Origin of the sequence: Cytobacillus oceanisediminis, assembly GCF_003182355.1 — a bacterium.
Taxonomy (GTDB): domain Bacteria; phylum Bacillota; class Bacilli; order Bacillales; family Cytobacillaceae; genus Cytobacillus; species Cytobacillus oceanisediminis_A.
Window position 1 is genome coordinate 1 of record NZ_QGTW01000001.1, and the last position, 57,392, is coordinate 57,392.

The 57,392-nt window shown below is 41.1% G+C and carries 59 protein-coding genes and 1 riboswitch (1 of these 60 running past the window's edge); of the genes, 20 read left to right on the forward strand and 39 right to left on the reverse strand.

Annotated elements, in window-relative coordinates; translation table 11 throughout:
• The coding region (locus tag DFO73_RS00005; protein WP_309042947.1) for a group II intron maturase-specific domain-containing protein at window positions 1-536 on the forward strand (536 nt) is incomplete at its 5' end.
• A gap of 447 nt (window positions 537-983) precedes the next feature.
• Window positions 984-1,583 carry an SCO family protein gene (locus DFO73_RS00010; RefSeq protein WP_110062755.1) on the forward strand — a complete coding sequence of 200 codons (600 nt, stop codon included), beginning with the start codon at window positions 984-986 and terminating at the stop codon, window positions 1,581-1,583.
• A 77-nt stretch (window positions 1,584-1,660) separates the two neighbouring features.
• Here DFO73_RS00010 and DFO73_RS29030 read toward each other — a convergent pair whose 3' ends face one another.
• The 6 genes from DFO73_RS29030 to DFO73_RS00025 all read right to left on the reverse strand — a co-directional run bounded on the left by DFO73_RS29030 (window position 1,661) and on the right by DFO73_RS00025 (window position 3,914).
• Complete coding sequence (locus DFO73_RS29030; protein ID WP_258309113.1) at window positions 1,661-1,795, reverse strand: hypothetical protein; 135 nt, start codon at window positions 1,793-1,795, stop codon at window positions 1,661-1,663.
• 124 nt (window positions 1,796-1,919) lie between these two features.
• Window positions 1,920-2,063, reverse strand: a complete 144-nt coding sequence (locus tag DFO73_RS29035; RefSeq protein WP_258309218.1) for a penicillin acylase family protein — start codon at window positions 2,061-2,063, stop codon at window positions 1,920-1,922.
• A 232-nt stretch (window positions 2,064-2,295) separates the two neighbouring features.
• Window positions 2,296-2,481 carry a hypothetical protein gene (locus tag DFO73_RS29040; protein WP_258309114.1) on the reverse strand — a complete coding sequence of 62 codons (186 nt, stop codon included), beginning with the start codon at window positions 2,479-2,481 and terminating at the stop codon, window positions 2,296-2,298.
• 59 nt (window positions 2,482-2,540) lie between these two features.
• On the reverse strand, window positions 2,541-2,867 hold the full coding sequence (locus DFO73_RS29045; protein WP_375137297.1) for a penicillin acylase family protein: 327 nt from the start codon (window positions 2,865-2,867) through the stop codon (window positions 2,541-2,543).
• Between the two features lie 217 nt (window positions 2,868-3,084).
• Window positions 3,085-3,468, reverse strand: coding sequence for a MaoC/PaaZ C-terminal domain-containing protein (locus DFO73_RS00020; RefSeq protein ID WP_110062756.1), 384 nt, complete (start codon window positions 3,466-3,468; stop codon window positions 3,085-3,087).
• On the reverse strand, window positions 3,465-3,914 hold the full coding sequence (locus tag DFO73_RS00025; protein WP_110062757.1) for an FAS1-like dehydratase domain-containing protein: 450 nt from the start codon (window positions 3,912-3,914) through the stop codon (window positions 3,465-3,467). Before DFO73_RS00025 ends, DFO73_RS00020 begins: the two co-directional genes overlap by 4 nt.
• A gap of 201 nt (window positions 3,915-4,115) precedes the next feature.
• On the opposite strand from DFO73_RS00025, the gene DFO73_RS00030 reads away from it, so the two are divergent.
• Window positions 4,116-5,735, forward strand: a complete 1,620-nt coding sequence (locus DFO73_RS00030; protein ID WP_110062758.1) for an ABC-F family ATP-binding cassette domain-containing protein — start codon at window positions 4,116-4,118, stop codon at window positions 5,733-5,735.
• 45 nt (window positions 5,736-5,780) lie between these two features.
• On the opposite strand, the gene DFO73_RS00035 is transcribed toward DFO73_RS00030, so the two are convergent.
• The gene (locus tag DFO73_RS00035; protein WP_110062759.1) at window positions 5,781-5,918 is read right to left on the reverse strand and encodes a YuzL family protein; all 138 of its coding nucleotides are present in this window, start codon (window positions 5,916-5,918) and stop codon (window positions 5,781-5,783) included.
• A gap of 102 nt (window positions 5,919-6,020) precedes the next feature.
• Here DFO73_RS00035 and DFO73_RS00040 point away from each other — a divergent pair, with 102 nt between their 5' ends.
• Window positions 6,021-6,266 (forward strand): YkuS family protein, encoded by a 246-nt coding sequence (locus tag DFO73_RS00040; protein ID WP_110062760.1) that lies wholly within the window; start codon window positions 6,021-6,023, stop codon window positions 6,264-6,266.
• A gap of 493 nt (window positions 6,267-6,759) precedes the next feature.
• Here the strand turns inward: DFO73_RS00040 and DFO73_RS00050 are convergent, their stop codons facing one another.
• From DFO73_RS00050 to DFO73_RS00085, 8 genes are all read right to left on the reverse strand, one after another.
• Window positions 6,760-7,929 (reverse strand): D-alanyl-D-alanine carboxypeptidase family protein, encoded by a 1,170-nt coding sequence (locus DFO73_RS00050; RefSeq protein ID WP_110062762.1) that lies wholly within the window; start codon window positions 7,927-7,929, stop codon window positions 6,760-6,762.
• A gap of 213 nt (window positions 7,930-8,142) precedes the next feature.
• A complete protein-coding gene (locus DFO73_RS00055) occupies window positions 8,143-8,937 on the reverse strand; it encodes a hypothetical protein (RefSeq protein WP_258309115.1) in 795 nt (264 codons plus the stop codon).
• A 111-nt stretch (window positions 8,938-9,048) separates the two neighbouring features.
• Entirely contained in the window at window positions 9,049-10,239 is a 1,191-nt protein-coding gene (locus DFO73_RS00060) for a DHH family phosphoesterase (protein WP_110062763.1), read from the reverse strand.
• A 119-nt stretch (window positions 10,240-10,358) separates the two neighbouring features.
• Entirely contained in the window at window positions 10,359-11,705 is a 1,347-nt protein-coding gene (locus DFO73_RS00065; protein ID WP_110062764.1) for a YjiH family protein, read from the reverse strand.
• A gap of 48 nt (window positions 11,706-11,753) precedes the next feature.
• Window positions 11,754-12,731, reverse strand: coding sequence for an agmatinase family protein (locus DFO73_RS00070; RefSeq protein ID WP_110062765.1), 978 nt, complete (start codon window positions 12,729-12,731; stop codon window positions 11,754-11,756).
• Entirely contained in the window at window positions 12,716-14,002 is a 1,287-nt protein-coding gene (gene hutI, locus DFO73_RS00075; protein ID WP_110063504.1) for an imidazolonepropionase, read from the reverse strand. The genes DFO73_RS00070 and hutI overlap by 16 nt, the downstream gene beginning before the upstream one ends.
• A gap of 252 nt (window positions 14,003-14,254) precedes the next feature.
• A complete protein-coding gene (gene hutU, locus DFO73_RS00080) occupies window positions 14,255-15,916 on the reverse strand; it encodes a urocanate hydratase (RefSeq protein ID WP_110062766.1) in 1,662 nt (553 codons plus the stop codon).
• 172 nt (window positions 15,917-16,088) lie between these two features.
• Complete coding sequence (locus DFO73_RS00085; RefSeq protein ID WP_110062767.1) at window positions 16,089-17,573, reverse strand: helix-turn-helix domain-containing protein; 1,485 nt, start codon at window positions 17,571-17,573, stop codon at window positions 16,089-16,091.
• 146 nt (window positions 17,574-17,719) lie between these two features.
• Between DFO73_RS00085 and DFO73_RS00090 the strand changes: the two genes are divergently transcribed.
• Window positions 17,720-18,172 (forward strand): hypothetical protein, encoded by a 453-nt coding sequence (locus DFO73_RS00090; protein ID WP_110062768.1) that lies wholly within the window; start codon window positions 17,720-17,722, stop codon window positions 18,170-18,172.
• A 44-nt stretch (window positions 18,173-18,216) separates the two neighbouring features.
• Here DFO73_RS00090 and safA read toward each other — a convergent pair whose 3' ends face one another.
• Complete coding sequence (safA, locus tag DFO73_RS00095) at window positions 18,217-18,843, reverse strand: SafA/ExsA family spore coat assembly protein (protein ID WP_181395862.1); 627 nt, start codon at window positions 18,841-18,843, stop codon at window positions 18,217-18,219.
• A 409-nt stretch (window positions 18,844-19,252) separates the two neighbouring features.
• Between safA and pflB the strand changes: the two genes are divergently transcribed.
• Together pflB and pflA are read left to right on the forward strand one after the other, a co-directional pair.
• Window positions 19,253-21,478, forward strand: coding sequence for a formate C-acetyltransferase (gene pflB, locus DFO73_RS00100; RefSeq protein ID WP_110062769.1), 2,226 nt, complete (start codon window positions 19,253-19,255; stop codon window positions 21,476-21,478).
• Window positions 21,479-21,576: 98 nt separating this feature from the next.
• Window positions 21,577-22,305 carry a pyruvate formate-lyase-activating protein gene (gene pflA / locus DFO73_RS00105; RefSeq protein WP_110063506.1) on the forward strand — a complete coding sequence of 243 codons (729 nt, stop codon included), beginning with the start codon at window positions 21,577-21,579 and terminating at the stop codon, window positions 22,303-22,305.
• A 483-nt stretch (window positions 22,306-22,788) separates the two neighbouring features.
• Here pflA and nadE read toward each other — a convergent pair whose 3' ends face one another.
• From nadE to DFO73_RS00125, 3 genes are read right to left on the reverse strand one after another with little or no spacing between them, the layout of a single operon-like run.
• Window positions 22,789-23,610 carry an ammonia-dependent NAD(+) synthetase gene (gene nadE / locus DFO73_RS00115; protein ID WP_110062771.1) on the reverse strand — a complete coding sequence of 274 codons (822 nt, stop codon included), beginning with the start codon at window positions 23,608-23,610 and terminating at the stop codon, window positions 22,789-22,791.
• Between the two features lie 18 nt (window positions 23,611-23,628).
• Window positions 23,629-25,095, reverse strand: coding sequence for a nicotinate phosphoribosyltransferase (locus tag DFO73_RS00120; protein WP_110062772.1), 1,467 nt, complete (start codon window positions 25,093-25,095; stop codon window positions 23,629-23,631).
• 29 nt (window positions 25,096-25,124) lie between these two features.
• A complete protein-coding gene (locus DFO73_RS00125) occupies window positions 25,125-25,667 on the reverse strand; it encodes a cysteine hydrolase family protein (RefSeq protein ID WP_110062773.1) in 543 nt (180 codons plus the stop codon).
• 676 nt (window positions 25,668-26,343) lie between these two features.
• Here DFO73_RS00125 and DFO73_RS00130 point away from each other — a divergent pair.
• Together DFO73_RS00130 and DFO73_RS00135 are read left to right on the forward strand one after the other, a co-directional pair.
• Window positions 26,344-26,922, forward strand: a complete 579-nt coding sequence (locus DFO73_RS00130; protein ID WP_110062774.1) for a biotin transporter BioY — start codon at window positions 26,344-26,346, stop codon at window positions 26,920-26,922.
• Between the two features lie 472 nt (window positions 26,923-27,394).
• Window positions 27,395-28,480 carry a glycoside hydrolase domain-containing protein gene (locus tag DFO73_RS00135; RefSeq protein ID WP_110062775.1) on the forward strand — a complete coding sequence of 362 codons (1,086 nt, stop codon included), beginning with the start codon at window positions 27,395-27,397 and terminating at the stop codon, window positions 28,478-28,480.
• A gap of 37 nt (window positions 28,481-28,517) precedes the next feature.
• Here the strand turns inward: DFO73_RS00135 and DFO73_RS00140 are convergent, their stop codons facing one another.
• The 3 genes from DFO73_RS00140 to crcB (DFO73_RS00150) all read right to left on the reverse strand — a co-directional run bounded on the left by DFO73_RS00140 (window position 28,518) and on the right by crcB (DFO73_RS00150) (window position 30,398).
• Entirely contained in the window at window positions 28,518-29,453 is a 936-nt protein-coding gene (locus DFO73_RS00140) for a lysylphosphatidylglycerol synthase domain-containing protein (protein WP_110062776.1), read from the reverse strand.
• Window positions 29,454-29,635: 182 nt separating this feature from the next.
• Window positions 29,636-29,992 carry a fluoride efflux transporter CrcB gene (gene crcB / locus DFO73_RS00145; RefSeq protein WP_110062777.1) on the reverse strand — a complete coding sequence of 119 codons (357 nt, stop codon included), beginning with the start codon at window positions 29,990-29,992 and terminating at the stop codon, window positions 29,636-29,638.
• Complete coding sequence (gene crcB, locus DFO73_RS00150; protein WP_258309116.1) at window positions 29,985-30,398, reverse strand: fluoride efflux transporter CrcB; 414 nt, start codon at window positions 30,396-30,398, stop codon at window positions 29,985-29,987. Before crcB (DFO73_RS00150) ends, crcB (DFO73_RS00145) begins: the two co-directional genes overlap by 8 nt.
• A gap of 111 nt (window positions 30,399-30,509) precedes the next feature.
• On the opposite strand from crcB (DFO73_RS00150), the gene DFO73_RS00155 reads away from it, so the two are divergent.
• On the forward strand, window positions 30,510-31,064 hold the full coding sequence (locus tag DFO73_RS00155; RefSeq protein WP_110062778.1) for a YhcN/YlaJ family sporulation lipoprotein: 555 nt from the start codon (window positions 30,510-30,512) through the stop codon (window positions 31,062-31,064).
• A gap of 71 nt (window positions 31,065-31,135) precedes the next feature.
• Here the strand turns inward: DFO73_RS00155 and DFO73_RS00160 are convergent, their stop codons facing one another.
• The 7 genes from DFO73_RS00160 to DFO73_RS00195 all read right to left on the reverse strand — a co-directional run bounded on the left by DFO73_RS00160 (window position 31,136) and on the right by DFO73_RS00195 (window position 37,573).
• Window positions 31,136-31,339: a DUF6501 family protein gene (locus DFO73_RS00160; RefSeq protein ID WP_110062779.1), complete on the reverse strand. Its 204-nt coding sequence runs from the start codon at window positions 31,337-31,339 to the stop codon at window positions 31,136-31,138.
• A 68-nt stretch (window positions 31,340-31,407) separates the two neighbouring features.
• On the reverse strand, window positions 31,408-31,650 hold the full coding sequence (locus DFO73_RS00165) for a hypothetical protein (protein WP_110062780.1): 243 nt from the start codon (window positions 31,648-31,650) through the stop codon (window positions 31,408-31,410).
• Between the two features lie 94 nt (window positions 31,651-31,744).
• Window positions 31,745-32,188: a VOC family protein gene (locus DFO73_RS00170; RefSeq protein WP_110062781.1), complete on the reverse strand. Its 444-nt coding sequence runs from the start codon at window positions 32,186-32,188 to the stop codon at window positions 31,745-31,747.
• A gap of 350 nt (window positions 32,189-32,538) precedes the next feature.
• Window positions 32,539-33,408, reverse strand: a complete 870-nt coding sequence (locus DFO73_RS00175) for a gamma-glutamylcyclotransferase (protein ID WP_110062782.1) — start codon at window positions 33,406-33,408, stop codon at window positions 32,539-32,541.
• Between the two features lie 906 nt (window positions 33,409-34,314).
• The gene (locus DFO73_RS00185; RefSeq protein ID WP_181395912.1) at window positions 34,315-35,958 is read right to left on the reverse strand and encodes an AMP-binding protein; all 1,644 of its coding nucleotides are present in this window, start codon (window positions 35,956-35,958) and stop codon (window positions 34,315-34,317) included.
• A gap of 408 nt (window positions 35,959-36,366) precedes the next feature.
• Window positions 36,367-36,765 carry a secondary thiamine-phosphate synthase enzyme YjbQ gene (locus DFO73_RS00190; RefSeq protein ID WP_110062785.1) on the reverse strand — a complete coding sequence of 133 codons (399 nt, stop codon included), beginning with the start codon at window positions 36,763-36,765 and terminating at the stop codon, window positions 36,367-36,369.
• Between the two features lie 13 nt (window positions 36,766-36,778).
• Window positions 36,779-37,573 (reverse strand): VOC family protein, encoded by a 795-nt coding sequence (locus DFO73_RS00195; RefSeq protein ID WP_110062786.1) that lies wholly within the window; start codon window positions 37,571-37,573, stop codon window positions 36,779-36,781.
• A 214-nt stretch (window positions 37,574-37,787) separates the two neighbouring features.
• On the opposite strand from DFO73_RS00195, the gene sda reads away from it, so the two are divergent.
• Window positions 37,788-37,919: a sporulation histidine kinase inhibitor Sda gene (sda, locus tag DFO73_RS00200; protein ID WP_110062787.1), complete on the forward strand. Its 132-nt coding sequence runs from the start codon at window positions 37,788-37,790 to the stop codon at window positions 37,917-37,919.
• Window positions 37,920-38,235: 316 nt separating this feature from the next.
• Here sda and odhB read toward each other — a convergent pair whose 3' ends face one another.
• From odhB to DFO73_RS00215, 3 genes are all read right to left on the reverse strand, one after another.
• Window positions 38,236-39,492 carry a 2-oxoglutarate dehydrogenase complex dihydrolipoyllysine-residue succinyltransferase gene (gene odhB, locus DFO73_RS00205; protein ID WP_110062788.1) on the reverse strand — a complete coding sequence of 419 codons (1,257 nt, stop codon included), beginning with the start codon at window positions 39,490-39,492 and terminating at the stop codon, window positions 38,236-38,238.
• A gap of 1 nt (window position 39,493) precedes the next feature.
• Window positions 39,494-42,337, reverse strand: a complete 2,844-nt coding sequence (gene sucA / locus DFO73_RS00210) for a 2-oxoglutarate dehydrogenase E1 component (RefSeq protein WP_110062789.1) — start codon at window positions 42,335-42,337, stop codon at window positions 39,494-39,496.
• A gap of 340 nt (window positions 42,338-42,677) precedes the next feature.
• Complete coding sequence (locus DFO73_RS00215) at window positions 42,678-42,917, reverse strand: hypothetical protein (RefSeq protein ID WP_110062790.1); 240 nt, start codon at window positions 42,915-42,917, stop codon at window positions 42,678-42,680.
• Between the two features lie 164 nt (window positions 42,918-43,081).
• Here DFO73_RS00215 and DFO73_RS00220 point away from each other — a divergent pair, with 164 nt between their 5' ends.
• The 6 genes from DFO73_RS00220 (at window position 43,082) to DFO73_RS00245 (ending at window position 52,063) form a co-directional block, all read left to right on the forward strand.
• A complete protein-coding gene (locus DFO73_RS00220; protein ID WP_110062791.1) occupies window positions 43,082-43,261 on the forward strand; it encodes an H-type small acid-soluble spore protein in 180 nt (59 codons plus the stop codon).
• A gap of 164 nt (window positions 43,262-43,425) precedes the next feature.
• A riboswitch (SAM riboswitch) is annotated at window positions 43,426-43,540 on the forward strand.
• A 75-nt stretch (window positions 43,541-43,615) separates the two neighbouring features.
• Window positions 43,616-44,728: a methionine biosynthesis PLP-dependent protein gene (locus DFO73_RS00225; RefSeq protein WP_110062792.1), complete on the forward strand. Its 1,113-nt coding sequence runs from the start codon at window positions 43,616-43,618 to the stop codon at window positions 44,726-44,728.
• Window positions 44,725-45,903, forward strand: coding sequence for a cystathionine beta-lyase (gene metC, locus DFO73_RS00230; RefSeq protein ID WP_110062793.1), 1,179 nt, complete (start codon window positions 44,725-44,727; stop codon window positions 45,901-45,903). Before DFO73_RS00225 ends, metC begins: the two co-directional genes overlap by 4 nt.
• A gap of 16 nt (window positions 45,904-45,919) precedes the next feature.
• Entirely contained in the window at window positions 45,920-47,770 is a 1,851-nt protein-coding gene (locus tag DFO73_RS00235) for a bifunctional homocysteine S-methyltransferase/methylenetetrahydrofolate reductase (protein ID WP_110062794.1), read from the forward strand.
• A complete protein-coding gene (metH, locus tag DFO73_RS00240; protein WP_110062795.1) occupies window positions 47,763-51,209 on the forward strand; it encodes a methionine synthase in 3,447 nt (1,148 codons plus the stop codon). The genes DFO73_RS00235 and metH overlap by 8 nt, the downstream gene beginning before the upstream one ends.
• Before the next feature lie 284 nt (window positions 51,210-51,493).
• On the forward strand, window positions 51,494-52,063 hold the full coding sequence (locus DFO73_RS00245) for an HAD hydrolase-like protein (protein ID WP_110062796.1): 570 nt from the start codon (window positions 51,494-51,496) through the stop codon (window positions 52,061-52,063).
• Window positions 52,064-52,088: 25 nt separating this feature from the next.
• On the opposite strand, the gene DFO73_RS00250 is transcribed toward DFO73_RS00245, so the two are convergent.
• The 4 genes from DFO73_RS00250 to DFO73_RS00260 form a co-directional block, all read right to left on the reverse strand.
• Entirely contained in the window at window positions 52,089-52,529 is a 441-nt protein-coding gene (locus tag DFO73_RS00250; RefSeq protein ID WP_110062797.1) for a GNAT family N-acetyltransferase, read from the reverse strand.
• Between the two features lie 105 nt (window positions 52,530-52,634).
• On the reverse strand, window positions 52,635-52,970 hold the full coding sequence (locus DFO73_RS00255; RefSeq protein WP_110062798.1) for a DUF3889 domain-containing protein: 336 nt from the start codon (window positions 52,968-52,970) through the stop codon (window positions 52,635-52,637).
• 30 nt (window positions 52,971-53,000) lie between these two features.
• Window positions 53,001-53,135 (reverse strand): hypothetical protein, encoded by a 135-nt coding sequence (locus DFO73_RS29050; RefSeq protein WP_258309117.1) that lies wholly within the window; start codon window positions 53,133-53,135, stop codon window positions 53,001-53,003.
• Window positions 53,136-53,282: 147 nt separating this feature from the next.
• Window positions 53,283-53,762, reverse strand: a complete 480-nt coding sequence (locus DFO73_RS00260) for a hypothetical protein (protein WP_110062799.1) — start codon at window positions 53,760-53,762, stop codon at window positions 53,283-53,285.
• Between the two features lie 155 nt (window positions 53,763-53,917).
• On the opposite strand from DFO73_RS00260, the gene DFO73_RS00265 reads away from it, so the two are divergent.
• Window positions 53,918-54,229 carry a hypothetical protein gene (locus DFO73_RS00265; RefSeq protein WP_110062800.1) on the forward strand — a complete coding sequence of 104 codons (312 nt, stop codon included), beginning with the start codon at window positions 53,918-53,920 and terminating at the stop codon, window positions 54,227-54,229.
• Window positions 54,230-54,261: 32 nt separating this feature from the next.
• On the opposite strand, the gene DFO73_RS00270 is transcribed toward DFO73_RS00265, so the two are convergent.
• On the reverse strand, window positions 54,262-54,834 hold the full coding sequence (locus tag DFO73_RS00270; protein WP_110062801.1) for a hypothetical protein: 573 nt from the start codon (window positions 54,832-54,834) through the stop codon (window positions 54,262-54,264).
• 259 nt (window positions 54,835-55,093) lie between these two features.
• Here DFO73_RS00270 and DFO73_RS00275 point away from each other — a divergent pair, with 259 nt between their 5' ends.
• Complete coding sequence (locus DFO73_RS00275) at window positions 55,094-55,294, forward strand: hypothetical protein (protein WP_110062802.1); 201 nt, start codon at window positions 55,094-55,096, stop codon at window positions 55,292-55,294.
• Window positions 55,295-55,389: 95 nt separating this feature from the next.
• Here the strand turns inward: DFO73_RS00275 and DFO73_RS00280 are convergent, their stop codons facing one another.
• The gene (locus tag DFO73_RS00280; RefSeq protein WP_110062803.1) at window positions 55,390-56,217 is read right to left on the reverse strand and encodes an aldo/keto reductase; all 828 of its coding nucleotides are present in this window, start codon (window positions 56,215-56,217) and stop codon (window positions 55,390-55,392) included.
• Between the two features lie 450 nt (window positions 56,218-56,667).
• Window positions 56,668-56,874, reverse strand: coding sequence for a zinc ribbon domain-containing protein (locus DFO73_RS00285; protein ID WP_110062804.1), 207 nt, complete (start codon window positions 56,872-56,874; stop codon window positions 56,668-56,670).
• Between the two features lie 158 nt (window positions 56,875-57,032).
• Between DFO73_RS00285 and DFO73_RS00290 the strand changes: the two genes are divergently transcribed.
• Window positions 57,033-57,392: the 5' portion of a globin domain-containing protein gene (locus tag DFO73_RS00290; protein ID WP_110062805.1), read on the forward strand. It continues 27 nt past the right edge of the window; 360 of the gene's 387 nt are visible here — the first part of the coding sequence; its start codon is at window positions 57,033-57,035; its stop codon lies off the right edge, out of view.

Here is a 57,392-nt window from a genome sequence, read left to right on the forward strand (position 1 = left end):
AAGAGAAATTAGGTCTGATAGTCAACGTAGAGAAGAGTAGAATCTCACGTCCAAAAGAATTAAAATTCTTAGGATTTGGGTATTATTACGACATTAATAACAAGAGATATAAAGTGAAACCTCATCCAAGTTCGGTACAGAAGTTTCAAAGGAAGCTTCGTCAACTGACAAAGCGAAATTGGAGTGTTCCACTAGACTACCGAATGCTGAAATTGAAACAAGTAATATTTGGATGGGTAAACTACTTCAGAGTGGCAAACATGAAAAAAGTGACTGAACGAATAGACACAAAGCTTCGCTCCAGAATTAGGGTCATCATCTGGAAACAATGGAAAGTAGCGAAGAAACAAATTAAATCGCTTATTCAACTAGGGATTCCGGAGGAAGAAGCGAAAGGATTAACCTACTGTCGAAAAGGTTACCGATTCATAGGATTATCCAAAGTCGTCCAAAGAGCAATCTCAAACAAAAGACTAAAGCAGAGGGGAGTCCCCTCTGCTTTAGAACATTATCTAAAAGTACACACTGTGATATAAATTGAAACGCCGTATACGCGAACCGTACGTACGGTGTTGTGAGAGGGGCGAAAATAATACATTTATTTTCCCTCTACTCGATTTGGGTATTTAAAGCACAATATTATTATTCAGGCACTTTGTTGATTGGAGCGGAAGGCGCGAGTCCTCGAAAATGCATTCGCATTTCCTTCGTGTGGTGTTAATTCAAGGAAGCTGGTTATATTTCCTGCGGGAAGTGCGAGTCAAATGGAAACCCCGCAGGCGCGAGTGCGCCGAGGAAGCTCCCGGACCTCCTGCTGTTCGCTGAGTGCATGGAACGGAAATTAACAAAGCGTTTTGTTTTATAAAAGATCCCCCCTTTTTCTTTCTCATTATGTAATATTTATTCCATGTTTAAATATGTTCACATATTATCCATAGGATTTTCGTGGGATATTATTTATCTTTATATTGGGAGGGAAAATAATGAAAAAGATTTATATTATAAGCACGCTCATTGTAATTATAGGCATTGCTGCCGGCATTTCTTTCTTTATCATACGTGACATGACAGCAAAGATTCCTGATAATATTACACTAGTAACTGCTAATGACGAGGTATATGATTTAGCTGAATCTGAAAAAAAGCTGAAGCTCGTCGAATTTATTTATACGCATTGCCCGGATATTTGCCCTACAACAACACAAAGAATGAATATGCTCAAAAGCGACCTTGAAAAAAAAGGCGCTTATGGAGATAAAGTACAATTTGTGACGGTGACCATTGACCCCTACAGGGATACAACAGAGGTACTCAGAAAATATATGAATACTTTTGACATTGAAAATGACGGTAATTGGATTTTGCTCACAGCAGATCCTGATAACTTAAAGCAGGATCAATATGAAATCCAGGAGCTGGCTAACACGTTCCAATTCCAGTACCGCGATCCTGGCGATGGATTTTTTGTTCATAGCACCTTTGTTTATTTATTGGATGAGAATAATAAATTTATAAAGAAATTTCCTATGGGCGAAGATTTTGATAAAAAAGATGTTTTTAATAAAATTATGAAGGAAATTTAAATTCGTATATTGGAATCATAACCTATTAATATCTATGAATTAAAAAATGGCGGATGCATGATCCGCCATTTTTTTACCTAATTCGTAGAAGAAGATAAATTTTTGTTTTGGTTGATGAGTATTAAAGTTTTTGATCTTGGCTTGGAAAAGCTTACTTTAATACCGGATTGCTTTAATCGGTTAACTAAATCAACGAGCTGCTTTTTAGCCATTAAAAAAACTCCTTTTTCCTGCCTGTATGGTTATATTGTACATGAAAATTATGAAAAAACTATGAACAAATAGAAACATTTTATAACTATTTTTCGACTTTGTATAAGCCTTAGTGGGTGCGTCTTATGGATTTAAAGCGAGCTGATTTTTGCTGCTCTGTTCATTTAGTCTAGTCTGATGATAGTTTCCCTCGGCCCAGTCATTCATTTGATCATGGTACCAGCGGCTCAGCGGGTGGCCCGATCGGCCTGCCCCACTAAGTGGAATGCTGTATGCATGTTAAAAGTAACAATTACAAATCTCTAGGATCCCCCTTGGTTTACAGTGCGATCATCATTATTGGCTGCAGCCTATACGGTTACAAAACTGCCTCCAACGGGAATCCTGCCTTCCTGTTGAACAAATAATTCAGTGGCTCTGTACTTGATAGAGGGTGGGGAAATGCGAGCTAATGATAGTTCCCCACTTCCACTTTGACATGTTTTTCCCTTGAAGAGCTTCAGCTTCTTTGACTGCTAAAATTAAGAACTTCCTCAAGTCCTCCCTTCTCTGCTATCCATTCGCTTTCTGTACCTTCTGCAGCTCTTCTCATTATTTCGTCCACAGCCTGCTTCTGCCCTTTAAAAAGCTTCCTCATCCCAGATGGAATTTGGCCTTCAAAAAGTACATCATATAAATTTTTCATTCATAGATTAAAAATCAAAGGCGCAGCTTCATCTTTATGGTCGATGAAGTTCCAATTTTTTAAAAGATCAATGGCTTCTTTTTCCTGATAGGTATTTTGCCGTTGGCTTTGTAAGCGATCGTTCCATCAGGCGAAGCGAATACAAAATTTTGGGCAGGAGTATGAAATAGTTCCAAAGCCTGTTCAAATTGATTCCAGTCAGCTGCCTTATTCATCTTTAGGCTAGCTTCCAGTTCTTTCGATGGTTCGAGGGCTGTCCATTGCAGAGAAAGTACGGTTCCCTTGCCGCTGTCTGCAGCAATCTTTGATATAACGGGTCCAAGACGTGTAACTGTCACTTCATAATCAATGATTCCATTGCTTTTTACTTTTATTGGTTCATCAATTACTTCTGCCTTTTCCCATTTTTCATTAAATAGAAACTCTTATTTATTGTCAGGACTTTTCTTTTCTATATCCAAGTTACTTTTAGCTACTATGTAGGGAGCTTCTTTCGGATATGAGGGGAATTGATTGCACCGGCCCATAGGGCAAATTTTTTCCACCCCATTCTTCGCCTTAATTGGACCCGGCATTTCCCTCCATAGAAAACCGCCCTTAAATTCAAATTTTCACTTGAAACTTGCCTGATAGCTTCAGCTCTCCTTTTTCATTTTTAACAAACACTTCTCCTGCTAGTCTCTTCTCTCCTTCTTCCACTATTTCTTCAGATACTTTGCCTTCGATTGCCAGCTTTTCGCCGGGACGGGTCATTTTGCTAAACCGAACCTTGAACATTCTTAAGTTTTTTCTTGGAAACCAAGTGCCTAATGCTTCTCCTGCCATTCCCATAATAAGCATCCCATGGGCAATCACTCCGCCTAAACCGGCTTTTTCGCCGACTGGGACAACTGTATGAATCGGATTAAAATCTCCAGATGCTCCAGCATACCTGACTAACTGCGTATGGGTAATCTCCGGTTTTATGAGCGGCTTTAATTCAGTCATTTAATGGACCCTCCTCTTTCAATAATGGTTGATTCTGAATAGAGAACCAGTTCTCCGTTGCTGTTTTTATAGGTTATGCCTATAGTAAAGAAACGTAAATTTCTTTTCTCAAATGCTGAAATTAATTTAGGAAAGGCAGTTACTGAATCTCCGGCATATAACTCGCCTATATACTGGTATTCCTGGCCGCCGTGAAGCACTTTAAGAGGGTCCAGGCCAAGAAGGGCGATAAGGGTTTCAAAATCCAATCCACCCCACATTTCAATCGCTGTTGGAAATGTGGGCGGAACGGGGATATCCCGGTATCCCATCTTTCTTGCGGATTCTACATCATAATAAATAGGGTTCAGGTCTCCTATCGCCATAACAAATTCCTTGATTTTACCCCGTTCAATTTGAAAACTGAAGGGTTCTATCTTTATTTCCTCTATTAAAATAGATTCCATGAGTGAATACACTTCCTTCCTGACGGTTTGGCAAAATTTCTCTCTCTTATTTATTCAATTTTTTCAAACTTCTTCCTCTTATTTATCGAAAATTTTTGCTTTTTACGGTTAGATGTAAAAATAGCATAAAGAAGAGTTCGCGATTAAGCGCTGGAAGTGTTATAATTTTAAGGATTATGTATTTGGAGGAATAAAAATAATATGATAACAGTCAGTAATGTAGGTCTTCGATATGGTGATCGCAAACTATTTGAAGATGTTAATATTAAATTCACACCCGGAAATTGCTACGGCTTGATCGGTGCAAACGGTGCCGGTAAATCAACTTTTCTAAAAATCCTATCCGGAGAAATCGAAGCACAATCCGGGAGTGTTCATTTAGGTCCTGATGAACGTCTTGCCGTCTTAAAGCAGAACCATTTTGAGTATGAAGAATATGAGGTCCTAAAAGTTGTTATTATGGGTCATGCACGCCTATATGAAGTAATGCAGGAAAAAGATGCTATTTATATGAAAGCTGATTTTACTGATGAAGACGGTATGAAGGCTGCTGAACTTGAAGGTGAATTTGCTGAATTGAACGGCTGGGAAGCAGAGTCTGAAGCAGCTATTTTGCTGAAAGGTTTAGGGATTGAAGAAGAGCTTCATACGAAAAAGATGGCTGACCTTTCTGGTTCAGAAAAAGTTAAAGTATTGCTTGCACAAGCTCTTTTCGGCAAGCCGGATGTTCTTTTGCTGGATGAGCCGACAAACCACTTGGATATTAAAGCAATCCAGTGGCTTGAGGAATTCCTGATTAACTTTGAAAATACAGTAATTGTCGTATCCCATGACCGCCATTTCTTAAATAAGGTTTGTACTCATATTGCTGACCTTGACTTTGGGAAAATTCAAATCTATGTTGGAAACTATGACTTCTGGTATGAATCCAGCCAGCTTGCCTCAAAGATGGCGCAGGATGCAAATAAGAAGAAGGAAGAAAAAATCAAGGAACTGCAAAGCTTTATTGCGCGGTTTAGTGCGAATGCATCCAAATCCAAACAAGCAACTTCACGTAAAAAGCTGCTTGATAAGATTTCATTGGATGACATCAAGCCTTCTTCTAGAAAATATCCATATGTCGGCTTTACCCCTGACCGTGAAATCGGCAATGATTTGCTTCGTGTTGATGGAATCAGCAAAACCATTGATGGTGTGAAGGTTCTTAATAATGTCAGCTTTATCATGAATAAGGATGATAAAATTGCGCTAGTTGGCGCAAGCGAGCTTGCTAAAACGACTTTATTTAAAATTTTGACTGGTGAAATGGAGCCGGATGAAGGCACCTATAAATGGGGTGTCACAACATCTCAGTCTTACTTCCCGAAAGATAACTCCGAGTTCTTCGAAAACTCTGACCTGAATCTTGTTGACTGGCTGCGCCAGTTCTCGCCTGCTGATGACAGTGAGAGCTTCCTAAGGGGATTCCTTGGAAGAATGCTGTTCTCCGGAGAAGAAGTATTGAAGAAAGCAAGCGTGCTTTCAGGTGGAGAAAAAGTCCGCTGCATGCTATCGAAAATGATGCTTAGCGGCGCGAATGTTCTGTTGCTTGATGAACCTACAAACCATCTTGACTTGGAGTCCATCACAGCACTGAACAATGGATTAATTAACTTTAAAGGCTCTCTGATGTTTGCTTCTCATGACCATCAGTTTATTCAAACAATCGCCAACCGCATTATAGAAATTACACCGGCAGGCATTGTGGATAAGCAAATGACATATGATGAATATCTGGAAGATGCTGCGATCCAAAAACAAGTCGCAGAAATGTATACCTAAATGGGAAAAAGCAGGAGGTGCAGCCTTCCTGCTTTTTATTATGTTTTAAACATCCTGTTTCTTATTTTTATGGCGTGCAGAAGAAGCGGTTCTGCTTCCTGTTTCCATGTTGGTCGTTCCTTGTCCTTCTACATTCGGTGAGCTTAAACCCGCCTTGGAAGGATCCTTTTTGCGTTTACCCATTTTCAACACCTCCTTCCTTACTTTTTCGTGATTGGCGTGTTTTTATCCATGGAATAAAAATAGAGCAAAAAAGCCAATCTATCAACGGAGGAGGTGTTAAGAATGACGAAAAGAGTAGCGGTTGAACAATCCTTAACAAATGTATCCGAAGCACTTCGCCAAAAAGGATATGAAGTGGTTGATATGAAAACGGCCAATGACGCAGAGAACTGCTCATGCTGTGTTGTAACCGGTTTTGACTCCAATGTGATGGGCATGCAGGATACTTCTACAAAAGCACCTGTGATCGAAGCAAACGGCCTATCGGCAGAAGAAGTTTGCCAGCAGGTGGAGCAAAGAATGCAATAATCACGGAAAATCCGAAGCGCCTTGAACAAGGAACGTCAACTAAAGGCCGCCACGTCCTGTGGCGGAGGTTGACGCCAGCCCACCCTGTGCAGGTCCGATAAGCATAATCCAAATTACGTAAGAAATCCTCCCAAAAGCCAGCGCTTTCGGCCGAGCGATGTATCGCCGAGGAAACGTTCCTTGTCCTGTTTTCTGAAGTGATTTGCGTTATGATCTCGAGGAGCTAGGTGCAGGGCCAGACAGTTAACCAGATTAAGAATATTTTCCTTAATATTCATGCAATCAAGACTAAAGTTTTTTACTTTAGTCTTTTTTTATAGCAAGCGACCCTGTGATGTCCTCATTTTTCTGCTCATAGCCAGGTTTCTCAGCGCATAAAACTTCTTCTCCGCACATAACTTAATTTCTCGCCGTATAAATTTCTTTCTGTGCTTTCTTTTACTGCGACTACTATCATTATACTCAATTAAATTTTTATATAAAAAAACGGGCACTACACCCGTCTTCTCCTTCTTGCTCTAGCTTTAAGATTTTTCCTTAATAAAAGGATAAATACAGCAAACAAAAAAAGCGTTAAACCGATTTTCCCGTAGTAACCGGTTGTTTCTTTTTTGGGTTCCTCTTCCTGCTGGAGCCTGCTTGATACAACTTCATCTTCTTTATCCTCAACGAGCTGAAGAGTTTGAATGACCTTTCCGTTATCATCCTCGATGATCAGCTTTCCTGTTGAAGTTACATTCTCATTGTATGAGCCTCTTGGCAAGGTAATCGGAACATTTTTTCCGCCGGTCGTAAAGGTTTTTCCCTCTGCTGGGAACACCTCTGTGCTGCTGAGTGCTGAGGTTTCGTAATTCCGGAAGCCAAAGTTAAGTAGGTTTTTTGTATCTTGGTAAATATCCCTCTTAAAATCTGCCTTTAATACAATCGCTGTAAGTTTTATTGATTCGTTTTCAGCAGAAGTTGCAAGTGTTTGCTTTGCTTCATTAACAAAACCTGTTTTCCCGCCTGTTACACCTTTAAAAGGAACCTCACCTTTAAGCATCCGGTGATGGGTAAAGATTGTTGTTTCCCAAGACTTCCCCGACCATTTTAATTCCTTTGTTCCAAATATCTCTTTAAAGGTTTCATTTTTAAGGGCATAGTTTGTTAATTTGGCAAGATCCGCTGCTGTCGTATAATGGTTCTCATCATGCAGGCCATGGGGATTTACAAAGTGAGTGTTTTTTAAGTGGACCTCCTCTTTAAGAAAGCTATTAAGATTTTCCGAATAGTTATCCATATTTTGATCCAGGTGTTCGGCAATCGCCCATGCTGCATCATTGCCGGAATTTATCAGCATCCCTTGCACCAGCTTTTTTAGGGGAACTTCTTCCCCTTCCTCCAGGTAAACTCTTGTCCCATCGACCTCCATCGCATCTTTGCTTATGGTTACGATTTCACTTAGGTCTCCCTTCTCGATTGCATAAATAGCAGTAGCAATCTTTGTTAAGCTGGCTGGAAACATTTTTTTCTTTGCATTTTTTTCATATAAAATTGTCCCTGATTCCGAATCTGTAAGGACAGCTGCTTCACTGATAATTTCAGGTTCTGTTATTACATCGGCACTTGCAATCGTATTTGGGAACGAGCAAATGAGCAGCATAGAAAGAACCAATTTTCTCATAAATACACATCCAATTCGAGCCAATAATCATCCAACTTCGATTGTATCAAAGAATTAAACCAGGGAGATATTATAAATATAAATTGTTACACAATTGAAAATTTATTGGCGGAATTTGAAAGTACTGATAATCATAGGAAAACTCTTGCTAATATTGTAACCAAGTCATTAAATAATTAAGGATAAAAAAATAAGCAATCCAATATGGATTGCTTATTTTAGCTGCTGCAGCCTCCCCCGCAGCTTGAACAGCTGGATCCCCCGCAGCAAATATGAATATTGGTAAACTGAGCTCGGTTTTGCAAACTCAAGCGGTTTATTTCCCAGCTTAATGGCATCAGCCTCTGAAATTTCTCTTTTTAATTTAGCGATGAGTTCCTTCTTTATGCTTAGCCAATCGCTGCTGTCTCTGAAATATTTTGCCAATAGCTCCTCGTCATTCAAGGTTCTGAAGTCCTCAAGAATTTCCTTTTTTATCGGGTTCTTTAAAAAGTCTCCCCAAATTCTCCGGCTATTATGGCTATTATCAAAAAGGCTTAAATATACCCAGTCAAAAAAGGCTCTCTCCCCTGGAATGGGTGTGCTGTCCATATTTGGAGAATGATGCAGATACTCTCCGAAAAAATTCTGTGAGAATTGGGCATAGTCACGGGTAAACATAAGCATCTCGTGCCAAATTTCATCCACTTTTTCGCTAAACATTGGAACAGTTTTCAAGAGGCTATTCAGGACAAAATATCGTTTTAGTTCAAAAAATGCCCACTCATACTCATGGTCCTTCCATCTTGGGTGGTCTTTTAACACCCGGTTTTTAATATTTTCTCTATATCCATGTTTCAGTGATTTTTTAAGACGATGGATAATTGGCAGCATGTTTTCTGACTGTATGCCAAGGTTTTCGGGAATCTGTTCATTTTTTATGAAAGAAGCTCTTTTAGATCCGGTAAAAAGGATTTTAATAAATACAGCGAAAAATATAATGCCGAAAAAAACCATTAATATTTCCATAAGACCTCTCCTTACATTTGTACTTTCTCCATTATATATGATATTTGCTTATTTTTTACAGAATGGGCGCAATTTCAGGCTAGCCAAAAGAAAAACCGCCAAACGGCGGTTCTAATGCTTCATTTTCATATAAAAATCTTTTAAAAAGTCTACATAAATATCATCGCGTACAAGCCATGCCATATATTTTCTTTTAAGAAAATTTTCAGCAGCTTGAAAATCCTCAAAGGGTTCCTGAATAGCCTTTCCATTCATCTCAAGAATCCATTTGTTCTCGTTCTTTGCAAAAATGAATAACTTATCGCCCTTTTTATTTTCGTACAGAGCGCCTTGGAGTGAATTTTTATTGTTATATCTATTCTTGAATGCATCCTGCCTCATGGGATCCAACGGGAATATATCATTGACGAATAGCTGAAAAGCTTCCTTGCCCATAGAGCATCCGGATGCTTTTGCATGTCCCCCTCCTCCAAACTGGCCGGCAATGGCTGAAACATCCACATGGTCATGAATTGTTCTGAAACTGATTTTTTTGCCGCCAAGGTTTAATATAGCGATATAATCCAAATGCGGGTTGTCCTTCCCCAGTTCGTTTCCCAGCTCAGAATGATACGATTCTGCATGGACAATCCCCGCACAATAATCACCGATAAAGGTTTGGACAATTTCCCGCTTTTTCCTTCTTACGTATCGTTCAATTTTTTCTTCTTCCATCTCGAGCAGCTTCTGTTCAAAATCATCAAATTCAAAATGCTCGGAGTTTAAAATCCGTTCTGTCATTTTTTCTTCAAATTCATCGATCGATACCATAAAAAATAAATCATTGAGATTTTTAGCTTTGATATTTTCGTTTTGGTCCCATTCCCAAGTATCATACTGGCGGACAAGTTCAACAAATTCATCAAGCGCCTGTGATTGCTTAATAAGCTCATGATCCAGCAGATATTCATAAAGTAAAGAAGTGGCAGCTGTTAGCCTTCCATCTTCATAATTAACCTTCACTCTTCCCCAGCTGTATTCATTAAAATGCAAAGCTGTTTTATGATGGTCGATTAATCTAACCTTCCCGCCGCTTTTTGCAAGATCATCAAGCCTAATCGTATTCTCCTCATTCACAGATAAGTCCGTGATAAAAAGAAAGTCATCCTTCAGTTTTTTTTCTTGTTCAAAAAGCCTTTCGATTTGGTGGTCCAACCCCATGACGGAGTTGTATCGGACCTCCACTTCTTTTCCGAAAGCAATTTTGGCAACAATGCCGCAGCCGACCCCATCCAGGTCATTATGTGTATACAGCCTGTACAAAAAGCATCACCTGCTATCATTAGACTCTTTAAATATTATTTACAATATCCTTTACTAGTTTGGTTGTATAGTGAAATTCTATGCGAAAAATCCCCGCTTTATAAGCGGGGACTAAGGTATTAAAACAGTAAAAATGCAATTGGAGATGCAAGTAATATCGTTAAAATTGTTCTCTCCACCCAGATGGCAAGCAGCTGTGGAATAGAAATTGGAATATCCGTTGATAAAATGCAAGGCACAAGCGCTGAGAAAAAGATAATCGCTGAAACAGAAACGACACCGATAACGAATTTAGTAACCAACGCTGCTTCCGCTACAAGAAGGGCTGGCAAAAACATTTCCGCTATGCCTACTGCACTTGCTTTTGCTGCTAATAATGGCTCTGGAAGCTGCACAAGTGCAGTAAAAGGATAAAAGATATAACCAATCCAGTCAAAAACAGGTGTAAATTCAGCGAGTACTAAGCCCAGCAATCCAACGGACATGATGGATGGCAAAATGGACATGGTCATGACTAACCCATCTTTTAAATTAATACTGATATTTTTCCATAGTGCCGGTGAATGCTCCGCTGTATCCATCGCTTCCTTCCAGGCTGCTTGTAAGCGGCTTCCTGAGAAGGATTCCTTCGGTGGTTCCTTGCCATCGTAATAATCTTCGCTCATGGATCGCAAAGGCCAGATTCGGACTGTGATTGCTGTAACAATAAAGGTTATAGCTAATGTGGTCCAGAAATACGTGTTCCAGATTTCCATCAATCCAAGTGTTTTGGCAACGACAATCATAAAGGTAGCCGATACAGTTGAAAAGCCTGTCGCAATAATGGCAGCTTCCTTTATACTGTATTTCCCTTCTTTAAATACTCGATTCGTTATTAAAAGCCCGATGGAATAGCTGCCGACAAAGGAAGCGACAGCATCAATGGCAGATCGTCCCGGTGTCTTCCAAATCGGCTTCATGACAGGCTGCAGCAATACGCCGATAAACTCTAGCAAGCCATAACCTACAAGCAATGCCAGGAATACTGATCCAATCGGAACAAGCAAGCCGACAGATATGACCAGTTTTTCAAACAGGAAAGGTCCCATGCTTGGATCGAATAGCCATTCAGGACCGAACCTGAAAACGATCATAACAGCAACTGCCAACCCGATGATTTTAAAAATGGAAAAGATCGTATTCACTTTATCTTTGTTCCACGTTTTTGTGTAGAAAGGATAGATTGCGCCCATCAGAATAACAAGCAAGGCGTAATAAGGGACTAGTGCAGGTACGGCGGTTTGGATAGCTGTTACAATATGATCCAGCATGATGGAGGATTTCTCATTCATGGTGACGGGGATAAAAAACATAAAAATGCCAATTGCACTGAAAAGAAAGAACTTCACCATATTTTTTGAAGTAGAGTTTGGACTGCTTACATGCGGCCGATGTGGTGATGGATTAATCATCGTTTCTTTTTCCATTCTCTTTCCCCCTTAATATATAGTAAGGAGCAAAAATGCCCCTCACTATTATCTATTCATTAAAGCTGTCAAAAAGGTTAAAAATGTGTAGGTGCCGGCCTTTACAGTTGGCTGCGCCTGATGGTCCCTGGTTGGGTCAAGGCAAACAATATCCATTGCAGCTGTTTTGGGAGAAAGACCAGCAGAATAGACAGCATCGAAAAGTTCATCTGTCCTCATCCCTCCTGGTGTTGAGGCAGGCACACCAGGAGCAAAGCCGATATCCAAGACATCCATGTCGATTGTGACATAGATGGTGTCTACCTTTTTCTCCAACTGCAAAAGGGCTTCTTTAACCGTTTCGGCTAACCCCTGTTTTCTCGCATCCTTCAATGTAATGCAATTGACTTTATGCTCACGGGCATATTGGATGAGCGACTGGCCATTAAAGAAGCCATGGAGTCCAATATTGTAAACATTTTCACCTTTGATCACCCCATTCTGAATCAAGTTGCGGATGGGCGTGCCATTAGTCGGCCCGTGGTCATCAAGGCTCCGTAAATCGAGGTGTGTATCAAACTGGAGAATCCCAATCTCTTTATCAGGTTCCAGTTCATTCAGGCCGCTTACAAGCATCGCAGTGATTGAGTGATCCCCTCCGATTGCAATTGGAAAGGAATTAGGGAACTGCTTTCTGACATCTTTTATTGTTTGTTTTATATTGGAATGGCATTGCGGGATGTCGGTAAAATGCATTTTTACATCGCCAAGGTCTGCTACTTTCAGCTGCTGAAGATCTTTTTCAAAATCTAGATTATAAGTGGAAAAACCTTTCCATGAACGGCGGAAGGCCTCTGGAAACTCTGAAGCTCCCGAGGCGCTAATGGATGACCGGGAAAGCGGGACGCCGAAGATAACGGCATCCCAGTTTTTTTTGTTGAATTCCTCTTCGCTTTGCAGCTGCCGGATCCATTCATGGACCTTGACATCTGTTCCTAACTCAGTACGCGGCCAAAAGAAACCTGAAGGAGTCAGCGTTGGCAGCATAGGCTCCCTCCTTTGACGGCAATTTCCCCATTTTTAATGACGATGTCTGTATGGTTCATGCCGTAGTGGTATTGCATCTGCATATAGTTCGGGACATTAAGCAGCAAGAGATCGGCCTTCTTGCCTTGTTCAATGCTGCCGATTTCTTTTGCGCGGTTGATTGCATGTGCCGCATTAATAGTAGCCGCTGTTATGGCTTCTGCAGGTGTCAACCCCATATGCATACAAGCAAGGTTCATCATGAATGGCATGGAGCACGTTGGCGAAGAGCCTGGATTGCAATCCGTTGAAAGGGCTACAGGTACTCCTTTATCAATCATTCTTCTGCCTTTAGCCGCTTCTGCCATTAAGAAGAATGCCGTCCCTGGAAGAAGCACACCGATAACACCTTTTTCAGCCATCATCTCCATGCCTTTATCAGAAGCTCTTAACAGATGGTCTGCAGAAATGGCACCAACTTCAGCGGCAAGTTCGGCTCCTTCATAAGGCTCAATTTCATCAGCATGTATTTTGGGTGTTAAACCGAATTTCTTCCCTGCTTCAAGAAGCTTTCTGGACTGTTCCGGAGTGAACACTCCTCTTTCGCAGAAAATATCATTAAATTCAGCTAGCTTTTCTTCCGCCACTTTTGGCAGCATTTCTTCAATAACCAAATTAATGAAGGCGTCCGGATTCTCCTTGTATTCGGCTGGAACGGCATGTGCTCCCATAAAGGTACGGACAACATCTACCGGGTGAAGCTCATCAGCTCTTTTGGCTGCCAGCAGCTGCTTGTGTTCAGTATCCCAGTCAAGTCCATAACCGCTTTTTGCTTCCACAGTTGTGACTCCGTGTTTAAGAAAGCGATCAAGCCGGATCAGGCTCTCTTGAACCAATTCCTCTTCAGACGCTTTCCTTGTCATTGAGGTTGTGGCATGGATTCCTCCGCCATTATTCATAATTTCCATATAAGTAGCACCGTTCAGGCGCATATTGAATTCTTCTTCCCGGCTGCCTGCATAGACAAGATGCGTATGCGGATCGACAAGTCCCGGCAGCAGGATTTTACCCGAAGCATCAATAATTTCAGCTTCTTCCAGCCTGCTTTGGTATTGGGCTTCGAGATCAGCTGTTTTTCCAGTAGCTTTGATTAAGGCGTCTTCTACCCAAACTGCTCCATCTTCAATGATGTGCAGGTCGCTCATTTTTTCTCTTGTCAGCGGCTGCTGGGAGCTTCCTTTTAGGGTAATCACCTGATTCGCATGCTTGATAAAGATAGGTTTTGGGTGCATTTTTTGTTCCTCCTTAAAAAATGGAATCTCCAATCCATGTTTTTCCATGGATTGGAGGGTTCCTTTTAGAAGTTTCTTATTGAAATAGGCTGTTTTTTGATTGATATTCGCAAGTTTCAGCGGTTTCCTTGCTGAATTTTCTGTTTTATTCACTAATTTTAATGATTTGTTTGCAAAATTTAATAATTCTTTGCTAGTTTTCCAGCTTTATTTGCAAAGTTCACAACTCTATTAAATTTTAGCCGGTAAAAACTATTCCATCATTGGAATGTTTACGCCTTTTTCCTTAGCCGTTTTGATTGCCAGATCATAGCCTGCATCAACATGGCGGACTATTCCCATTCCCGGGTCAGATGTGAGTACGCGTTCCAGGCGCAGTTCTGCTTCCTTCGTGCCATCTGCGACGATAACCATGCCGGCATGAAGGGAATATCCCATTCCTACTCCGCCTCCGTGATGGACGGATACCCAGCTCGCTCCGCCAACTGCATTGATCAGCGCATTCAGGATTGGCCAATCTGCAACAGCATCACTGCCGTCCTTCATGCCTTCTGTTTCACGGTTTGGAGATGCAACTGAACCGGAATCAAGGTGATCACGTCCGATGACGATTGGCGCTTTAAGTTCACCTTTAGCAACCATATCATTGATGATTCTTCCGAATTTGGCGCGTTCTCCATATCCAAGCCAGCAAATTCTTGATGGCAGCCCTTGGAATTGAATTTTTTCCTGAGCCATCTTAATCCATTTACAAAGGTGCTCATTGTCAGCGAATTCACGCAGGATCACTTCGTCAGTTTTATAAATATCTTCAGGATCGCCGGATAATGCTACCCAGCGGAAAGGTCCTTTGCCTTCGCAGAACAATGGACGGATATAAGCTGGTACGAAACCAGGGAAATCGAAGGCATTTTCAACGCCCTCATCTTTGGCAACCTGGCGGATATTGTTGCCATAATCAAACGTGATTGCACCCTTTTTCTGCATGTCAAGCATCGCCTGAACATGGACTGCCATGCTTGCTTTGGATTTTTTTACATATTCAGCCGCATTCTCTTTTCTTAAAGCTGCAGCATCTTCCAGTTTGTAACCAACAGGAACATAACCATTTAATGGGTCATGTGCAGAGGTCTGGTCAGTGAGAACATCGGGAATGAAGTTCATCTCAAGCATTTTTGGCAGGATTTCTGCTGCGTTGCCCAGTAGTCCGATTGAAAGCGGACGGCCTTCCAGCTTTGCTTCTTTTGCCAGTGCAATAGCTTCTTCAATTGTATGGACCTTTGTATCCAAATATTTTGTTTCAAGTCTGCGGTCAATACGGTGCTCATCTACATCGATGGCAATGCAGACACCATCATTCATTGTAACTGCTAGTGGCTGGGCCCCGCCCATTCCTCCAAGGCCTGCAGTTAAAGTAATGGTTTGCTTTAATGAACCGGAAAAATGCTGTCTTCCCAATTCCGCGAAAGTCTCATAGGTTCCCTGGACAATCCCCTGGCTTCCGATGTAGATCCAGCTTCCAGCAGTCATCTGGCCATACATCATAAGGCCCTTCTTATCAAGTTCATGAAATGTATCCCAGTTAGCCCAGGCAGGTACAAGATTCGAATTGGCGATTAGTACCTTTGGTGCATCCTTATGTGACTTGAATACAGCAACCGGTTTACCTGATTGGACAAGCAGGGTTTCATCATCTTCAAGCTCATGCAGTGTTTTTACAATGGCGTCATAGCAATCCCAATTGCGTGCAGCCTTGCCAATACCGCCGTATACGACAAGCTCTTCTGGAATTTCTGCTACTTCTTTATCTAGATTGTTCATTAGCATCCTTAGTGCTGCTTCCTGGATCCAGCCCTTTGCATGCAATTCGCTGCCATGATAATTTTTAACTTCTCTTTTTGTTTCCGCTTTCATATCGATCCCTCCAATATTATCTATATATAAATTGTAGAACGTTAAGTGTCAGAAAAGTATAATAATAACATTTGATTAATTGTGTTTTTATTAGTTTTTTTGCTGGTAATACTAGAATTTTTGTAAAAATATTTGTTGTTTTATAATTTTAGTCTATAAAAATAGCCCCCGTTTAGACGGAGGCTTTCTGCATTCTTTTTCTAAATTGGTTCGGGGGCATTCCCTTTAATTTGCTGAAAACTTTATTGAAATATTGCTGGTTGCTGAAACCGCAAACAGATGCGATCTCCTTTATGCTCATATCCGATTCCAGCAGCAGCTTGGCTGATTGCCGGATTCTAGTTTCATTCAGGAGTTCACGAAATGATTTTCCGCATTTTTTTGCCAATATGGAGCTAATATAGTTTGCATTTCGATCAGCATATTCAGCTGCTTTTTCAAGACTGACAGCTGGGTCCCAATAATTCGTTTCAAGGAAAAATAGTATTCGCTCCGTCAAGTCCAGCTTTAGCTTTTTATCTGAGCGAATTGTTTCAAATATAAATGAAATAAAACGGATCATTTCTTTAATGATCCGGTAAATCAAGGGTGAATACAGGATGGTCTGAAATAAACATAGATATTCTTTTTCGATATTTTCGCCTGATAGCCTGAATGTCTTCATATGCCTGCGGATTTGAGCCAATATGCTTGTCAGCCTGATCCTGATTAGTCCTGGATCGGGATAGGGCTCAGCCAAAATAAGAAACTCTTGATGAAACCAAGCCTTAATACCTTCTATATCGGATTGGTTTAGGAAATCAATCCAGGTGCTTTGCTCGTCCGGTGTTAAAAAAGGGTCAATAGAAAGCCACTTTGGAAGTGAATTTCCTTCTAGGACCTGATTAAAGCCTGCATAAAATGTTAATTCCATTAGCTTTCGGTTTGCAAGATAATGGCTCCTGATTGTGCTGTTTCCCTCTTGCCCGGTATAAATGCTTATGGCAATTTGGACAGTTGATGTTTCCTGCCAGTCCCGCATGAAGCGGATACATTCTTCTTTCCACGCAAAGCTGGTTTGTTCGGCAACAAGAAAAACCATATCACTCAAAATAAAAGAACGGACTGCTTTTTGAAAAGAATAGCTCTTTAGAAAAGAATATAGTTTTGGAAGTTCACTTGGATTCTCTGCTTTAATGCCAATCGTAAGAAAGGATTTGGCAGAAGCAGGGCTCTCTAAAAATAGATCCTGGTAATGGCAGCCTTCTTCAGCCCCCATCTTTGGTTTCTGTTCAGAAAATCGCCCATTCAGCTGGGCCAGCCTGTGGATCTTTCTGGCCGACTTAAGCAGAGTATCTGCCGAGATAGGTTTTAAAATTAAATCCGATACACCCAAATCGATTGCTCTTTTTGCCTGTGAGAAGGTTGCTTCTATTGTAAGGGCAATCAGATCAGGACGAATAATTTGAATGGTTTTTATAAAAGAGCCGTAACTGCTTTCATCTATCATGTCAAGCTCGAGAATCAAGAGATCGGGCTGAAATGATTCGAGTTTCTCAATCATTTCTGCTTCATTTTCGGCTGTATCCACCTGCCACGCAGGCATGGATGATCTTAAAAGCCATTCGATGCCTTTTGTATCATACTCATCCCGATTGGCCACAAGTACCTTGTACATGCTGCCACATCCTTTTTTAACTCTATTATGAAATAATATTTTAAGGTATGTAAAGAAATAATCAGAAAAATCATTGAAAAATAGACAAGTTCCCATGCCCTTCCTGCATATTATATATGGACAAACATTTAGGAAGGAGTTACGCCATGCCTTTTCTTGTTTTGAAAAAAAGGAGCCTCATTGCATTCTTCATAATTTTTATGGTTATTGCCTCGGCATCGGTCTGGTTTTATACACAATCAAATAGTTTGACAGTATTTAATCAGGCGGATAATGAAACTGTCCGCGAGATTCATATGGTCACCGGTGAATTCAAATCCAAGCTGCCGGACGGGAAGGAAATAGAGGCGTATCGCTGGGATCCGGGAACCATTTTTCTTGAAAAAGATGAAAAGGTCAATCTTAAGATTCTTGGAGTGAATGGAGATGAGCACCCTTACATCATAGAGGGAACCGACTTTAAAGGGATTGTAAAAAAAGGCGAGGAAACGGTTATTCCCCTCCAGTTTGACAAAGAAGGTGTGTACCGCTTAGTTTGCCTTACCCACCCGGATAAAGAGAACAGCGGCCCGATGATTGCCTATATAATTGTTGACTAAAGCGGCAAAAGAAAAGAAGCACCCGATGCCCGGGTGCTTCTTTTTTATCGTCCAATAAACATTTGTGTCCAATAATGGCCGTAATATCCGCCTTGTACATATCCAACACCGATTTCAGTGTAATTGGCTGAAAGGATGTTTTTGCGGTGTCCTTCGCTGTTCATCCATGCCTTGACAACTTCTTGAGGTGTTTTTTGCCCTGCGGCAATGTTTTCTCCTGCAGTTCTGTAAGTAATGCCAAAGCTTTTCATCATATCGAATGGGCTTCCGTATGTAGGAGAATTATGATCGAAATATCTCTTATTAATCATATCCTGAGACTTATATCTCGCAACTCTCGCAAGCTCCCAATTCGATTTTAGAGGTTTTAATCCGTATTTCGCTCTTTCCTGGTTTACAAGCTGAACGACCTGCTCTTCTACACCTACTGTAGTTTTAGATAAAGTAGGAATATTCACCTTTTGGCCAGGATAAATGAAATTCGGATTTGAAATCTGCTGGTTGGCATTGATGATTTCATGAACCCCTACTTGATATTTCAGGGCAATCTTCCACATTGTTTCCCCTGATTGGACGGTATGTACGGTTGATGCTTTTCCATCATAATGGAATCCAAAGACTAGTGCGACAGACAACATAAGAATGAATGATAATTTTGATAGTGTTTTCATACTTATATTTAATCAGAATATATTAATCTCTTAAACCGGTAATTGTTACCGCTGATTCAAGGAATTTCTTATCTTACCCCCCTCCCTATCCTTCAGTGGAAACTAAATGCAATTCACCATATATACGAGTTTGCAGAGTATTTCCAGCGTTAGTATAGAGTCAACCTTCTAAAATAAAATGGATTAGATCCTATACCTATCACAGCCTCTAATAGAAACTTTAATTATAATACAGTTTTACGAGATTGATATTTCATTCTATGGAATAATCCTTTGTAAATTATTATTCACAATACAGTCACAAGGTTTGTGATTTACTTCACATATAATCTGTTATATTGAATGTATAGTAAAGTTGTGGCAACTGTTATACAACCTTTACATTAAAACAATATTGAGGTGAATTTCCATGGAAAAATGGAATGGCTTTAAAAAAGGTAAATGGACAAAAGAAATTGATGTCAGGGATTTTATACTAAAAAATTTCTCACCGTTCGAAGGTGATGAGTCATTTTTGGCACGACCTACAGAAGCGACCGCATTTTTATGGGATCGAGTAATGGAGCTTTCGAAGCAAGAGCGTGAAAATGGCGGAGTGCTTGATATGGATACGAAAATCGTTTCAACCATTACCTCCCATGGACCAGGCTATCTTGATCAGCAAAAAGAAAAAATAGTCGGTGTTCAGACGGATCGCCCTTTCAAGCGCTCCCTTCAGCCGTTTGGCGGAGTCCGGATGGCAGTAGCAGCGTGTGAAGCATACGGTTATGAAGCAAGCAAGGAAATGGAAAAGGTTTTTACTGATTACCGTAAAACACATAATCAGGGGGTGTTTGATGCCTATACCGATGAAATGAAACTTGCCCGCAAAGCTGGCATTATTACCGGCCTTCCTGACGCATACGGCCGTGGACGGATTATTGGAGATTACCGACGGGTTGCCCTATATGGTGCTGACCGTCTGATAGAAGCCAAGAAAGAAGACCTGAAGGCAACAAGCCGTGTTATGACAGAAGAAAATATTCGTTTACGCGAAGAAATTTCAGAACAAATTCGTGCACTGCAGGAACTAAAGAAGCTGGCGGAAAGCTATGGATATAATATTTCAAGTCCTGCAGGAAATGCTGCAGAAGCTTTCCAATGGCTGTACTTTGGCTATCTCGCTGCCATTAAAGAACAAAACGGAGCCGCTATGAGTCTGGGGCGTGTTTCCACTTTCCTTGATATTTTCATAGAAAGAGATATTCAAAAAAGTGTATTGACTGAACAGGAAGCCCAGGAGCTTGTCGACCATTTTGTGATGAAGCTTCGCCTCGTAAAATTTGCGAGAACGCCTGATTATAATGAATTATTCAGCGGCGACCCTACATGGGTAACAGAGTCAATTGGCGGTATGGCGCTTGACGGACGCCCGCTTGTAACGAAAAGCTCTTTCCGGTTCCTTCATACTTTAAAGAATTTGGGGCCCGCTCCGGAACCCAATTTAACGGTGCTATGGTCCGCTAAATTGCCTGATAATTTTAAAAAGTATTGTGCAAAGATGTCCATTGAAACTAGCTCTATCCAATATGAAAACGACGACATCATGCTGCCTGAATACGGAGATGATTACGGAATTGCCTGCTGTGTATCTGCCATGGAAATCGGAAAACAAATGCAATTTTTCGGGGCAAGGGCAAACCTTGCAAAAGCCCTCCTGTACAGCATCAATGGCGGCAAGGATGAAAAGCTGAATATCCAGGTTGGCCCTGAATATTCCCCTATCACATCAGAAGTTCTTGATTATGGAGAAGTAATGGCTAAGTTTGACCTTATGATGGATTGGCTGGCAGATCTCTATATTAATACATTGAATATCATTCACTATATGCATGACAAATACAGCTACGAGCGGATTGAAATGGCCCTTCATGATTCCGAAATATTAAGGACAATGGCGACTGGAGTTGCCGGTCTAAGTGTGGCGGCAGATTCATTGAGCGCTATTAAATACGCTAATGTAAAGGTGGTCCGCGATGAAAAAGGATTGGCAGTTGATTTCATTACAGAAGGTGACTTCCCGAAATACGGCAATAATGACGACCGTGTTGACAACATAGCTGTTGACCTTGTCGAGCGGTTTATGAAAAAGCTTCGCAAGCATCAGACCTACCGGAACTCCAAGCATACGATGTCCATTTTAACGATTACTTCCAATGTTGTGTATGGCAAGAAAACCGGCAACACACCTGATGGCCGCCGTGCCGGGGAACCTTTTGCCCCAGGAGCCAATCCAATGCATGGCAGAGATACAAAAGGTACGCTCGCTTCCCTTTCTTCAGTGGCAAAATTACCTTACAAATATGCGCTGGATGGGATTAGCAACACCTTCTCCATTGTGCCTAAAGCCCTTGGGAAAGATGATGAGTGCCGAATCAGCAATCTTGTATCGATCCTTGACGGCTATTCGATTAAATCCGGCCATCACCTGAATGTAAATGTATTTAATAGAGAAACTTTGCTGGATGCTATGGAGCACCCGGAAGAATATCCGCAATTAACCATCAGGGTGTCAGGATATGCGGTAAACTTTATTAAATTAACAAGAGAGCAGCAGCTTGATGTAATAAATCGAACATTCCATGAAACCATGTGACTTTAATTGGCGGGCCTCCCCTAAGGAGGTCCTCCCATAAACTTAGGAAGCTTCGGGTGCTGCCAAGGCGCTCCGTGCTTATTGAAAGGAAGATCATCATGTACGGGAACATTCATTCAATTGAGACATTTGGGACGGTTGACGGACCGGGTATCCGTTATGTCATATTTACGCAGGGCTGCCTTCTTCGCTGCCAATTCTGCCATAATGCTGACACATGGGAGATTGGGACAGGAAAACAAATGTCTGTTTCGGAAATCATGGATGACCTCCAATCCTACCTCCCCTTTATTGAAGCATCTGGTGGCGGGATTACAGTGAGCGGCGGAGAACCATTATTGCAAATTCCCTTCATTATCGAGCTTTTTAGAGAATGTAAACAACTAGGTATCCATACAGCTATTGATTCATCTGGCGGCTGTTATTCCAACTCCCCTCTTTTCCAAAGTCAGCTAAAAGAATTGATGGGATATACCGATTTAGTGCTGCTGGACCTGAAACACATTGATAAAGAAAAACATAAAAAACTGACAGGCCTTACAAATGAACATATTCTGCAATTTGCCAATTATCTATCTGACAGCCATGTTCCAGTATGGATTCGGCACGTACTGGTCCCAACAATATCTGACGAAGAGAAAGATCTTGAAAGGCTCGGACAATTTATTAAAGGTTTAGAAAACGTAAAAAAAATTGAAGTGCTTCCCTACCATAAACTCGGTGTGTATAAATGGGAAGCGCTTGGGCTGGAATATCTATTAAAGGATATTGAGCCTCCGAGTGAAGCAAAAGCTGAATGGGCTTACCACCTTCTATCAGGTCAATAAAAAAATGCAGTTCCAGGCATGGGACTGCATTTTTTTTATAAGTTTCCTTTCCTTGGGTGTTCCGGAAGCCTTCACGGCGCATAAAGCAGGACTTGGAAGAGCTCCCTTAAATAAACACCGCACGAAGGAAATATAATGCATTTTCGATAAACCTGTGCCTTCAGCTCCAATCAACATAGTGAAATATCAGCTATGAGCTTTAACAAAGAAAAGATAAAAAGGAAAATCCCGCTTAAGGGATTCTCCTCAGACTGTGAAATGGGTCTGTTGATTTCCGTTCCAGGTGCTCAGCGAACGCGGGCGGTCAGGGGAGCCTCCTCGTCGCTTCGCTCCTGCGGGGTCTCCCCTGACCCTTGCTCCCGCAGGAGTCTTCGCACCTTCCACTCCAATCAACAGGATTTTAAAATTGAATGTGACAGTAGAATCATGCCTATTTTAAAATAGATCTATATAAACGCTTGAGGTGATGAATTTTGGGCATCCTTATTTCCACCAGTCATCATGCATGGATGCCGGAATTCTGCGTTTATGTTCAGAGAACAGATAGCGTTTTTCAATTTTTTCAGCAGCCTCTTGGCTTACTTCTTTTCCTTCAAGATAATCATCCAGTTCATCATAGGATATACCTAATTCAGTTTCATCGGCTTGTCCAGGCTTTTGGTCAAGTAGATCAGCAGTTGGCACTTTTAGATACAGCCTTTCTTCTGCGCCAAGCTCTTTAAGAAGAGCTTTACCTTGTCGCTTTGTCAGGCCGGACAGTGGAAGGACATCAGCACCGCCGTCACCATATTTCGTGAAAAATCCAGTTACTGCTTCAGCAGCATGGTCGGTACCAATAACAAGCAAGCCATTTTGGCCGCCGATTGCATACTGGGCAATCATTCTCATGCGTGCCTTTACGTTTCCTTTATGGTAATCCTTTAAAGGATCTTCCGGGAAGATTCGGTCATATTCTTTCTTAACCTCATCAACCGGATCTTTTACATTGAATACATATTCTCGGTCTGCCTGAATAAAGGATAGAGCCAGCTGGGCATCATCCTCATCCCTTTGTACACCATATGGCAAACGTACTGCTATGAAAGTTGCTTCCTTTCCTTCCTTTCTGAGTTCCTCAACCGCCAGCTGGGCAAGGCGTCCTGCCAGGGTAGAATCCTGCCCGCCGCTGATGCCGAGGACGTAACCTTTTGAATTGGTTTTCACGAGATAATTCTTTAAAAAGCCGATTCTTTTTTTGATTTCTTCTTTCGGATCAATTTTTGGATTAACACTTAATGTCTGCATGATTTCTTTCTGTAATTTCATTTCAGGTTCCTCCCTCTCTTAATACGGTCTGCCTTTTACTTTTTCTTTAACTTGCCTGATCATATGCATTTTATTATCCCAACACTTCTGGCTCAAGTCGACAGGGTATTCTTCAGGGTTTAAAGATCGGCGGTACTCATCCCATAATACATTGAGATTTTCCTTTGCAAAGTTTTGCATCTCTTTTAAGGAGGGAATTTGATAGACAAGCTTCCCCTCTTTAAATATTTCTTTATGGAGCTCCCTCGCTTCAAAATTTGTAACAAATTTACTGACAAAAGTATGGACAGGATGGAACATCTTCAGCCTTTTTTCCTGCTGGGGATGTTCATGTTCCAAAGCAATATAGTCCCCTTCTGATTTTTGATTATCCTTGTTGATAATGCGATAAACTTTTTTTAGTCCAGGAGTGGTGACTTTTTCCGGGTTTCCGCTTATTTTAATTGTATCAGCCATTTTACCCGCTTCATCCTCGATTGAAACGAGTTTGTACACAGCCCCAAGCGCTGCCTGCTCAAAAGCAGTGATTAACTTTGTGCCAACTCCCCATATATCAATCTTTGCACCCTGTGCTTTCAGGTTTATAATCGTATATTCGTCCAGGTCATTGGAAGCGATAATTTTTGCATCAGGGAAACCTGCTTTATCAAGCATTCTTCGTGCTTCTTTTGATAGGTATGCCAGGTCGCCGCTGTCAAGCCTAATGCCTTTAAAATTAATCTTCTCTCCCAATTCTTTCGCTACTTTGATTGCATTGGGGACACCGGATTTCAGGGTATCATACGTATCTACAAGGAAAACACAATCTTTATGAGTAGTTGCATATTTCTTAAAAGCTGTATATTCATCACGATAAGCCTGAACAAATGAATGTGCATGTGTTCCTGCAACCGGGATGCCGAATTTCTTGCCTGCCCTCACATTTGAAGTCGCATCAAAGCCTCCGATGTATGCTGCCCTTGTACCCCAGATGGCTGCATCCATTTCATGTGCCCTTCTTGATCCAAATTCCATGGCAGTTCCATCGCCAATTACTTCTTTTATGCGTGTCGCTTTGGTGGCAATCAATGTTTGATAGTTAATGATATTCAATAAAGCTGTTTCAACAATTTGAGCTTCTGCCAAAGGGGCCTCCACTCTCATGATTGGTTCATTGCCAAAAACCAGCTCGCCTTCTTCCATTGATTTGATCGTGCCGGAAAACCTCATGCTTTTTAAATAATCAAGAAAATCACCCTTAAAATGAAGTTCATTTTTTAAATACATTAGATCGCTTTCAGTGAAGCGGAAATTCTCAATATACTCGATCACTCTTTCAAGACCGGCAAAGATCCCATATCCGTTTCCAAACGGGAGCTTCCTGAAAAAGACCTCGAAAACGGCTTTTTTATTATGTATGTTATCTTCCCAATAGGTTTGGGCCATATTTATTTGATATAAATCAGTATGCAAAGCTAAACTGTCATCCGCAAATTCATTAGGCATTAACGCAACCTCCTGTGTAAAATCTTCTGTTAAATTACCTTTGCGTTCATTGAGTTTTTAAAATGTTCCAAAGCCCAGCGATGGCCAATTTCATTGAAGCTAGCAGTAGCGTTTTCATAAACAACAATGTTGAAACCTTTGTTATAGGCATCGACAGCGGTATGCAATACACATATATCCGTGCAGACACCTACAAGGTGCACTTCGGTTATGCCGCGCTCCCTCAATTTTAATTCAAGGTCTGTTCCCGCAAAGGCACTATATCTTGTTTTATCCATCCAAAAAACATTTTCCTTATCAGCATGAAACTGATAGACCTTGCTTAATTCTCCATACAATAGTCGTCCCTCAGTATCTTTAAGGTTATGGGGCGGATAAAGGGCTGTTTCAGGATGATAGGGGTCATCAGGAAAATGGAGATCAATCGCAAAGACTGTAAAAGCCCCCTCTTCAATAAACTTTGCCGTAATCGCTGCTATTTCTTTTTCTATATCAATAGCAGGCTGTCCGCAAGGCAATGCTCCAGTGACAAAATCAATCGTATAATCAATATTTAAAAGTGCTTTTGTCATCTAATATCCCCCATTAATTTTATTTATCATCTCACTTGGATGAAAATTTTGGCTATTAATTAGATACTAAGTGAAAATTAGCACATTAATCAAATTTTTCATCCCGACAGCTTATGTATATTTGGAATCTACCCGCAAATAGGGTGATTTACTCCTCTGCAAAAAACCTGCTTTGATGATGTGTTCGTTATAATGAATAAGGAAGTTATTTGATAATAATAATACATGAATTATTTCCCGCTAGGTGGTTTGGGAAGGTTTTTTTAAAATAACATTTGGCTTATATCTGTTTTGTTTTTCTGATGAAACATTTGTGTTTTTAACTGGTGATTCATACAGTTAAGCAAATTGGCTATAGAGATACTTTCATTAATATATCCTATTATACCTGCAACCGTATAATTAATACCCATACCCCTATTTGGCGGATTGTGGATAACTAGTAAGAGTTGTGGATATTGAGTTTTAACCTAAAGCTTCTATCAAAACTGTTTTGGTGGAAGAGTACTCAAGACACGCCCCTATTATTTAACAAAGAAAAACAACACGCCGTGCTTGGCTAGTTCTGTTATTTCCTATCACCTGTTTTGCGTTGACAATCATTTCATATAATAATATAGTTGTCTTGTTAACCTGGTAGTTTATTAAGTTTACATATTTAAAGGGGAGATTTTAAATGACTAAAGATCAGCTGAAGCTGAGATCCATGATTGTAACTGCTTTATTTGCTGCCATCATCGGGGTAATGGCACAAATTACAATTCCCCTCCCACTTGTGCCGATTACCGGCCAAACATTGGCAATTGGACTGGCAGCCACTATACTGGGAGCGCGCTATGGAACACTTTCCGTGATCTTATATTTAGTTATTGGGTCAGCGGGTGTTCCAGTATTTGCTGAATTCTCAGGGGGAATATCCAAATTAGTTGGACCTACTGGCGGTTATTTGGTTGGTTTTATCCCGGCAGCGTTCATCATCGGATGGTATTTGGAGAAAACATCTTTCTCTTTCAAAAATGCGATGATCGCCAATACGATTGGTATGCTGGTGACTTTGGCATTCGGAACTGCCTGGCTAAAAATTGCGGCTGATCTGACTTGGACTGGTGCCATTGCCGGCGGAGCCACTCCGTTTATTATCGTTGGGTTAATAAAAGCTGCCCTTGCCTCCTGGATTGGGATTATTGTAAGAAAAAGACTTCAATCCGCAAACCTCCTGTTCCCTGCAAAAGGGACAAAAAATGAAACTGTTTGATTTAGTGAAAGAGCCGAAACTAAAGGGATCGGCTTTTTTTCGTTATGAGGAGCTGTGTATTTCTAATCTTTTAAATAAGCTATCTTCGGACCTGATTCCATCCATTGCGCAAATCAACTAACTTTGGTAGCAAAAAGGTTGATTAACGATGAAAAGCTTCTTCCAAAGGAGAATGGTAGTTAATCGGGATGATTAACGACGAAAAGGCTTCTTCCCAAAGGAGCATGGTAGTTAATCGGGATGATTAACGACGAAAAGGCTTCTTCCCAAAGGAGCATGGTAGTTAATCGGGATGATTAACGACGAAAAAGTCTCTTCCCAAAGGAAAAAGGTAGTTAATCGGTATCTTTATCGACATTCCCCTTCCTTTTAAGCAGAGCAGCAGGTTCCTTCCTGGCCCTTGCTAGTCCAATCACCACCCCCCTCCTTTCCGCATAGGATGTCATTGAACTGACAAGGAGGGCTGTGAAATATGGACAGACGGGGACTTTTGCCTTTCATCGTAACTGCATTATTTGCTGTTATGATTTCGATATTTACCTTCTCTCTCATTGATTCCAAGAATGCTGAACCAAACACCCATCAAAAACCGAATAGCGGAGAGTCTAATAGTGACAGTGATATTACCAATAATGTAAAAAATAATATTAAAGGCAATAAAGCAAATGTAAACAATTCAATCGATAATGATTTAAATAACGGGAACAATAGCAAAATTGACAATAATGTTTCAAATGACATAGAAGTTAATGTCGATGTAAACGTAACAAATAAAATAAAGAATAAAGCTGACAGCCAAGATTCCAGTTCAGGCAGTAATGGTGATGGCAATGAGAACAGCGATAATGACGGCAATAATAATGGCAATGATGGCGGAAACCAGGATGATCAGGATCGCCAAACGGATGAAGATGAAGTCGTTTGGGGTGTAGACTCCGCGAGTCTCACCACAAGCGACTTGCTTTCCTGTGTGCGCGAAAATTTCGGAAGCCCTAAAGTTTGGGGCCGATATTTGGGTGAAAAAGATGGTGTTTCAGCCGGTATCACCCCGGAAGAAGCGGAACTGCTCCATTCCAATGATATAAAAATCCTTGTCATCTGGAATCGATTTAGTAATGCAACAGGGCTAGAAAATGGACAGAACGAAGCGAGAGCAGCCATTAAGCTTGCGGAGGAATTGCGCATCCCAGAGGGTGTTGCCATTTTTGCCGACATTGAGCCCAGCTATCCCGTTGATTCTGCATTTATTGAAGGGTGGTTTCAAGGAATAGAAGATTCACCATATCGTTCAGGCATTTATGGAATTTTTGAGCCGGAGCGTGCTCTTACCCAAGCTTTTGAAGAAGCTGGAAACAGCAATTCAGCTCTTCTTGAAAACACGTATGTTTGGAGTGCAGTACCAAATGTTGGCATTACTACTGAAAAACAGGCACCTGGATATAAGCCCCAAGCTCCTGAAAATGCTTTGATTGCCGGCTGGCAATACGGTATTGATGCGCAGGCATGCAACATTGATACGAATTTATTCAATGGTGAAATTATTAAAGTTTTATGGTAAAAGAATATTACAAAAAAAAGAGCCCAAAAAGGCTCTTTTAAATTTTAAAAGCATTTCTTGCATCTCCGTTATTCCAGATTTGGTTCATCACAAAAGGCGTACCGATAAAAACGGGAACGATATAATAACTTAGACGGTAGAACATAAGGATTAAAAGGCCCAATTCGGTGGGAATCCCCTGAGATTCCAAGCCGATTAAAAATACAAAGTCAAAAGATCCGATACCACCAGGAATCATACTGGCAATGCCGGCGCATGCTGAAATGATTACAATCGGAAATATAACAAAGAATGGAATCGAAACCTCAAGAGATTTTGCAATTCCCCAAATACAAAAAATGATAAAAAGCCACTCCAATAAGGAAACAGCCAGCAATTCTGCTGCATATCCCTTTTTAATGTGCTTTAAATTCCAGAACGATGTCTTGAAGAAGTATATGGCCAGCAATACAGGGGTATAGGCGGCAATCCCCCAGACGGCAATTTTTATTAGCTTCACATCTTCATATAAATGCAAATCTGAAAAAATAATCATCCATGAAAGCAAAGATAATCCTGTCAGATAAAAAAGTGAGAGCTTGGCAATTATTTTTATATAGGGAGTGCCGCCAGCTAAATAATTTTTATAAAAATAAGATCTTAGGGTTGCCCCTGCAACGCCCCCAAAGCCGATAAAATTCGAGAACGCATTTGCTGACAACGAATAAAAGAGCAGCTTCTTTTTGGGAACTTTTATACGAAAAAGCCGCTGCAGGATCTCATCATAAAAATACATAGGAAAAAGAGCGGCTAGTCCAAGTGCTATAATCAAAACTACTTTCTGTGGAGAAAGCCGGTCCAAATAAAGCTCAAGCAAGGCCCAGTTAAAATCGTCGAACATGCCTTTTGCTTCATAGCTTATAAAAAGTAATATGAAAATGGGTACCAGGAATTTGGCCAACGATAGGAATGTTTTTTGTTTTAAGAAAGACAAATTACCCCACCATTCATTAAATCGAGTATTATGTATGAGCTTAAAGCTTCCTGATAGAGTGTACCATACTGCTGCACAAAATACACATCCACTTTTTATCATTATATTCCTGGATAAGTACATTAGAATGGACAACCAATTTAATTATAAAACAGGAGCGTGGTATTACACCCCCGCTCCTTTTACATTCTTCCTGTTATTAAACCTGCAAACGCACATACAATACCACCCGCATAAGTAAAAATTAAATATGTAATAGCTTGTTTCTTCTTTTTCCCCTCCAAAAGCTCAACTGTTTCAAATTTAAAGGTTGAAAAAGTTGTAAAAGACCCCATGAAACCGACACCCAGAAGCAAAAATAGGTTTCCATTAAAATCCAAGCCAATTAACAATCCTAGCAAAAAAGAACCTGATAGGTTTACAGCCAGAGTACCAGCTGGAATATCTGATTTGAATTTCTTTTTTACATACAAGACAGCCAGATATCGGGAGATTGCTCCAAAGAACCCTCCTGCACCAATCCATAGAAAATCAATCATGGCTGGAAGCCTCCTTTTCGCCCAAGCCTGAATGATACCCTGCAAATGCGGCGGCAAGCCCCCCAACTAAACTAATTGTAATATAAAGAAGAGCATTTAAGTAGGCATGTTCATCAATTAACATAACGGTTTCACTGCTCAAGGTTGATAAGGTTGTAAAAGACCCGATTGCACCGGTTCCAATTCCCAGTCGCAAATCATTTGTAAGTCGGTTTTGCCTTATGACAAGTGAAGTAAAAAGTCCCAGAATGAACGCTCCTGCAAGATTTGCGATTAAAGTTCCAAACGGGAAACTGCTCCCCCAAGCTTGGGTGGATTGATCGGAAATAATATACCTTAAAAGGCTTCCGGCCATGCCTCCAATTCCTATATAAATGAAAACTTTCAAAACAATCAACTCTTTCATTAGGGCATTCCATAAATCATTTTAGCATTTTTTTTTATTGAAAAAATATTGAATAACAAAAAATGTTATAGGAATCCTAAGGATGAAAAAACAGAAAAGGAGTGAATCCATATGCTAAAACGCAAAGCGATTATTGCAGGCGCTCTGACAGCTGTGGTGCTTGCAGGATGCGGGATGAATAACAACGATATGAATGAAACAGCACAAAGAAACAGGGATTTGAGCCAGCCTACAAAAGTTAACGACAGCAATTACGGTGAAAATGGCCGCACAACAGAACCGGGGATTGACCTGACACGTACCCGTACAGAAAATCAAAATAGAGAACAATCCCCAAGAATGAGGGTTGCTGATAAAGCTGCGGAGAAAATTACTGCCATTCCTGAAGTTGATACAGCAAACGTGATTGTTACAGATAATAATGCCTATGTTGCTGCACGGATGGATAATGGAAATGGTGAATTGACAAAGGATATTGAAGAAAAAATCGCTGATCAAGTAAAATCTGTTGACCAGGATATCGATAATGTATATGTTTCAGTTAATCCCGATTTTTATGATCGAATGACTGGATATACAGAAGATATACGAGGCGGACAGCCCATAGAAGGATTCTTTGATGAGTTTAACGAAACTGTACGACGGATCTTTCCTACGCAAAGATAAGAATAGAACATTTATAGGTATGTTAAAAAAATGAAAACGGCCGGTATGAACAGGCCGTTTTCTTCATGTTATTAAATATCCTGGAAATAGTCTTTGTAAAAGCCGCTTACTTTTCCGGAATTATCTAAAATAAAATAGAATTCTTCGGTTTCATTTTTAACATCATAAATTTTTCCTGCAGTCAACGCCCTGTCTACAATATATTTTGCTGCATCTGTATGCACACATTTTACTTTTTTTACTGTATCTCGTTCATGCCAAGTTAAATGAATCAAAATTGCCACTCCTTCGTTTTCTGCCTAACCAGCTTACTCATTCAGTCAGGCTAAGCTCTTATTAAGTATTATAAAGAATACGAGCTGCTGTCTGCAACATGATTCTCTCTAATCGTTGGCATAACCTTCATTATTTTCCTGAAACGTTTGATTCGGTCCATATCGAAGGTATATACTTCTCCGGTTAAAATGTTCTTTAATGTTATATAGGTAATCTCACAGATATGATCTATTCGTACAAACTCCAAATGTTCGTAATACTCATTTTCGTACTCCACTTCATAAAAGCCATTATCTGCAATTATATTCATATGATGACCTTCTTTCTAAGATGATGGCAAAGGTTATTTACCACGAACTTAGCCTGTTTCAAACATCAAATGAATAATTTTGCATTAAAACAAATCAAATTTTTTCCCATTCACTTAAATGCATCGGCTTTAAATTGGGCCTTGAATCCCCCTGCAATACAGAGATATACTCCAATGAATGGCCGTCCGGGTCATAAAAATAGACTGAAGCAGCTGGCATCCATGGATGGACGATTGGCTCTTTGGACGAGAGGCCGAAACTCTCCCTCGCTTCAATGCCATTTTCCTTTAAGAATGGAATAATCCTTTTCAGTTCTTCTGGCGGAACAGAAAAAGCTATGTGATTTCGCTTAATTGGTGTGTCTTTTGTTTCCCAAATGCCCAGCATATTTTCCTTGTTTTCTCCCAGGAAAAAGAATGCTGCTCTCCTAACCTCTATTTTGTAAGCCACAGTAAATCCCAGGCTTTCGTAAAAAATTATGCTTCTTTCCAAATTGGATGTATCCAAATGCGCTTCATATAACTTAGCTCCCTGCATTCTCAATGCCCCCTTTTCATTTTCGATTGTTATTTAAAGCTGTGTTAACTTGCCTGTTGGTTTCCGCTTAAGAAGCTTTAGCGAACCGCCGGCGGGTCCGACGCTCCTCTGTGCAATGGGGGGGTTCCTTTAGACCCGCTTCTCCAGCAGGTCATTGAACAAGCATCCTCGAATAGATACCGCACGAAGGAAATGCCAATGCATTTCCCAGGAGTCTTGCGCCTTCTTCTCATATCAGCTTAGTGACAAAATCAACAATGAGCTCTAGCATAGACTAATTTTAAAATAGGAGTTATCAGTGATATACAGAAAAAAGGATGAACATGAGTTCATCCTTTAGTCCTAAATTTTTAAGCATCCAAATTTATTTTTACGCCGAGTTTTTCCAGTTGTTTTTCAAGATTTTTATAATATTGCTCGCTGACTCTTCCTCTTGCTCCGCGCAGAATCTCCAGTGCATAGTGGTCAGGCGGAGGCAATTCTCCCTTTTTATTATAAACATGAAAAGTTAAAACATCGGTATATACATCCTCGCCAACTTGCACATTTACAAACGCTGGCCGGTACCATTCCCCATAAAACCCTTCCCGATGGAAGAGATATTCAACCGCTTTATACGGCAGTTCATAAAGAATTCCCTCGGTAATTCCTCCATTTTCCACAATATCAGCTCTTCCGCCATCGTCCCGTGAAAATAAATATTGCATGGAATAACCTTTTAGCACTCCACCGCCAACAACAGTCTTGAAATGCTGATCAACATTTGCTAACCGGAATCGTTCATCGTCCATGCAGGAACCATATGCAAAGTAATAGGTTTTCTCCGGTTTGTCTTTCATTAAACGATAGAGCTTCCAGTCTCCGTGTAAAATGGGTTCAGCCAGTATATCATTTCTGTTTGAAATATAAACAAGTGCGTTGACATCTCCAGCATCGGTATGTACAGTTTGTTCCACTCTGTCGTATAAATTGTCTTTTCTGCCTGGAATGTAATCTTCCAGCTCATCCAGCTCAGTGAAATGATCCAAGTGAACCTCATAGAGTTCCCCATATACCTTTTGATCAAGCGATGCCTTCATGGAGGGATACCCAAGTCCAGTATCATATAACTCCCCGTATACCCATGCCTGCTCGGCAATGCAGGGACTCCCTTTCAGGACGAAATGGTTCGATTCATGCTTTCTTAATGTCCCATACACAAACAGCTTCTGTGTTGTCATTCGTTTTGGTCCCCCTTATTCCTCTATATGCTAAATCTGAATTTGATTACTATACTACCATTTTCTGAAGATTCTTTCCAAAAAAATAGGGTCTGTTAAATTTGCCTGTTGATTATCGCTCCAGGTGCTCAGTGAACCGCGGGCGGTTCATGGAGCCTCCTCAAGCATTAAGCCTGGGTGGTCTCCCATTGATCCGCAAACCCGCAGGACTTTGAATAAGCATCCTGAATAAACACCGCTGAAATGCCGATGCATTTTCGAGGATCTCACACCTTCAACACAAATTAACAAAGTGCCAGCTTTAACAAAAAAATAAGACGGAGAAAGATTCTCCTTCCATTCAGGATTGGCACTGGCAAACTCTGAAATTTTTAATAATTGGAAGCTTGCAGAACAGTTGGTTTTTACGATTTTGAAGTAGTTGGGGCTGCCTTGCTGATTCAAATTTTGTTTGTTTTAGTTTATTTAATGTTTCCATGACATAAATTTCATCATACATTCCTTTAACTCTCTCCCTTCTTCTCATCTTTAATCTCATTTTATCCTTTCTCTTTTTGTGAAACATTGGCAGAGGGAATGAGATTTTTTGAGACTTTTGAATGAGAGAAGGTGGAGTTTGTTAATAAAATGGCTCTGTTAAATTTGCTTGTTGATTTCCGTTGCAGGCACTCCCTTTCCAGGGAGCTCCTCGTCGCTATGCTCCTGCGGAGTCTCCAATGATCCGCACTCCCGCAGGGCTTTGAATAAGCATCCCCGAATAAACACCGCACGCAGAAAATGCGAATGCATTTTCTAGGAGTTCTTGCCTTCCGCTCCAATCAACAGGGTGCTAAAAAACAACAAGCCTTTAAAATAAAAACCCCTGTTGGTATTCGACTTGCAAACCAACAGGGGCCTTGTAAAAAATTACTTTAATGTATTGGCTTTTTCAATTACTTCTTTTGCTTGTTCCCGCAAACGGAACTTTTGGATTTTACCTGAAGCTGTCATTGGATAAGCCTCGATAAATTCAATATAGCGCGGGATTTTATGCCGTGATATTTTACCTTTGCAATACTCACGCAGTTCTACGGCTGTTATTTCTTCGCCTTCTTTTAAGATAACCCAGGCGACTACTTCCTCCCCATAAACAGCGTCAGGAACACCTACCACCTGGACATCAAGAATGGCTGGATGTGTATAAAGGAACTCTTCTATTTCGCGGGGATAGATGTTTTCTCCGCCCCTGATGATCATATCTTTAAGCCTGCCTGTAATTTTACAATATCCGTTTTCATCCATCACGGCCAGGTCTCCTGTGTGCAGCCAGCCGTTGTCATCAATGGCTTCTTTGGTGGCATCTGGATTTTTGTAATAGCCTTTCATGACATGGTAACCCCTTGTACATAACTCACCCTGTACACCGCGTGGAACCTCTTTATTCGTCCCCGGTTCCACGATTTTTACTTCTACATTAGGAAGGGCTCTGCCAACAGATTCGACCCTAAGCTCAATTGGATCATCTGTTCGTGTCTGGGTAATGACTGGAGAAGATTCTGTCTGGCCATAAGCGATCGTTATTTCGCTGGCGCCCATCCTTTCGATAACCCCTTTCATAACCTCAATTGGACAATTGGAGCCAGCCATTATACCTGTGCGAAGACTGGATAAATCATATTTGCTGAATTCTGGATCATTAAGCTCTGCGATAAACATAGTCGGAACGCCGTGCAAACCCGTACATTTTTCATCCTGTACAGTCTGAAGCACTGCTTGGGGGCTGAATTCCTGAACCGGAACAATGGTGGCGCCAACGGATACACACGCCATAGTTCCAAGTACGCATCCGAAACAATGGAAGAAAGGAACTGGGATACATAAGCGGTCATCTTTAGTTAGACGCATGCAATTGGCGATATTGTAGCCATTGTTCACAATATTATTATGGGTTAGCATAACCCCTTTCGGAAAACCTGTAGTTCCCGATGTGTATTGCATATTAATCGCATCATCCGGATCCAGGCTCTCCATACGCTGATTAAGTTCTTCTTCCGAGACGGATTCACCCATTTTAATCATATCATCCCAGCTGTAAGTCCCAGGGAAGCGTTTCCGGCCCATAACTACGACATTCTTTAAGTAAGGCAGCCGTTTGCTCTCCAGCTGTCCCGGCTCTGAAGTTTTAAGTTCGGGAACAATACTATATAGCATCTCTATGTAAGAGGTGTCTCTGAAATTTTCCATTAAAACAATAGTAGTTGTATCAGATTGTTTTAGAAGATATTCAAGCTCAGCAGCTTGATAGTTTGTGTTAACTGTTACGAGCACAGCCCCCATTTTACCAGTTGCAAACTGGCATGTCAGCCATTCAGGCTTGTTTGTCGACCATGCAGCAATATGTTCCCCTTTTTCGAGGCCCAGCTTCATAAAACCTTTGGCTGCAAGCCGGCAATAATCATCAAACTCCTTGTAGGTCATTCGCAGCCCTCTGTCTGCATAGACTACAGCTTCATGTTTGGGGTGAAGGTTGGCTTTCTCTTCGAGGAGCTTCCCTACTGTGAGATTTAACAATTCCGTCATCCAGAAATCCTCCTTAGATTATGATCTGTTCATTATGCAGAAATTCTTCCAAGATGCTAAAATGAAACGCTTACATTTTATGTTATCATATATTGCTGAATATTCAATATTTTCGTATATCAATAATCTTATAAGTTGGAAAGTCTGCGCTGACAGTATTGAGCATAAAAGTATCGAGAAATACTTTTATGGGAGATTGTTTATATAAAGGTGTAGGAGCAGATGCCAGCCTATTCCGAGGGAGGCGGGACATGATAAGACCAAGCAGAACGTTGGAATTTGGGTGATGGTTAGAACTTTTTAAACGGACCAGGGTCGGTTCCGCGCGGTTCCAGTGAAAAGGTGTGCAGGAAAAATGAGACTGCTCCTAATCAGAAGCAGTCTCATAGATATCTATTATTAATTTAATATTTTAACATTAAATGTCCGGGTCCTGGGGCCATCGAATTCGCAGAAGTAGATTCCCTGCCATGTTCCAAGAAGCAATTCGCCTTCTGTTATAATAACATGCTGGGAAGAGCCGACTGTGCTTGCTTTCATGTGGGCAGCAGTATTTCCTTCCATATGGAGGTCTTGTTTATGCTCCCAAGGAAAAAATTCATCAAAACGCCTGATCATGTCTGTCTTTACATCCGGATCGGCATTCTCATTTATGGTAATCCCGGCAGTTGTGTGGGGGCAATAAATGACAGCTGCCCCCTCCCTTATACCGGAGTCTGTTATGAATTTTTGTACCTGGGCTGTTACTTCAATAAACTCATCCCGCTTTGACGTGTGAATTGTAAATTTCCTTAACAACTGTATGTCCCCCTTACAAATAGCTTGATCCAAAAAGGTTTACTTCTTTTTTAAGTGAAGGTGCAAACTGAATAGCAAAAGGTTTTTCTCCGCGAGTTTTTAAAACTGCAGAAGCCTCACTTTCTTCGTTTAATGGCTGGCAAAAGAAAATCTCTGTAGAACCAGCCTGAATGGAAGTTCTTTTTTCACGCTGGTTGCTGGTTTTGTATGTATCCCTGATTTTAAATGGAAAAAGCTTGGTCCACTCTTTTGCGGATTTTTCACTGTCTTCAGCAGCAATGAATATAGCTTGAACGCTAGCATCCTCAAGCTTATCATCAAGCATGCCGAGCCGTTTCAATTCTTGGAATCTTATATCGTCTTCCATTCCCCAATCGATAAAAAACGGATAAATATGCTGTGGGTTATTTTTAATAAAAAGCATACTCCATGAAATGGTGCTGCCATCTTCACGCTTTCGGCTCCCCTTGAAAATTGGATGGGTTTCACATCCTTTATTTTCAAGTTCTCTTTGCAGCTCACGCATGTTATTCGTCCGGAAGCAAATTTGCCCGACTCCTTCCCCATTCTGAAGGTCTTGAGTAAGCTGCGTGATTAGCGGGTTGTCTGTTTGGTCGGCAATTTCTTTTTTCTCTACAGAGAGAAACTCCAGGTAAGCATGTCCGATATATAGGAGACTATTATAAGTTCCCCAGTTTTCATGGCTGCCGCCCATAGCAGCATGGTATCCCTGATTTTTCCAGGCATTCACAGCTTTTGCTGGATGGCCTTTAATAAAATGGACGATATGATCAAGCTTTAATTCCATTAGCGACTCCTCCTTTTTAATTGCTCTGTTATATAAATCATACAAATGTTGCTAATGCTCGTCCATTAAGAGGCATCCATACTTCGAGTGTAAAATCTTTGTCATGAGAATGAAATAAATTTTTTTTAAATAATGGGTTCACAAATCTTAATAAAACCTTTACAATAAATTAAAAAAATAGAATATTCAATCCATTTATCAGGAGGTATGCAGAATGAAAATTATGAGTAATGAACAGTTGGTCGTCTCGTATCGTGATGCATTGAAGACAGGATCTGAAAAGGAATGGATTAGGATATTAAAAACCGAGATTCAAAAACGGGGATTGAAGCCGTTTAAAGAGTAGCGGTTCTAGATTTTAACAGTTTGGCAAATACTTAATTTGAAATCTAGAAGCGGGAGGTATTCCCGCTTTTTTTAATTCCTGCGAACTCTGTCTTTTAGCTTATTAGCATGTTTGATATTATTGTATTCTTCTTCGGTAAGTACACCAAGTTTCTTTAGTACCGCCGAATATTGCAGTATCTTCATTTGCCTTCTCCGCATATTATTCACCTGCTTTTTACTGATATAATATTCATAACAAGTACAATGTTTCCTTCAGGCAAAATTATTTTCCTTAATAAAAAACAGAGCGGATTAATTCCGCTCTGCTGGTTTTATTAGGCTTCAAATAGAAGGCTTTCCGGATCTTCAATCAGTTCTTTAACCCGTTTAAGGAATGTAACTGCTTCTTTTCCATCCACAATTCGGTGGTCGTAAGATAATGCAATATACATCATTGGACGATTTTCCATTTTTTCTGCATCAATAGCAACAGGGCGCAATTGAATAGAGTGCATCCCAAGTATGCCGACCTGTGGGCCATTAAGGATTGGCGTTGACATCATTGAACCGAAGATACCGCCATTTGTAATGGTGAATGTCCCTCCTTGAAGGTCTGATAATGCCAGTTTATTGTCTCTCGCTTTAGTGGCAAGATCCATAATATCTTTTTCAATTTCTGCAAAGTTTTTGCGGTCAGCGTCGCGAACAACCGGTACTACAAGTCCTTCTTTGGCTGATACGGCAATACCAATATCATAGAACTTCTTAAGGACTATTTCATCCCCCTGAATTTCAGCATTCAGGAATGGATTTTTCTTAAGAGCAGCCACAACCGCTTTTGTGAAGAATGACATGAAGCCTAGCTTAACATCATTTTCTTCAAAGAATTTATCTTTGCGCTTTTTACGAAGGTTCATAACATTGGTCATGTCAACTTCATTGAATGTTGTCAGCATCGCAGCTGTTTGCTGTACTTCAACAAGACGGTTTGCAATGGTTTGGCGACGGCGTGACATTTTGATGCGTTCCACTTCTTTGCCGCCCGTTTCCTGGGCAGCCGGCTTGGCTGGTGCAGCTGGCTTCGATGGCTGTGCAGGCTGCTGTTTAGCCTGTTCAGGATTATAGGATTCAACATCCTGAGCCCTTACTCTTCCAAGCGGATCACTAGTTGGAACCTGGCTTAGATCGATCCCTTTTTCTCGTGCCAATTTACGTGCTGCCGGTGAAGCAATCGGACGCTGGCCGCCAGCTTTTTCTTCTGCAGTTGGCTGTGAAGGCTGTTCCTCTGCTTTAGGTAGTTCTTCTGTTTTATCTTCAGGCTTTTCCTCTGCCTTTTCAGGTGCAGGAGATGCTTGTCCGCTTTCATCGACGATGGCGATCGTTTCTCCTACATTAACGGTATCTCCTTCTTGTGCTTTAACTTCCTTTAAGATACCGCTATGCTCAGAGATAATTTCCACGTTTACCTTATCTGTTTCCAATTCAACAACATAGTCACCTTTATTGACTGTGTCACCTGGCTGTTTAAGCCATTGTGCTACTGTACCTTCTGTAATTGATTCAGCCAATTCTGGAACTTTTATTTCTGCCACCTTAATTTCCTCCTTCTTGCTTGCGTGTTAATGCTTCATCTATAATACGAGCCTGTTCTTTCTTATGAACGGTTGGGTCACCTTCTGCAGGGCTTGATCTGCGTCTTCTGCCGATATACCTGACATCAATTCCGCTGCCGGCAATTTCTTTCAGCCTTGGTTCAGCGAAATTCCATGCTCCCATGTTCTTTGGCTCTTCCTGAATCCAGACCATCTCTTCCACGTTCGGATAGCGGCTTAGGATTTCTCTGATACGATCCATTGGGAAAGGATAGATTTCTTCTACGCGTAAAATATGGAACCAATCCTGATCCTCATAGTTCTTCAGGTTTTCCGCCAGATCAATGGCGATCTTCCCGGTTCCGAGTATGATCCGTTTTACCTTCTCAGGATTTTCACCCAATCCAGGCTGTTCAAAAACGGATTTAAATTCACCTTCGCTTAATTCCAGGCCGTTTGAAGCAACCAAAGGATTGCGTAATAGACTTTTAGGAGACATAATCACTAATGGCCTAACTTCCTCTTTCCCTAAGATGGCAGCCTGCCTTCTTAAGATATGGAAATACTGCGCTGATGAAGTCAGGTTAGCGACTGTCCAGTTATTTTCAGCTGCAAGAATCAGGAATCTTTCAAGACGCGCACTTGAATGTTCAGGTCCCTGGCCTTCGTATCCATGAGGAAGAAGCATGACCAGACCAGATTTTTGTCCCCATTTCGCCCGTCCTGCTGCAATAAACTGATCAAACATTACTTGGGCAGCGTTGGCAAAATCACCATATTGTGCTTCCCATAACACAAGCGTTTCCGGCGCGAAAACATTATAGCCATATTCGAAGCCTACCACTGCTGCTTCTGATAACGGGCTATTATGAATAGCAAAAGAAGCTTTGGCAGAAGAAAGCTTGTGCAGCGGAGAATAGGATTTTCCAGTCGTATGATCATGAAGTACGACATTTCTCTGTGCAAACGTTCCTCTTTCGGAATCCTGGCCAGTTAGCCTGACAGGTGTTCCATCAGATAAAATAGTGGCGAATGCCAATGTTTCAGCAAGCCCCCAATCGATTTTACCATCACCTTCAAGCGCTTCCATTCTGCGTTTTAAAATTTTGCCGAGTTTGTCAAAGACTTTGAAATCCTCAGGCCATGTTAAAAGCTCTTCATTGATTTGCTTAAGTGTCTCAATCGGTACCGCAGTTTTTACTTTAGGAAGGCCTTTCTCCACTGTTTCAGGCGGATCGGATGGCTCTGCTTCCTTTTTCTCTCTCGGCACTTTTTCGTGGGCCGCCTTCATTTTTTCCACTACTTCGTTTTGAACGCCTTCAGCTTCTTCTTTCGATATAGTATTTTCTTTCAGAAGCTTTTCTGCATAGAGCGCTTTCACCGTCGGCCGCTCGCGAATGACGTTATACATAAGCGGGTTGGTTGTCATCGGCTCGTCCATTTCGTTATGCCCGAATCTGCGATAGCCAATTAAATCAATCAGAATGTCCTTTTGGAATTTAGCACGATACTCACATGCCAGCCTTGCAGCAGCTACTACAGCTTCCGGTTCATCTGCATTTACATGCAGAACTGGCATTTCATAGCCCTTTGCAAGGTCACTTGCATACCGTGTGGAACGTGAGTCACGAGATTCAGTTGTAAATCCAATCGTATTATTTGCAATAATATGGATGGATCCGCCTGTATTATATCCTGTTAGCTGTCCAAGATTAAGCGTTTCTGCCACGATTCCCTGGCCAGGAAATGCTGCATCACCATGAATCAGGATTGCCAAAGCAGATTTATGGTCAACTTTCGGATAACCGGACTGTGTTCTTTCATCCTGGGAAGCTCTTGTAAATCCTTCTACAACGGAACCCACAAATTCCAGATGGCTCGGGTTATTCGCCAATGTCAGTCTGGCTATGGTCGTGTTTTCGTCTTTTATTTGCTTATCAAGTCCAAGATGGTATTTTACATCTCCTGTCCAGCCGTAGTTAATCCCAATGGATCCTTCGGAAGGAACAAGCTCTTTATTAGGGGCATGCTGGAATTCAGCAAAAATCATTTCATACGGCTTTCCAAGCACATGGGCAAGAACGTTTAGCCTTCCGCGGTGAGCCATTCCGATATTAATGGTTTTTGCTCCATCTGATACGGATTCAGATACGATCTCATCCAATAAAGGCACCATCGTATCCAGGCCCTCTATAGAGAATCTTTTTTGGCCAACAAATGTTTTATGAAGAAATTTTTCAAATTCTTCCACTTCAGTCAGCCTTTTTAAGACTTTGACCTTCTCTTGCTTTTGCATGGTGAGTTTATGGCTGTTAGCTCCTATTTTGCGGCGGAGCCAATTTTTTTCGGTTTCATCGTAGATATGCTGAAATTCAAAGGCAATAGGCCCCATGTAGGCGCTTTTTAGAAACTCAATCGCTTCCAAGCCGTTTCTCAGTGGATATGTCGCATCCTTTGTGATTACACCTGCAGGAATTTCCTTTAAGTCACTTTCAGTTAACCCGTATTTGGATAGATCAAAAAGTTCATTCTCTGGATTGTGGTTTCCCAATGGATAAATATCTGCAGCTAAATGTCCATATGTGCGAATATTATCAGCAAGACGAATCGCAGCAAGTGTCTTTTCAAGCTGCCCAGCCTTTAAGGATACTTCCGCTTGGCTTGAAGGAGTCGAAATTCCTTCATGTTGTACAGGAGACCCATTTTTTTCGAAGTACTCTTTCATTTCCGGATCTACTGAATCCGGATCCTCTAAATATCTCTCATATAATTCAATAACATAGCCAAGGTTAGGGCCATGAAATCCTTGTTCAAAAGGTCCCTCACCATTCGATGGCTTTTTCATGGAAAATTACCTCCATAACTTGTTTTTAAATAAATAATTCAATACATTTTTGTCCTCTGAATTCAATTACCCTTTATAATAATGAATTAACGTTTTATTTTTACGAATAATATTATTTTTCAGAGGATAAAACGTTTCCACAGCTATTCTAACACGGAAAATCTTGTTGTACAAAGATTTAAACATGAATATAGTGGAAAACTATTAAAAAATTTTTTAGGTGAATTACTTATATTAATAAAATGATTTGTTAAACAAAATACATTTATTAATATGAAATAACTAGGCATTATTTATATGGGAAAACCACAAAAATAAAAAGCCGATTTTTTTATCGGCTTTAAAAAGTCTCTACTAAGTTAATATAAATTTGTTTAACTGCATTAGGGTTCTTTCTGTTTTCTTTTAGAGAGGATTCAATTACTTCTCTTGTATCTACCGGAAAATCCACGTGGCCGCAAGTGGTGCATTTTTGAATCGCAGTACCTGAAACGTTAACCTCAATTCCGTCTTCGGTTTGGAAAACTGCTGGTCCTCCAAAATCTGCAAAGCGATGGTGACAGTGACTATGCTCTTGCATGATAACACCCCTCCACAAGAAAAGATATATGTTTTCTTTTATTATAAATCAAATATTCTGAACTTTAAAGTGGTACAGACTTAACATTTTATGCCATAGTTTGACCCAAGTATAAATTCTTTTATTTAAGACAAATTACTATTATTTAATCCAGGAGGTATCATATGAATATTGGAAGAGCTAGAGAAATTTCTGAGTCTGCAGATATGGTAGGTGTTACCTATAACGGCAATCCTGTAATCATTCAGCATGTGGACGAGGGGACAAAGATGGCGCGCATTTACACGAAATCAGATCCCGAAAATGAAATGGATGTACCGGTAAACAACTTGATTGAAGAGTAAATTCCAACCTACTTCTTCTTTAAAGACTTCCTTCCTCTGGATGGGAGTCTTTTCTTTGGGAATTTAAAAATTAACAAATTAAAATTTATTTCAAAATATTTTCAAAAAGTGTTGACTATTAACAGTTTACTGTAGTAAAGTGTAGAGAAAATTCAATATTTGATTTCTTATCCAGAGAGGTCGAGGGTAAGGCCCGACGACGCCTCAGCAACCATCAATCTTAAGTTGATTGAAAAGGTGCTAATTCCTGCAAGTTTTAAAAAACTTGAAAGATAAGAAGAATGGCTAATCACATTAAAAAGTCTTCTTCTTATAGAAGGCTTTTTTTTATTTTGTATAAGGGGTGTTTAAAATATGTATAAGCTTGATACTAAATTGGCACAAATCGGCAACAAAAGCGAGGCAGCAACAGGTGCGGTAAATCCGCCAGTTTATTTTTCTACGGCATACCGCCATGAAGGCATCGGCCAGTCCACAGGCTTTGATTACAGCCGTACAGGCAATCCTACCCGCCAGCTGCTTGAAAAAGCAATTGCAGACCTGGAAGAAGGAGATCAGGGATATGCCTGCAGTTCGGGAATGGCTGCTATTCTTACGATTCTTTCGCTCTTTAAATCAGGAGATGAGTGGATTGTATCCAAGGATTTATACGGAGGTACATATAGGCTGCTTGAGCAAGGCTTCAAGAAATGGGGCCTTCGGAGTAAATATGTGAATACAAGCAACCCGGAACAGATTGAAAACCTAATTACAGAAAATACAAAGGCGATTTTTCTTGAAACGCCAACCAACCCGCTCATGGAACAAACAGATATTAAGAAAACAGCTGAAATTGCGAAGCGGCATAATATTCTCTTAATTGTTGATAACACATTTTATACCCCTCTCCTCCAGCAGCCGTTAAAGCTTGGTGCTGATATTGTAATCCATAGTGCCACGAAATACCTGGGCGGTCATAATGACGTTCTTGCCGGATTAATTGTTGCAAAAGGAAAAGAATTATGTGAATTACTGGCCATGAACCATAACGCTGCCGGAGCCGTATTAAGCCCTTTTGATTCCTGGTTATTGATTAGAGGAATGAAAACTCTTTCCCTTCGAATGGAGCGGCATGAAAAGAATGCAAAGGAATTGGTGGAGTTATTAACAGATCATGATGCGGTCACAGACGTTTTGTATCCAGGCAATGGCGGAATGATTTCTTTCCGGATCAAAGATGAATCTTGGGTAAACCCATTCCTGCAAAGCCTTTCACTTATTTCTTTTGCGGAAAGCCTAGGAGGTGTGGAGAGTTTCATTACATATCCAGCGACACAAACACATGCTGATATCCCTGAAGAAATTCGAATTGAGACAGGTGTATGCAACAGACTCCTTCGTTTCTCTGTTGGCATTGAAAATTCTGAAGACTTAAAGGCAGATCTGAAGCATGCTTTTGCAAGTGTTTTAAAGGAGGTTGTACGATGAGTAAAGATCATTCAATGAGTTTCGAAACTAAATTGCTGCACAATAATCAAAAATATGATCCTGAAACTGGTGCTGTAAGTGTACCTATTCAGCATGCATCCACTTTCCATCAAAAGGATATCGATACTTTCGGAAAATACGATTACAGCCGCAGCTTAAATCCAACAAGGGAAGCCCTGGAAGAAGTAATCGCCGAACTTGAAGAAGGAACCAGGGGCTTTGCCTTCTCTTCCGGAATGGCTGCGATTTCTACTGCCTTCCTCCTCTTGTCCAAGGGTGACCATGTTGTCATTACCGAAGATGTGTATGGAGGCACCTTCCGTATGGTAACAGAAGTATTGACACGTTTTGGGATTGAACATACATTCGTTGATATGACCAATCTGGAAGAAGTAAAGGCTGCGGTCCGTCCAAATACAAAGGTATTTTATGTGGAGACTCCTTCCAACCCATTATTGAAAGTGACAGATATTAGGGCTATTAGTTCTCTTGCTAAAGAACATGGTGCTCTTACCTTTGTAGACAATACATTCCTTACCCCTGCCCTGCAAAAGCCTCTTGCATTGGGAGCAGATATTGTCCTTCACAGTGCGACTAAATTTTTATCAGGACACAGTGATGTTGTAGCCGGCCTTGCAGTTGTGAAGGATCCTGGCTTGGCTGGCAGTCTGGCGTTCCTGCAGAATTCCTTCGGTGCTGTTTTAGGTGTACAGGATGCCTGGCTTGTACTAAGAGGGATTAAGACCCTTCATGTCCGCCTGGAGCAATCTGTAAAATCGGCAGAGAAGATTGCCTCTTTCCTTGAAGAGCATCCGTCAATTAAGAAAGTGCATTATCCAGGCCTTGAGGAGCACCCCGGCTATGAGCTCCAGAAAAAGCAGGCTAAAAACGCAGGTGCCGTCCTTTCCTTTGAGCTTGAAGACGAGCAGGCCTTAAGGATGTTTGTTGGCAATGTGCAAATTCCTGTGTTTGCAGTGAGCCTTGGTGCAGTTGAATCCATCCTCTCCTACCCTGCAAAAATGTCGCATGCGGCTATGCCTGCGGCGGAAAGAGAGCAGCGCGGAATTACCTCCAGCCTCCTTCGCCTTTCTGTTGGACTGGAAAATGCAGATGATATTATAGAAGATTTCAAGACAGCATTAACTGCTGCGGAACAAACGAGACAAAAAATTTAACAGCGGGGGTGATGACTTGAATTTCCTTGATAAATTAAAAAATGAAATTATCATAGCTGATGGGGCAATGGGAACTCTGCTATACTCCTATGGTACTGACAGCTGTTTTGAAGAATTAAATCTATCACAGTCAGAACAAATCCAGCACATTCATGAAGCATATATTAATGCCGGTGCAGGCTTGGTCCAAACAAACACATACGCAGCGAATTATCTAAAGCTGCAAAGATACGGACTTGAAGACTCTGTAAAAGAAATCAACAGTGCGGCTGCACGGATTGCTAAAAAAGCTTCCAATGGCAAAGCTTATGTGGCAGGTACGATTGGGGGCAATAGAGGCATAAAACCTAATATGGTGTCGCTAGAAGAAATTAAGAGAAGCTTTCGCGAGCAGCTATATTGCCTCCTGCTTGAGGGTGTAGATAGTATTTTACTAGAAACCTATTATGATCTTGAAGAGCTGGAAACGGTCCTGGCCATAGCCAGAAAGGAAACCGATTTGCCGATTATTGCCCAGGTATCACTTCAGGAAGCAGGTGTACTGCAGGATCAGACACCTATCGCTGACGCTTTTTCAAGGCTTGAAGGCATAGGTGCGGATGTTGTGGGATTGAATTGCAGACTTGGTCCGCATCATATGCTTAAAACCTTGGAATGCGTACCTCTGCCTAAACATGCATTTCTTTCATCTTATCCTAATGCCAGCATTCCAGCTTATACGGACGGCAAATTTCATTATGAAGGAGATGCCGATTATTTCCGCCAGTCAGCGAGAGATTTCCACAATCAGGGCGTTAGGCTTCTTGGAGGCTGCTGCGGGACTACTCCAGCGCACATCAAAGCTTTTGCGGATGAATTAAAAGGGATAGCGCCTCTTGAGGAAAAAGAGGTAAAGGCGAAAAAAGAAATAATCGTGTCTGAAAAGCCTTCACCATCAAGAGACCTCCCTCCTCTTCAGGAAATTGTGAAGGAAAGGCCATCTGTCATTGTCGAGCTTGATCCTCCACGGAAGCTGGATACCACACGTTTTTTTGAAGGAGCAAAAGCTTTAAAGGAAGCCGGCATAGACTCCATTACACTGGCAGATAACTCCCTTGCTTCCCCAAGGGTATGTAATTCCGCTCTGGGATACCTGGTGAAGCAGCAAACAGGCTTGCGTCCACTTGTTCATGTTACCTGCAGGGACAGAAATATTATTGGATTGCAATCCCATTTAATGGGTCTGCACGCACTTGGATTAAATGATATATTGGCAGTAACCGGAGATCCTGCTCGAGTCGGCGATTTCCCTGGTGCATCTTCTGTTTATGATGTCTCTTCATTTGAACTGATCAGCATGATTAAACAGCTGAATGAAGGCTTATCGGTTTCAGGAAAAGACCTGGGCCAGAAAGCCGCTTTTTCTGTAGCCGGCGCTTTTAATCCCAATGTCCGCTCACTGGAAAAAGCTGTTGGGCGCCTGGAAAAGAAAATCGACCATGGCGCTGACTATTTCATTTCACAGCCCGTTTTCTCAGAAGAAAAATTGCTGGAGATCCATGAAGCGGTCAAGCATTTAAAAGCACCAGTTTATATCGGGCTTATGCCATTGACAGGAAGCAGAAACGCAGAATTCCTTCATAATGAAGTGCCGGGAATAAAGATTGCAGATAGCATCAGAGACAGAATGGCAGCCTTAAAGGATGATCCCGTACAAGCTGGCCGGGAAGGTATTGCAATTGCAAAGTCGCTGATTGATGCCGCAGCGGAGCTATTCAACGGAATTTATCTGATTACTCCGTTTATGCGTTATGAAATGACTGTTGAACTTTCAAACTACGCACGCGAAAAGACAGAACGGCTTTCAAGGAGGAAACAGCATGCATAAACCAACATTACAGGAACAGCTTAAGAAGAAAATTTTAATCATGGATGGAGCAATGGGCACCATGCTTCAGAGAGCGAATCTTACAGCGGACGACTTTGGCGGCGAGGAATATGAAGGCTGCAATGAATACTTAAATGTGACCGCTCCTGATGTGATTGAACATATACACCTTGAATATTTGAAAGCCGGCGCTGATATTATTGAAACTAATACATTTGGCGCAACAAGCATCGTTCTTGCCGACTACGATCTTGAAAACAGGGCTTATGAACTGAATATGAAGGCAACCGAAATTGCCCGTAAAACGGCTGACAGCATCTCTACTCCTGATCGGCCAAGATATGTGGCAGGAGCAATGGGACCTACGACTAAAACGTTAAGCGTGACAGGCGGTGCCACTTTTGATGATATGGCGGCAGCTTACGAAGAACAAGCACTGGGGTTAATTGACGGCGGCGCCGATCTTCTTCTTTTGGAAACGAGCCAGGATATGCTGAATGTGAAAGCAGGATTTATCGGTATTGAAAAAGCATTTAAAAAGGCTGGAAAGAAACTTCCTCTAATTGTTTCAGGAACAATTGAACCGATGGGCACTACCCTTGCCGGACAATCAATTGAAGCTTTTTATATTTCGCTTGAACACATGAATCCCCTTGCGGTTGGACTTAACTGTGCGACAGGTCCGGAATTCATGCAGGACCATATCCGTTCCCTCTCCGGACTGGCAACCACTGCAGTTAGCTGTTACCCCAATGCAGGATTGCCTGATGAGGAAGGACAGTACCATGAAACACCGGAATCACTTGCGAGCAAGCTTGCCGGTTTTGCCAAGGAAGGATGGCTGAATATTGTCGGGGGCTGCTGCGGGACTACGCCTGAACACATACAGGCTATAGCTGAATCCGTAAAGGATTATAACCCTCGTACATTTGAAGAAAACTTGCTTCACAAAGTTTCCGGCATTGAGCCGCTTATATATGATGATCCAACTTTAAGGCCAATTATGGTCGGAGAGCGTACAAACGTTATCGGCTCCCGTAAATTTAAAAGGCTGATTGCTGAAGGGAAATTTGAAGAAGCTGCCGAGATTGCCCGTGCTCAAGTAAAAGGCGGAGCGCATGTCATTGATATATGCCTTGCCGATCCGGACCGGGAAGAAATGCAGGATGTAGAAAACTTCATGAAGGAATTAGTGAAAAAAATCAAGGCTCCGCTCGTGATCGATTCAACAGATGAAATGGTGATCGAGAAAGCCCTCACTTATTCACAGGGAAAAGCGATTATTAATTCGATTAATCTGGAAGATGGCGAAGAGAGATTTGAGGCTATCGTTCCACTCATTCACCGCTATGGAGCTGCTGTTGTTGTTGGGACGATTGATGAAGAAGGCATGGGTGTTACAGCTGAAAGAAAACTTGAAATCGCTAAACGCTCTTATGATCTTCTTGTGAATAAATACAATATCCCGCCTGAGGATCTGATTTTTGACCCGCTCGTCTTCCCTGTCGGTACAGGCGATGAACAATATATCGGCTCGGCTAAGGCTACTGTTGATGGAATCAGACTTATCAAAGAAGAATTTCCGGAAGTTCAAACCATTTTGGGGATCAGTAATGTATCTTTCGGCCTCCCTCCTGTCGGCCGGGAAATTCTAAATTCCGTATTTCTGTATCACTGTACACAAGCCGGCCTTGATTACGCCATAGTGAATACGGAGAAGCTTGAAAGATTTGCTTCCATTACAAAGGAAGAAGTCGCAATGGCAGAAAAGCTGCTATTTGAAACGACGGATGAATCTCTTGCAGTTTTCACTGATTTTTATCGTGATAAGAAGAAAGAAAGCAAAAGCGTCCTGCCTGATATGACTCTCGAGGAGCGCCTTGCCTATTATATTTTAGAGGGCACGAAAGAAGGTTTGATTCCAGATCTTGACTTGGCCCTGGAACAATACCCTGCCCCTCTTGATATCATCAATGGCCCTTTAATGAACGGAATGAAGGAAGTTGGCAGACTATTTAACGATAATCAGCTAATTGTCGCGGAGGTTCTGCAAAGTGCCGAGGTTATGAAGGCATCTGTTGCTTACCTTGAACCATATATGGAAAAGGACGCTGCCCAGTCATCTTCCAAAGGGAAAATTGTCCTGGCCACGGTTAAAGGCGATGTGCATGACATTGGCAAAAACCTGGTTGATATTATTTTAAGCAATAACGGATATGAAGTAGTTGATTTAGGGATTAAAGTCTCCCCTGCAGATTTAATTGAAACGATTAAAAGAGAAAAGCCAGATATGGTTGGCTTATCTGGTTTGCTGGTTAAGTCAGCACAGCAGATGGTCATCACGGCGCATGATATGAAACAGGCTGGCATCAATGTCCCTATATTAGTAGGAGGTGCAGCTCTTTCAAGGAAGTTCACTGACACAAAAATATCCAAGGAATATGACGGGCTTGTCTTGTATGCCAAGGATGCCATGAACGGTCTTTCTTTAGCCAACCAGCTTCAGGAGCCGGAAGAAGCTGAAAAGCTGAAGGTCCAGCAGGCTGAAAAACAGGCTGCTGCACTTAATGCAGTACCTTTTGACCGAGGATCCGTTGCTGTGGCAGTAAAGCCGAAGCCAACGGTTAGCACAAAAGCGCCAGTGTTTGTTCCAAAGGATCTTAAACGCCATTTGTTAAAGACGTATTCTCTTTCTCATATCGAACCGTATATTAATAAACAAATGCTGATTGGTCATCATCTTGGATTAAAAGGAAACCTTCAAAAGCTTCTTGCTGAAGGTGATGAAAAGGCCATTAAAGTAAACACAATGGTTGATGAACTGATTACTGAATCAAAAGAGAAAAACTGGATTGACCCTAAGGCAGTTTATCAATTCTTCCCTGCCCAATCGGATGGCGATAAGGTTCATATCTATGCTGAAGATCAGACTACTATCATAGAAACATTTGAGTTCCCGCGCCAGGAAACGGAGCCGTTTTTATGCCTGGCAGACTTTTTAAAGTCCAAAGAAAGCGGCCAAATGGATTATGTTGCATTCTTTACTGTTACTGCCGGTAGAGGTATTCGGGAGGTAGCTGACCGATTAAAAGAGGAAGGCAGATTCCTGGAAAGCCATGCCTTGCAGTCGCTTGCCCTTGAATCAGCAGAAGGATTTGCCGAGTTAATCCATCGTCAAATACGTGATCGCTGGGGCTTCCCGGATCCGGTAGAAATGACGATGAAAGACCGTTTCGCAGCCAAATACCAGGGACAGCGCTTTTCATACGGATATCCGGCCTGCCCAGATCTGGAGGATCAGAAAAAGCTATTCAAGCTTATTCAGCCAGAAGACATCGGCGTCCACCTAACAGAAGGATGCATGATGGAACCAGAAGCATCTGTTTCTGCGATGGTATTTGCCCATCCGGAAGCCAGATATTTTAATGTACTTAGATAGAGAAAAGCAGAGGCGCCATTCGGAACAAGCCAAAAGCCGAGTGTTCCTGTGAAGCGTATTCTAAGGAGGCTTTCCTTAGTGCGCATCGATGGAGCCAGAAGCAAGCACGTCGAGTCCATAAGGGGCCGGAGCTTGGACATTTATCAAAGTTTATAGTTAACTTTCTCATATTAAAAGAAAACCCGGCAGAATGAAGCCGGGTTTTTTACTTATGTCGGATGTTTGCGTTTCCCCTTTTAAAACCATTACAATAAATACATACATATCTGAAAGGAGAAATCGTAATGAACGTCCTATGGGATTTGGATGGCACAATTTTGGATGCATGGCCTACTTTGGTTCAATCTTTTATTCAAATATCGGGAAAAAATCTTGATCCTAATGAAGTCCTCCCACTGCTAAAAAACGGAAATGCATTCGAGAAGTATGGAGTACCGTCAGAAAAAATAATCGATTTCCGTAAAACGGAAAGAACTTTTAGGCATGAAGAAAAACCGTTATTTCCATATGTAAGGGATATTTTGGAGCAAAACAATATCAATGTCCTCGTGACACATCGCAATCGCCAATCCACTGAGGAGCTATTGGATTATTGGAATCTGGCACCGTATTTTGAAGAAGTCATCTGTCCCGAATTTGACGGCTTCTTCCTAAAGCCACACCCTGAATCCTATGAATATTTGCATCGCCGGTATCAAATTGATCTCGCAATCGGCGACCAGGACACAGATTTAATTCCGGCCCGGAAAATTGGCATCAGCACCTGTGCTTTCCGCAATCCTAACCCTTATGCAGACTATGCGATCGATTGTTACTCGAAATTCGAAACGATCACTTGTAAAGACCGTGGCTAAAATATGGAACAGGCCGCGGTTATTCTTACATTTTTATATAGCCAGCCAGCCTTTCACCCCATGGAGCAATTCCTTTGTCTGTAAAGCCAGTGCTTTTATATAGCCGATCTGCAGCGATATTGTCCTGGTGATAGCCAACATATATCTCCTGGCAGCCAGGGTTATTGCTGATCATTGCTGCGGCTTGGATGAGGGCTTGTTTTCCATATCCTTTTCTTTGAAACTTCTCATCGATCATAAAACGGTAAATCCAGTAGTTCCCGTCATCAGGATCAAGTCCAAACATAATAAACCCTATCATCACATCGGTGTAATAGATTCCCATTGCTTTGAATCCGGGCAAGAATTGCACTTCTGCAATGGAATATAAGTTGGATGCTATGAACCCTTTCTGATGATCCGCTACCTGAAGTCCTATGCACTCCTCCCAATTCTGATAAGTAATCTCTTTAAACCTGATTTCCAAATAGCACGCCCCCAAAATAACATCCTTTTCCTTCTATTATAATCGACTATGGCCAATGATGCCTGAATTTTTTGATAAAAAAACTGGTGCATGGATTTGCACCAGTTAATTGGAGGATTTTCGAGTATTAATGCGGACCACTCTGTCTGTTTTCGGGTCGAATTCAATATCTATAAATAACCCGAATTCTTTTCCGCCATCTTCAATCCAGAGCTTGAATTTTTCAATGTCGGTTTTTGCTTTCTTCTCCCTGCCCATATGCAAGTAATCAAGTATTTTAGCGGCAGGATATTTTTCTTTTGCTGTTTTCATGGCAAGTCTTCCCCATTTGGCGTATGCTGGTTCTGGCCTTTCTGCAAATGCCTGTTCTGTAAACGCCGGCATGCTATATGAAGCTGTTAAAAAAGCCAAGGCCGCAAAACTGACCATTAATTTTTTCAATTTAAACCCTCATTTCAGAAAGTCTGCTTTTTAGTATTTGTTTTCTGTCTCTTCTCTCATTCGTTCTTCTTCTTCATCGACGCAGATATAGGCAATTTGCTGTTCCATTAGATGGTGCAGAATATCCTTCTCATCTGTACAGGCAATGTCTTTTCTTTTTTCCATTATACTCTCTCCTCTCGTTTGTTAAGATTCAGGTCTTCTTCCTTAGGCTCTGTTAAAGCTCATTGTTGTAATTTGAGCGGAAAGGAGCGAGGCTCCCGAACCCGCCCGGGTTCGCTGAGTTCCTGGAGCGGAAATCAACAGGCAAATTTAACAGAGACTATTAAAAAGCTTAGATAAGATCCTTTTATCCACAAAAACAACGTGAAAAACATACATCAAGATAGACTTCAGCATAAACAAAATGAACAGATGGAGCTGTGTGAAGCGGACGAGCTTCCATATGCCGAGCTTTTTGAACCAATTATAAAAAGGGTAAGAGAAAAAGGCATCAACAATTGCATTCAACAACAAATATAGTAAAGGTTTTCCATATGTTAATTTTAGAATCCACATGGAACCGGCAAAGAATGGCCCAAGAATCAGGGGCACTTCTCCGCTTAATTTCGGGTGAAGTCTTTCCTTAATTGTCCACCATTTGTTCTTTTCTGCTATGGCTCCTTCACATAATATATATAGACCCATAAAGATGGCTGCAGGATAGTACTTTTTAAAATCCCTTTTGCCTATGAAAGGAACAGTCATCCAGGAAAGGAGAACCATCAGGATTAAAGTAAACTTCTTTTTCATCGTACCCCACCTTTTTTTTTAGGTTTCGCCTTTCTGGAGAGAATTATGCCTTGCGAAATAGAACTAATATGGAAATTTTAATTTGTTTTAAGAAAAGTGTTTTGGAGGTTCCAATATGTGTAATAGATTAACAATCGTACAAGGAGCTGATCAGCATGTTAACGATCTACAAATGCAAGAATTTTAATAAAACAGGTAAAATTCTGCTGCCAAGCAAGTGGCGGAACCAATTTGGCCTCCTGCCAGGCAGGCTGGCTGATCTTCGCTTCGACCAAAATCAAATTGTTATTAAAAAGGCAAGTTTGGATTCTACTCATAATAAAAGGCTCATTTCTGAAAATGGCTCCATCCATATTCCTAAGGAGCTGCAATCGCTGCTGGATATATCTGAAGAGGAGGAGTATTGCTTGTTCATTGACGAGGATAATAAGTGCTTTGTGCTAAGGCTCATATCTTTAGAAAATTAAAAAGCTGCAGCTTTTATCTCGCTGCAGCCTTTTTAACATATATATTTTCCTGTAAGTTTTGATAGTGCCTTGCAAAATTTTTCCCAATCATTTGGAAAGGACTGTATGCCGTTACTCTCAAATATATTTCCCTTCGTAATCAGTTTAACGGACCAGGTTATCCCATCCAGTATAATGCCCTGTTGATTATATTCAGGCTGCCATTTCCAGATTTTCAGCCGATATAATTCCTTCTTAAAATCCTCAATGCTGCCTGACACTTTAGGCAATTCATTTCTCTGCGAAAAAGAACTTAAGTGCCATTCAAAGTAAACAAACCGGTCATTGATAAAATCCACTTCAACTTTATACCACGGACCCGGATAGCCTCCGAGGCTGACACTTAATAACACCGGATCTTTATCAGGATCTATTGTCACAATATTATTTTTAATATTAAAAAGCTCTCTTTTCCTGCTTATTACGGATTTAACATGGGATAGTTCAATGGGTTTACCATTTGTATTTTGAAAACGGCTCATCCTGTTCATTTCATCCAGCAATGACGGTATTGATAAAGGGCCTTTCTTCTCTAAAATATCCAGAATGTTTTCAAAAATACTCATAGTCTTATCCTCCATTAACACTTAGCTGCCAACTGTAGATATTAATTTTCGTTTAACAATAAAGGGAGTAAAAAAATGCCTTTACGGTCAGGAACAATTAACACACTTATGTTCTTTTATTTTGCAGTTTTGGGTATTAGCTTGTCTTCTTCCCTAATTACCTTTTTTCTTTATCCGCAAACCTTTTTTTGACCTTTCTATTCCAAATCATGCATATTTTCTCGTTCCTCTTTGCACTCTATGGATTGGGAGGTGCAAAATGGATCCATTAAAGCCAGGAAGCAAACAAATGCCGGATTTTGAAGAACTGGATGATCGAATGATTGCTAAACATACAAATGAACCGATGCTTGTTATTAAGACGAATCTTGATCCAAAGGACTCGACTGAGAACAATCCTTATTACAAAAATAAAGAAAAAACCGATACAAATGAATTTCGGGATTATTTTGAGGAGTAAAAAAATTGTGGAGAAGAAGCATATTTACTAGCTATAATGAGGTTATACAGAGCAAACCGGCTAAGCCTGAATTGCCCAGCCGGTTTGTCCTTTTATTAAAAATTAAAATTGTCAGGATCCGGACCTACTCTGCGATTTTCGTTCAAACCGTTAATTTTGTCCATATCTTCCGCTGAAAGCTCGAAGTCAAAAATATCCGCATTCTCAATAATTCGGTGTTCCTTCACAGATTTCGGGATCGTCACGATTTCATTTTGCAAGTCCCATCTTAAAATTACCTGGGCAGCAGATTTGCTGTATTTCGCAGCAATTTCTTTAAGGGCAGCATTTTCAAGCAGTTCTCCCTGTGCGAGAGGTGACCAAGCTTCGATTTGGATTTCCTGCTTTTTGCAGAATTCCCTTAGCTCCGCTTGGTTTAACAGTGGATGAAGCTCCACCTGGTTGACCATCGGCTTTATTTCTGCATCCTGTAAAAGGTCTTCAAGGTGATGAATATGGAAGTTGCTTACCCCGATTGCTCTTACCTTTTTCTCCTTATAAAGAGTTTCAAGAGCTTTCCATGTTTCTTTATATTTTCCCTTTACTGGCCAATGAATTAGGTAAAGGTCGATATATTCAAGGCCGAGTTTTTCAAGGCTGGTTTCGAATGCCTGGATTGCAGACTCATAACCCTGGTCAGAATTCCAAACCTTTGTAGTAACGAAAAGTTCTTCACGCGGCACGCCAGCTTCTTTTATTGCCAGTCCTACCCCTTCTTCATTTTTATACACAGCAGCCGTATCGATGCTTTTGTAGCCTGCTTTTAAAGCGGCTTTAACAGATTGGACCACTTCATCCCCGTCCTGGACTTTGAAAACGCCAAGCCCAAACCAAGGCATTTTTACGCCGTTGAGTAAGGTTGTTGCTGATTGCAAATTTTCCATTCTTTCACCTCATATCGTCTATTTATTACTGGATAATTTTCTCACATTCCGCTCGTTTATCAAAATTTTTTGCTTTAAAATATTAGGCTCGGTTAAAGCTCATTGTTGATATTGGATAACCCTGTTATTGGAACAGAAGGCGCGAGATCCTCGAAAAGGTTATTCGCATTTCCTTCTTACGGTGTTTATTTAAAGATGCTTATTCAACGTTCATCCGTAGAAGCAAGTAAAGGGAGACCCCACAGGTCCAAGCGGCCGAGGAGGCTCCTGGACAGCCCGGTTCTGCTGAGCTTCTTTAGCGGAAATCAACAGGCCAGTTTAACAGGACAAAATATTAAAAAGCACTGCCATATGAACGGCAATGCTTAAAGGTCAACTGCGAGATCCCTTTTTTCAAGGGAATTTGTTTTAACTTTAACGGCGAACTGATCAAACCCACCAGAAAACTGTTTAGCCCCCAAAGAAAAAGTCCAGTACATTACCCGCAGTAGACGAATTTTTATTATAGAACTCAGAATAACCACAGTTTTTACAATAGACAACAAGAAAGCGGTTATGCTGAATATCAAGCATTTTCGAAAGCCCGCTTCCTGTCATAGCAACTTCTTTTTGACCTGCATCCCTGCTTCCGCATTTAACACAGCCTTTTTTCTCCAAATTATCCACCCCTTTGCATCTCTTTTCTACAATACGTTTAAAACTAAAAATAATTTCGCAAATATTCAAATTGTGATTTATATCACACTTAAGCGAAAATACCTACTATATAATTACAATAAAAAAATGATAATTATAAAGAAAAAGCAGGTGAAGAAATGGTACAGGAATTTAAAACCCTTTTCGAGGAAATTGGCGGTACGGAAACAATTGAAAAGTTAGTGGAAGCATTTTATCCACGGGTCTACGCCGATCCAATATTAAGCCCTCTTTTTGAAGGTGACATAGAGGAAATAAAACAAAAACAGCGCATGTTTCTTACACAGTTTCTTGGAGGGCCACCGCTTTATAGCCAGGAATTCGGGCCCCCTGCTATGAAGCAGCGCCATATGCCTTTTGAAATTTCGCCCAAGAGAGCAGAAAGATGGCTTAGCTGCATGAAAGATGCCTTCAAGGAAACAGGCTTGGATCAGAATTCTGCAGCCGGTCCCTTCTATGACCGTTTAATGCAGGTAGCC

Excerpts from the sequence above, each read along its gene's own strand:
- DFO73_RS00010 (WP_110062755.1), top strand. The coding sequence starts at position 984 with ATGAAAAAGATTTATATTATAAGCACGCTCATTGTAATTATAGGCATT.
- DFO73_RS29030 (WP_258309113.1), bottom strand. The coding sequence starts at position 1,795 with ATGGCTAAAAAGCAGCTCGTTGATTTAGTTAACCGATTAAAGCAATCC.
- DFO73_RS29040 (WP_258309114.1), bottom strand. The coding sequence starts at position 2,481 with ATGAAAAATTTATATGATGTACTTTTTGAAGGCCAAATTCCATCTGGG.
- DFO73_RS00020 (WP_110062756.1), bottom strand. The coding sequence starts at position 3,468 with ATGACTGAATTAAAGCCGCTCATAAAACCGGAGATTACCCATACGCAG.
- DFO73_RS00025 (WP_110062757.1), bottom strand. The coding sequence starts at position 3,914 with ATGGAATCTATTTTAATAGAGGAAATAAAGATAGAACCCTTCAGTTTT.
- DFO73_RS00030 (WP_110062758.1), top strand. The coding sequence starts at position 4,116 with ATGATAACAGTCAGTAATGTAGGTCTTCGATATGGTGATCGCAAACTA.
- DFO73_RS00035 (WP_110062759.1), bottom strand. The coding sequence starts at position 5,918 with ATGGGTAAACGCAAAAAGGATCCTTCCAAGGCGGGTTTAAGCTCACCG.
- DFO73_RS00040 (WP_110062760.1), top strand. The coding sequence starts at position 6,021 with ATGACGAAAAGAGTAGCGGTTGAACAATCCTTAACAAATGTATCCGAA.
- DFO73_RS00050 (WP_110062762.1), bottom strand. The coding sequence starts at position 7,929 with ATGAGAAAATTGGTTCTTTCTATGCTGCTCATTTGCTCGTTCCCAAAT.
- DFO73_RS00055 (WP_258309115.1), bottom strand. The coding sequence starts at position 8,937 with ATGGAAATATTAATGGTTTTTTTCGGCATTATATTTTTCGCTGTATTT.
- DFO73_RS00065 (WP_110062764.1), bottom strand. The coding sequence starts at position 11,705 with ATGGAAAAAGAAACGATGATTAATCCATCACCACATCGGCCGCATGTA.
- DFO73_RS00070 (WP_110062765.1), bottom strand. The coding sequence starts at position 12,731 with ATGCTGCCAACGCTGACTCCTTCAGGTTTCTTTTGGCCGCGTACTGAG.
- hutI (WP_110063504.1), bottom strand. The coding sequence starts at position 14,002 with ATGCACCCAAAACCTATCTTTATCAAGCATGCGAATCAGGTGATTACC.
- hutU (WP_110062766.1), bottom strand. The coding sequence starts at position 15,916 with ATGAAAGCGGAAACAAAAAGAGAAGTTAAAAATTATCATGGCAGCGAA.
- DFO73_RS00085 (WP_110062767.1), bottom strand. The coding sequence starts at position 17,573 with ATGTACAAGGTACTTGTGGCCAATCGGGATGAGTATGATACAAAAGGC.
- DFO73_RS00090 (WP_110062768.1), top strand. The coding sequence starts at position 17,720 with ATGCCTTTTCTTGTTTTGAAAAAAAGGAGCCTCATTGCATTCTTCATA.
- safA (WP_181395862.1), bottom strand. The coding sequence starts at position 18,843 with ATGAAAACACTATCAAAATTATCATTCATTCTTATGTTGTCTGTCGCA.
- pflB (WP_110062769.1), top strand. The coding sequence starts at position 19,253 with ATGGAAAAATGGAATGGCTTTAAAAAAGGTAAATGGACAAAAGAAATT.
- pflA (WP_110063506.1), top strand. The coding sequence starts at position 21,577 with ATGTACGGGAACATTCATTCAATTGAGACATTTGGGACGGTTGACGGA.
- nadE (WP_110062771.1), bottom strand. The coding sequence starts at position 23,610 with ATGAAATTACAGAAAGAAATCATGCAGACATTAAGTGTTAATCCAAAA.
- DFO73_RS00120 (WP_110062772.1), bottom strand. The coding sequence starts at position 25,095 with ATGCCTAATGAATTTGCGGATGACAGTTTAGCTTTGCATACTGATTTA.
- DFO73_RS00125 (WP_110062773.1), bottom strand. The coding sequence starts at position 25,667 with ATGACAAAAGCACTTTTAAATATTGATTATACGATTGATTTTGTCACT.
- DFO73_RS00130 (WP_110062774.1), top strand. The coding sequence starts at position 26,344 with ATGACTAAAGATCAGCTGAAGCTGAGATCCATGATTGTAACTGCTTTA.
- DFO73_RS00135 (WP_110062775.1), top strand. The coding sequence starts at position 27,395 with ATGGACAGACGGGGACTTTTGCCTTTCATCGTAACTGCATTATTTGCT.
- crcB (WP_110062777.1), bottom strand. The coding sequence starts at position 29,992 with ATGATTGATTTTCTATGGATTGGTGCAGGAGGGTTCTTTGGAGCAATC.
- crcB (WP_258309116.1), bottom strand. The coding sequence starts at position 30,398 with ATGAAAGAGTTGATTGTTTTGAAAGTTTTCATTTATATAGGAATTGGA.
- DFO73_RS00155 (WP_110062778.1), top strand. The coding sequence starts at position 30,510 with ATGCTAAAACGCAAAGCGATTATTGCAGGCGCTCTGACAGCTGTGGTG.
- DFO73_RS00165 (WP_110062780.1), bottom strand. The coding sequence starts at position 31,650 with ATGAATATAATTGCAGATAATGGCTTTTATGAAGTGGAGTACGAAAAT.
- DFO73_RS00170 (WP_110062781.1), bottom strand. The coding sequence starts at position 32,188 with ATGCAGGGAGCTAAGTTATATGAAGCGCATTTGGATACATCCAATTTG.
- DFO73_RS00175 (WP_110062782.1), bottom strand. The coding sequence starts at position 33,408 with ATGACAACACAGAAGCTGTTTGTGTATGGGACATTAAGAAAGCATGAA.
- DFO73_RS00195 (WP_110062786.1), bottom strand. The coding sequence starts at position 37,573 with ATGGAATTAAAGCTTGATCATATCGTCCATTTTATTAAAGGCCATCCA.
- sda (WP_110062787.1), top strand. The coding sequence starts at position 37,788 with ATGAAAATTATGAGTAATGAACAGTTGGTCGTCTCGTATCGTGATGCA.
- sucA (WP_110062789.1), bottom strand. The coding sequence starts at position 42,337 with ATGAAAAAGCCATCGAATGGTGAGGGACCTTTTGAACAAGGATTTCAT.
- DFO73_RS00215 (WP_110062790.1), bottom strand. The coding sequence starts at position 42,917 with ATGCAAGAGCATAGTCACTGTCACCATCGCTTTGCAGATTTTGGAGGA.
- DFO73_RS00220 (WP_110062791.1), top strand. The coding sequence starts at position 43,082 with ATGAATATTGGAAGAGCTAGAGAAATTTCTGAGTCTGCAGATATGGTA.
- DFO73_RS00225 (WP_110062792.1), top strand. The coding sequence starts at position 43,616 with ATGTATAAGCTTGATACTAAATTGGCACAAATCGGCAACAAAAGCGAG.
- metC (WP_110062793.1), top strand. The coding sequence starts at position 44,725 with ATGAGTAAAGATCATTCAATGAGTTTCGAAACTAAATTGCTGCACAAT.
- metH (WP_110062795.1), top strand. The coding sequence starts at position 47,763 with ATGCATAAACCAACATTACAGGAACAGCTTAAGAAGAAAATTTTAATC.
- DFO73_RS00245 (WP_110062796.1), top strand. The coding sequence starts at position 51,494 with ATGAACGTCCTATGGGATTTGGATGGCACAATTTTGGATGCATGGCCT.
- DFO73_RS29050 (WP_258309117.1), bottom strand. The coding sequence starts at position 53,135 with ATGGAAAAAAGAAAAGACATTGCCTGTACAGATGAGAAGGATATTCTG.
- DFO73_RS00260 (WP_110062799.1), bottom strand. The coding sequence starts at position 53,762 with ATGAAAAAGAAGTTTACTTTAATCCTGATGGTTCTCCTTTCCTGGATG.
- DFO73_RS00265 (WP_110062800.1), top strand. The coding sequence starts at position 53,918 with ATGTTAACGATCTACAAATGCAAGAATTTTAATAAAACAGGTAAAATT.
- DFO73_RS00270 (WP_110062801.1), bottom strand. The coding sequence starts at position 54,834 with ATGAGTATTTTTGAAAACATTCTGGATATTTTAGAGAAGAAAGGCCCT.
- DFO73_RS00275 (WP_110062802.1), top strand. The coding sequence starts at position 55,094 with ATGGATCCATTAAAGCCAGGAAGCAAACAAATGCCGGATTTTGAAGAA.
- DFO73_RS00280 (WP_110062803.1), bottom strand. The coding sequence starts at position 56,217 with ATGGAAAATTTGCAATCAGCAACAACCTTACTCAACGGCGTAAAAATG.